The 57,671-nt window shown below is 58.4% G+C and carries 46 protein-coding genes and 5 tRNA genes (1 of these 51 running past the window's edge); 11 read left to right on the forward strand and 40 right to left on the reverse strand.

Features of this window, described 5'->3' with window-relative positions; translation table 11 throughout:
- A tRNA-Ala gene (locus tag V0R60_RS23695) sits at positions 1-76 on the reverse strand.
- Between the two features lie 214 nt (positions 77-290).
- On the reverse strand, positions 291-1,772 hold the full coding sequence (gene gltX / locus V0R60_RS23700; protein WP_330080795.1) for a glutamate--tRNA ligase: 1,482 nt from the start codon (positions 1,770-1,772) through the stop codon (positions 291-293).
- A gap of 143 nt (positions 1,773-1,915) precedes the next feature.
- Here gltX and V0R60_RS23705 point away from each other — a divergent pair, with 143 nt between their 5' ends.
- Together V0R60_RS23705 and V0R60_RS23710 are read left to right on the forward strand one after the other, a co-directional pair.
- Positions 1,916-2,965, forward strand: a complete 1,050-nt coding sequence (locus V0R60_RS23705) for an HlyD family secretion protein (RefSeq protein ID WP_330080796.1) — start codon at positions 1,916-1,918, stop codon at positions 2,963-2,965.
- Between the two features lie 49 nt (positions 2,966-3,014).
- Positions 3,015-4,505 (forward strand): MDR family MFS transporter, encoded by a 1,491-nt coding sequence (locus tag V0R60_RS23710; protein WP_330080820.1) that lies wholly within the window; start codon positions 3,015-3,017, stop codon positions 4,503-4,505.
- Between the two features lie 35 nt (positions 4,506-4,540).
- On the opposite strand, the gene uvrB is transcribed toward V0R60_RS23710, so the two are convergent.
- The gene (gene uvrB, locus V0R60_RS23715) at positions 4,541-6,556 is read right to left on the reverse strand and encodes an excinuclease ABC subunit UvrB (protein WP_330080797.1); all 2,016 of its coding nucleotides are present in this window, start codon (positions 6,554-6,556) and stop codon (positions 4,541-4,543) included.
- 308 nt (positions 6,557-6,864) lie between these two features.
- Here uvrB and V0R60_RS23720 point away from each other — a divergent pair, with 308 nt between their 5' ends.
- Positions 6,865-8,052, forward strand: coding sequence for an amino acid aminotransferase (locus tag V0R60_RS23720; RefSeq protein WP_330080798.1), 1,188 nt, complete (start codon positions 6,865-6,867; stop codon positions 8,050-8,052).
- A gap of 61 nt (positions 8,053-8,113) precedes the next feature.
- A tRNA-Asn gene (locus tag V0R60_RS23725) sits at positions 8,114-8,189 on the forward strand.
- 90 nt (positions 8,190-8,279) lie between these two features.
- Here V0R60_RS23725 and V0R60_RS23730 read toward each other — a convergent pair.
- From V0R60_RS23730 to V0R60_RS23745, 4 genes are all read right to left on the reverse strand, one after another.
- Complete coding sequence (locus tag V0R60_RS23730) at positions 8,280-8,840, reverse strand: DUF1285 domain-containing protein (protein WP_136475192.1); 561 nt, start codon at positions 8,838-8,840, stop codon at positions 8,280-8,282.
- A 10-nt stretch (positions 8,841-8,850) separates the two neighbouring features.
- On the reverse strand, positions 8,851-9,456 hold the full coding sequence (locus tag V0R60_RS23735) for a DUF4823 domain-containing protein (protein ID WP_136475191.1): 606 nt from the start codon (positions 9,454-9,456) through the stop codon (positions 8,851-8,853).
- Between the two features lie 66 nt (positions 9,457-9,522).
- The gene (locus tag V0R60_RS23740; RefSeq protein ID WP_136475190.1) at positions 9,523-10,491 is read right to left on the reverse strand and encodes a GTP 3',8-cyclase MoaA; all 969 of its coding nucleotides are present in this window, start codon (positions 10,489-10,491) and stop codon (positions 9,523-9,525) included.
- 128 nt (positions 10,492-10,619) lie between these two features.
- Positions 10,620-11,258, reverse strand: coding sequence for a TetR/AcrR family transcriptional regulator (locus V0R60_RS23745; RefSeq protein ID WP_136475189.1), 639 nt, complete (start codon positions 11,256-11,258; stop codon positions 10,620-10,622).
- Positions 11,259-11,330: 72 nt separating this feature from the next.
- Between V0R60_RS23745 and V0R60_RS23750 the strand changes: the two genes are divergently transcribed.
- Positions 11,331-12,464, forward strand: a complete 1,134-nt coding sequence (locus V0R60_RS23750) for an aminotransferase class V-fold PLP-dependent enzyme (RefSeq protein ID WP_136475188.1) — start codon at positions 11,331-11,333, stop codon at positions 12,462-12,464.
- 235 nt (positions 12,465-12,699) lie between these two features.
- Here the strand turns inward: V0R60_RS23750 and V0R60_RS23755 are convergent, their stop codons facing one another.
- From V0R60_RS23755 to V0R60_RS23810, 12 genes are all read right to left on the reverse strand, one after another.
- The gene (locus V0R60_RS23755) at positions 12,700-13,482 is read right to left on the reverse strand and encodes a TatD family hydrolase (protein WP_136475187.1); all 783 of its coding nucleotides are present in this window, start codon (positions 13,480-13,482) and stop codon (positions 12,700-12,702) included.
- Between the two features lie 41 nt (positions 13,483-13,523).
- A complete protein-coding gene (locus V0R60_RS23760; RefSeq protein ID WP_136475186.1) occupies positions 13,524-14,510 on the reverse strand; it encodes a DNA polymerase III subunit delta' in 987 nt (328 codons plus the stop codon).
- Positions 14,503-15,135 (reverse strand): dTMP kinase, encoded by a 633-nt coding sequence (tmk, locus tag V0R60_RS23765; protein ID WP_136475185.1) that lies wholly within the window; start codon positions 15,133-15,135, stop codon positions 14,503-14,505. Before tmk ends, V0R60_RS23760 begins: the two co-directional genes overlap by 8 nt.
- A gap of 19 nt (positions 15,136-15,154) precedes the next feature.
- Positions 15,155-16,297, reverse strand: a complete 1,143-nt coding sequence (gene mltG / locus V0R60_RS23770; protein WP_330080799.1) for an endolytic transglycosylase MltG — start codon at positions 16,295-16,297, stop codon at positions 15,155-15,157.
- A 3-nt stretch (positions 16,298-16,300) separates the two neighbouring features.
- The gene (gene pabC / locus V0R60_RS23775; RefSeq protein ID WP_330080800.1) at positions 16,301-17,116 is read right to left on the reverse strand and encodes an aminodeoxychorismate lyase; all 816 of its coding nucleotides are present in this window, start codon (positions 17,114-17,116) and stop codon (positions 16,301-16,303) included.
- The gene (gene fabF, locus V0R60_RS23780) at positions 17,116-18,360 is read right to left on the reverse strand and encodes a beta-ketoacyl-ACP synthase II (RefSeq protein ID WP_136475182.1); all 1,245 of its coding nucleotides are present in this window, start codon (positions 18,358-18,360) and stop codon (positions 17,116-17,118) included. Before fabF ends, pabC begins: the two co-directional genes overlap by 1 nt.
- Positions 18,361-18,464: 104 nt before the next feature.
- Entirely contained in the window at positions 18,465-18,701 is a 237-nt protein-coding gene (gene acpP, locus V0R60_RS23785) for an acyl carrier protein (RefSeq protein WP_003175607.1), read from the reverse strand.
- A gap of 195 nt (positions 18,702-18,896) precedes the next feature.
- Positions 18,897-19,637 (reverse strand): 3-oxoacyl-ACP reductase FabG, encoded by a 741-nt coding sequence (gene fabG, locus V0R60_RS23790; protein ID WP_136475181.1) that lies wholly within the window; start codon positions 19,635-19,637, stop codon positions 18,897-18,899.
- Positions 19,638-19,653: 16 nt separating this feature from the next.
- On the reverse strand, positions 19,654-20,592 hold the full coding sequence (gene fabD, locus V0R60_RS23795) for an ACP S-malonyltransferase (RefSeq protein WP_330080801.1): 939 nt from the start codon (positions 20,590-20,592) through the stop codon (positions 19,654-19,656).
- Between the two features lie 129 nt (positions 20,593-20,721).
- Positions 20,722-21,732, reverse strand: a complete 1,011-nt coding sequence (gene plsX / locus V0R60_RS23800; RefSeq protein ID WP_330080802.1) for a phosphate acyltransferase PlsX — start codon at positions 21,730-21,732, stop codon at positions 20,722-20,724.
- 3 nt (positions 21,733-21,735) lie between these two features.
- The gene (rpmF, locus tag V0R60_RS23805) at positions 21,736-21,918 is read right to left on the reverse strand and encodes a 50S ribosomal protein L32 (protein WP_010223221.1); all 183 of its coding nucleotides are present in this window, start codon (positions 21,916-21,918) and stop codon (positions 21,736-21,738) included.
- A 13-nt stretch (positions 21,919-21,931) separates the two neighbouring features.
- Positions 21,932-22,459: a YceD family protein gene (locus V0R60_RS23810; RefSeq protein WP_136475178.1), complete on the reverse strand. Its 528-nt coding sequence runs from the start codon at positions 22,457-22,459 to the stop codon at positions 21,932-21,934.
- Between the two features lie 95 nt (positions 22,460-22,554).
- Here V0R60_RS23810 and V0R60_RS23815 point away from each other — a divergent pair, with 95 nt between their 5' ends.
- Complete coding sequence (locus V0R60_RS23815) at positions 22,555-23,133, forward strand: Maf family protein (protein ID WP_330080803.1); 579 nt, start codon at positions 22,555-22,557, stop codon at positions 23,131-23,133.
- Between the two features lie 71 nt (positions 23,134-23,204).
- On the opposite strand, the gene V0R60_RS23820 is transcribed toward V0R60_RS23815, so the two are convergent.
- Genes V0R60_RS23820 through rluC form a run of 3 tightly spaced genes read right to left on the reverse strand, consistent with a single transcriptional unit; the run spans position 23,205 to position 25,818 of the window.
- Positions 23,205-24,188: a S49 family peptidase gene (locus tag V0R60_RS23820; protein WP_330080804.1), complete on the reverse strand. Its 984-nt coding sequence runs from the start codon at positions 24,186-24,188 to the stop codon at positions 23,205-23,207.
- Positions 24,189-24,194: 6 nt separating this feature from the next.
- On the reverse strand, positions 24,195-24,872 hold the full coding sequence (locus V0R60_RS23825; RefSeq protein ID WP_136475175.1) for an HAD family hydrolase: 678 nt from the start codon (positions 24,870-24,872) through the stop codon (positions 24,195-24,197).
- On the reverse strand, positions 24,862-25,818 hold the full coding sequence (rluC, locus tag V0R60_RS23830) for a 23S rRNA pseudouridine(955/2504/2580) synthase RluC (protein ID WP_330080805.1): 957 nt from the start codon (positions 25,816-25,818) through the stop codon (positions 24,862-24,864). The genes V0R60_RS23825 and rluC overlap by 11 nt, the downstream gene beginning before the upstream one ends.
- Before the next feature lie 746 nt (positions 25,819-26,564).
- On the opposite strand from rluC, the gene rne reads away from it, so the two are divergent.
- Positions 26,565-29,657, forward strand: coding sequence for a ribonuclease E (gene rne / locus V0R60_RS23835; protein ID WP_330080806.1), 3,093 nt, complete (start codon positions 26,565-26,567; stop codon positions 29,655-29,657).
- A gap of 80 nt (positions 29,658-29,737) precedes the next feature.
- Here the strand turns inward: rne and murB are convergent, their stop codons facing one another.
- The 8 genes from murB to V0R60_RS23875 all read right to left on the reverse strand — a co-directional run bounded on the left by murB (position 29,738) and on the right by V0R60_RS23875 (position 36,566).
- The gene (gene murB / locus V0R60_RS23840; protein WP_330080807.1) at positions 29,738-30,754 is read right to left on the reverse strand and encodes a UDP-N-acetylmuramate dehydrogenase; all 1,017 of its coding nucleotides are present in this window, start codon (positions 30,752-30,754) and stop codon (positions 29,738-29,740) included.
- Positions 30,751-31,215, reverse strand: coding sequence for a low molecular weight protein-tyrosine-phosphatase (locus V0R60_RS23845; protein ID WP_330080808.1), 465 nt, complete (start codon positions 31,213-31,215; stop codon positions 30,751-30,753). Before V0R60_RS23845 ends, murB begins: the two co-directional genes overlap by 4 nt.
- Complete coding sequence (gene kdsB, locus V0R60_RS23850) at positions 31,215-31,979, reverse strand: 3-deoxy-manno-octulosonate cytidylyltransferase (protein WP_136475170.1); 765 nt, start codon at positions 31,977-31,979, stop codon at positions 31,215-31,217. The genes V0R60_RS23845 and kdsB overlap by 1 nt, the downstream gene beginning before the upstream one ends.
- Positions 31,976-32,161, reverse strand: a complete 186-nt coding sequence (locus V0R60_RS23855; protein WP_003247142.1) for a Trm112 family protein — start codon at positions 32,159-32,161, stop codon at positions 31,976-31,978. The genes kdsB and V0R60_RS23855 overlap by 4 nt, the downstream gene beginning before the upstream one ends.
- Positions 32,162-32,199: 38 nt before the next feature.
- Entirely contained in the window at positions 32,200-33,210 is a 1,011-nt protein-coding gene (gene lpxK / locus V0R60_RS23860; RefSeq protein ID WP_136475169.1) for a tetraacyldisaccharide 4'-kinase, read from the reverse strand.
- Complete coding sequence (locus V0R60_RS23865) at positions 33,210-33,641, reverse strand: ExbD/TolR family protein (RefSeq protein ID WP_136475168.1); 432 nt, start codon at positions 33,639-33,641, stop codon at positions 33,210-33,212. The genes lpxK and V0R60_RS23865 overlap by 1 nt, the downstream gene beginning before the upstream one ends.
- Positions 33,638-34,273 carry a MotA/TolQ/ExbB proton channel family protein gene (locus tag V0R60_RS23870; protein WP_038608555.1) on the reverse strand — a complete coding sequence of 212 codons (636 nt, stop codon included), beginning with the start codon at positions 34,271-34,273 and terminating at the stop codon, positions 33,638-33,640. The genes V0R60_RS23865 and V0R60_RS23870 overlap by 4 nt, the downstream gene beginning before the upstream one ends.
- A gap of 70 nt (positions 34,274-34,343) precedes the next feature.
- Positions 34,344-36,566: a DNA internalization-related competence protein ComEC/Rec2 gene (locus V0R60_RS23875; RefSeq protein ID WP_330080809.1), complete on the reverse strand. Its 2,223-nt coding sequence runs from the start codon at positions 36,564-36,566 to the stop codon at positions 34,344-34,346.
- Positions 36,567-36,708: 142 nt separating this feature from the next.
- Between V0R60_RS23875 and V0R60_RS23880 the strand changes: the two genes are divergently transcribed.
- Positions 36,709-37,251, forward strand: coding sequence for a DUF2062 domain-containing protein (locus V0R60_RS23880; RefSeq protein ID WP_136475166.1), 543 nt, complete (start codon positions 36,709-36,711; stop codon positions 37,249-37,251).
- Here V0R60_RS23880 and V0R60_RS23885 read toward each other — a convergent pair.
- The 3 genes from V0R60_RS23885 to V0R60_RS23895 form a co-directional block, all read right to left on the reverse strand.
- A complete protein-coding gene (locus tag V0R60_RS23885; RefSeq protein ID WP_136475165.1) occupies positions 37,219-37,998 on the reverse strand; it encodes an ABC transporter permease in 780 nt (259 codons plus the stop codon). The two genes, V0R60_RS23880 and V0R60_RS23885, sit on opposite strands and share 33 nt — an antisense overlap.
- Entirely contained in the window at positions 37,995-38,927 is a 933-nt protein-coding gene (locus V0R60_RS23890) for an ABC transporter ATP-binding protein (protein ID WP_330080810.1), read from the reverse strand. The genes V0R60_RS23885 and V0R60_RS23890 overlap by 4 nt, the downstream gene beginning before the upstream one ends.
- Before the next feature lie 138 nt (positions 38,928-39,065).
- Positions 39,066-39,689, reverse strand: coding sequence for a glutathione S-transferase family protein (locus V0R60_RS23895; protein ID WP_136475163.1), 624 nt, complete (start codon positions 39,687-39,689; stop codon positions 39,066-39,068).
- Positions 39,690-39,873: 184 nt separating this feature from the next.
- Here V0R60_RS23895 and V0R60_RS23900 point away from each other — a divergent pair, with 184 nt between their 5' ends.
- Both V0R60_RS23900 and V0R60_RS23905 read left to right on the forward strand, forming a co-directional pair.
- The gene (locus tag V0R60_RS23900; protein ID WP_330080811.1) at positions 39,874-42,321 is read left to right on the forward strand and encodes an acyl-CoA dehydrogenase; all 2,448 of its coding nucleotides are present in this window, start codon (positions 39,874-39,876) and stop codon (positions 42,319-42,321) included.
- 67 nt (positions 42,322-42,388) lie between these two features.
- Positions 42,389-42,796 carry a PA2817 family protein gene (locus V0R60_RS23905; RefSeq protein WP_136475161.1) on the forward strand — a complete coding sequence of 136 codons (408 nt, stop codon included), beginning with the start codon at positions 42,389-42,391 and terminating at the stop codon, positions 42,794-42,796.
- 100 nt (positions 42,797-42,896) lie between these two features.
- Here V0R60_RS23905 and V0R60_RS23910 read toward each other — a convergent pair.
- From V0R60_RS23910 to V0R60_RS23930, 5 genes are all read right to left on the reverse strand, one after another.
- Positions 42,897-42,972: transfer RNA gene (locus V0R60_RS23910), tRNA-Gly, on the reverse strand.
- 95 nt (positions 42,973-43,067) lie between these two features.
- Positions 43,068-43,143, reverse strand: a tRNA-Gly gene (locus tag V0R60_RS23915).
- A gap of 4 nt (positions 43,144-43,147) precedes the next feature.
- Positions 43,148-43,223, reverse strand: a tRNA-Glu gene (locus V0R60_RS23920).
- Between the two features lie 190 nt (positions 43,224-43,413).
- Entirely contained in the window at positions 43,414-47,688 is a 4,275-nt protein-coding gene (locus V0R60_RS23925; RefSeq protein WP_330143363.1) for a hypothetical protein, read from the reverse strand.
- Positions 47,689-47,822: 134 nt separating this feature from the next.
- Positions 47,823-51,428 carry a hypothetical protein gene (locus tag V0R60_RS23930; RefSeq protein ID WP_330080813.1) on the reverse strand — a complete coding sequence of 1,202 codons (3,606 nt, stop codon included), beginning with the start codon at positions 51,426-51,428 and terminating at the stop codon, positions 47,823-47,825.
- Between the two features lie 415 nt (positions 51,429-51,843).
- Here V0R60_RS23930 and V0R60_RS23935 point away from each other — a divergent pair, with 415 nt between their 5' ends.
- Positions 51,844-54,024, forward strand: a complete 2,181-nt coding sequence (locus V0R60_RS23935) for an autotransporter outer membrane beta-barrel domain-containing protein (protein WP_330080814.1) — start codon at positions 51,844-51,846, stop codon at positions 54,022-54,024.
- 71 nt (positions 54,025-54,095) lie between these two features.
- On the opposite strand, the gene V0R60_RS23940 is transcribed toward V0R60_RS23935, so the two are convergent.
- Together V0R60_RS23940 and V0R60_RS23945 are read right to left on the reverse strand one after the other, a co-directional pair.
- The gene (locus V0R60_RS23940) at positions 54,096-56,021 is read right to left on the reverse strand and encodes a hypothetical protein (protein WP_330080815.1); all 1,926 of its coding nucleotides are present in this window, start codon (positions 56,019-56,021) and stop codon (positions 54,096-54,098) included.
- A gap of 125 nt (positions 56,022-56,146) precedes the next feature.
- Positions 56,147-57,671: the 3' portion of a hypothetical protein gene (locus V0R60_RS23945; protein ID WP_330080816.1), read on the reverse strand. 461 nt of this gene lie beyond the right edge of the window; only the last 1,525 of its 1,986 coding nucleotides appear in the window; its start codon lies off the right edge, out of view — the gene reads right to left on this strand; the stop codon is at positions 56,147-56,149.

The raw sequence follows: 57,671 nt of genomic DNA on the forward strand, positions 1-57,671 counted from the left end.
TGGTGGAGCTAAGCGGGATCGAACCGCTGACCTCCTGCATGCCATGCAGGCGCTCTCCCAGCTGAGCTATAGCCCCACTATGTCGCTTTGAACTGAATCGCTTGGCTGGGTGCTTCGCGCTTCGTTTCGTTCATCGCTGTGGACGGGGCGCATATTAAGTTCGGAACACAGAGCTGTCAAATTTATTTTCAACAAAACCCTAAAAAAATTTCCGAGATAACAAACACTTACCGTCCAAAGCGTGGAACAACCCCGGTTTTACGGGATTGCAGGCCCATTCGCGCAGACTGTCAGGCGATCGTAGCCAACAGCTTTTCCCATTCTTTGTTCTCTTTCTTCGACACACCACCCAGCAAGTCCAGGGCCTGGCGCAGGCGATAGCGCGTCAGGTCCGGGCCAAGGATTTCCATGGCATCAAGCACCGACACCGAACTGGCCTGACCACTGATTGCGGCGAACATCAGCGGCATAGCATCGCGCAGCTTCAGCTCAAGGGCTTCGACCACTGCCTGAATGCAACCGGTGATACGGTCTTTTTCCCACTGACGCAGACCTTCCAGCTTCCACAGGATCAACTGGATAACCTGACGAACCTGATCAGCCGAAAGCTTCTTGTGCTCGAACAGCTTGGCATCGAGCTTCAGCGCGCCTTCAAAGAAGAAGCCACCCAGCGGAGCGATCTGGCTGAAGGTTTCTACCCTGCCCTGCACATGCGGGGCGATTTTCATCATGTAGTCACTATTGAACGCCCACTTCTGAACCCGTGCGGCAAACTCTTCGACTGGCAGCTCACGCAACCATTGACCGTTGAGCCAGGACAGCTTCTCGATGTCAAAAATCGGCCCACCCAAGGAAACCCGCGACAGGTCGAAATGCTCGACCATTTCCTCCAGGGAGAATTTTTCCCGTTCGTCGGGCATCGACCAGCCCATGCGTCCCAGATAGTTGAGCATGGCTTCAGGCATAAAACCCATGCGCTCGTAGAACGTCACCGAAGTCGGGTTCTTGCGCTTGGACAGCTTGCTCTTGTCAGGGTTACGCAGCAGCGGCATGTAGCACAGGGTTGGCTGCTCCCAACCGAAGTACTCATACAGCTTGATCAGCTTGGGTGCCGATGGCAGCCACTCTTCGCCACGCAGGACGTGGGTGATACCCATCAGGTGGTCGTCGACCACGTTGGCCAGGAAGTATGTCGGCAGGCCGTCGGTCTTCATCAGCACCTGCATGTCCATGCGGTCCCATGGAATCTCGACATCGCCACGTAGCATGTCCGGCACCACGCAGACACCTTCGGTCGGTACCTTCATGCGGATAACGTGCGGCTCGCCAGCGGCCAGGCGACGCTGTACTTCTTCAGCCGACAACAGCAAGGCACGGCCGTCGTAGCGCGGGGTCTCGCCACGCGCCATTTGCTCGGCACGCATCTGGTCCAGCTCTTCTGCGGTGCAGAAGCAGGGGAATGCATGCCCCATGTCGACCAGTTGCTGGGCGTACTGCTTGTAGATATCACCGCGCTCGCTCTGGCGGTACGGGCCATGCGGGCCACCGACATCCGGACCTTCGCTCCATTCGATGCCGAGCCAGCGCAGGGCATCGAAGATCTGCTGTTCGGACTCACGGGTCGAACGCAACTGGTCGGTATCTTCAATACGCAAGATGAACTCGCCGCCGTGCTGCTTGGCAAAGCAGTAGTTGAACAGGGCGATATAAGCGGTGCCTACGTGGGGATCGCCAGTAGGCGAAGGCGCGATACGCGTGCGAACGGTGGTCATGGGAGTCTCGGACTAGAGATGAATCAAAGGCAGGATGTTAACAGGGAGCGGGCACTGGGCTCCAGCAATGGGCGTGATCGGCACTTGTGGCAATGGATCCAAACACGGTTAAATTTGCTTACATTTTTGGAACGATAGTACCCATGCCCGCCCAACTCAAACGCCGTCTGCTGGTTTTCCTGATACTGGTCCTGCTCATCGCCCTCGCCTTTCTGGCCCACTGGTACTTCAAGGGTCGCTTCTACGAAAGTACTGACAACGCCTATGTCCAGGGCGAAATCACCCGGGTATCCAGCCAGCTCAGCGCTCGCATCGACGAAGTGCTGGTGCAGGACAACCAGCATGTAGCCAAGGGCGATTTACTGGTGCGCCTTGAGCCGGATGATTTCCGCCTGGCGGTGGAACGCGCACGCGCGGCCCTCGACACCCGTGAAGCTGAACGTATACAAGCCGAAAGCCGCCTGACCCAGCAATCCAGCCTGATTGCTGCTGGCCAGGCCCAAGTCGCCGCCAATCAGGCAACCCTGGGCCGCGCCGCACTCGATCTCAACCGTGCCCAGGCCCTGCGCAAACCTGGTTTCGTCTCCGAGGAACGGGTAACCACGCTGTCGGCGGAAAGCAACGTCGCCCGCTCTCAAGTGAGCAAGGCCCAAGCCGACCTGCAAGGCCAGCGCCAGCAGATCAATGCCCTGACGGCAGATATCAAGCGCCTCGATGCACAAATCGCCAACGCCCGCGCCGACCTGGCCCAGGCACAATTGAACCTGACCCGCAGCGAGATTCACGCGCCGATCAACGGCATGATCGGCCAGCGTGCCGCGCGTAACGGCCAAGTGGTACAAGCCGGTGCCTACCTGCTGTCGATCGTTCCGGACGAGGCCATCTGGATTCAGGCCAACTTCAAGGAAACCCAAATTGGTCACATGCAGCCCGGACAAAAAGCCGAACTGCTGTTCGACAGCTACCCTGATTCCCCGATCGAAGCGCGAGTCGACAGTCTGTTTGCAGCCTCTGGCGCTCAGTTCAGCCTGCTGCCGCCCGACAATGCCACCGGCAACTTCACCAAAGTGGTCCAGCGCATTCCAGTGAAGTTGACTTTCGCTACCGACAACCCGCTGCAGGGCAGGATTCGTCCAGGCATGTCGGTTACCGCAACCGTGGATATCCGGGATAGCGCCGACAATGGCCGGTGATTCGCTGATCCGTCCCGTCGGCGAGCCCAGCCGACGCGACTGGATCGCCGTGATGAGCGTGATGCTCGGCGCCTTCATGGCGGTACTGGACATCCAGATCACCAACTCCTCGCTCAAGGATATTCAGGGCGCCCTCTCAGCCACCCTGGAAGAAGGCTCGTGGATCTCCACCTCCTACCTGGTAGCGGAGATCATCATGATCCCGCTGACGGCCTGGCTGGTGCAGTTACTGTCGGCACGCCGCCTGGCGGTATGGGTGTCGCTGGGCTTTCTGGTGTCGTCGTTGCTGTGCTCGATGGCCTGGAACCTCGAGAGCATGATTATCTTCCGTGCCATGCAAGGCTTCACCGGCGGCGCACTGATCCCCCTGGCGTTCACCCTGACCCTGATCAAGCTGCCCGAACACCATCGCGCCAAGGGCATGGCCATGTTTGCCATGACCGCCACGTTCGCGCCATCCATCGGCCCGACCCTGGGTGGCTGGCTGACCGAGAACTGGGGTTGGGAATACATCTTCTACATCAACATCCCGCCAGGGCTGCTGATGATTGGCGGCCTGATGTATGGCCTGGAAAAGAAAGAAGCGCACTGGGAACTGCTCAAAAGCACAGACTATGCCGGCATCGTCACCCTTGGCGTCGGCCTGGGCTGCCTGCAGGTGTTTCTGGAAGAAGGTCATCGCAAGGATTGGCTGGAGTCGAGCCTGATCGTCGGTCTCGGCAGCATCGCCCTGATCAGCCTGATCACCTTCGTAATCGTGCAGTTTTCCAAGCCCAACCCGCTGATCAATCTGCGCATCCTCGGCAACCGCAATTTCGGCCTGTCGAGTATTGCCAGCCTGGGTATGGGGGTGGGCTTGTATGGTTCGATCTACTTGCTGCCGCTGTACCTGGCGCAAATCCAGAACTACAACGCCCTACAGATCGGCGAAGTGATCATGTGGATGGGCATCCCCCAGCTGTTCCTGATACCGCTGGTACCGCAGCTGATGAAAGTGATCTCGCCGAAAATTCTCTGCACCGTGGGTTTTGGCTTGTTTGGCCTGGCCAGTTTCAGCTCCGGGGTACTCAACCCTGACTTTGCTGGCGAGCAGTTCAACCATATCCAGATCATTCGTGCCCTTGGCCAACCGATGATCATGGTGACCATCTCATTGATCGCCACCAGTTACATCCTGCCCCAGGATGCAGGCTCGGCGTCCAGCCTGTTCAACATCCTGCGCAACCTCGGCGGCGCGATTGGCATTGCCTTGTTGGCGACGCTGCTGGATGCACGGACCAAGGTGTACTTCGATTACTTGCGTGAAGCCCTGGTACCAAGTAATCCGCACGTAGCGGAGCGCCTGGCACTGCTGTCCGAGCGCCTGGGCAGCGACACCGCAGCGCTTGGCAAACTGAGTGAGATCACCCACCAGCAAGCCATGATCATGGCCTACAACGATGCCTTCCACTTTGTGGGAATCGGACTTGCGATCAGCATGGTCGCAGTGCTGATGACGCGCAAACTGCCGCAGGGGCTGAAGGCTGGGGAAGCGCATTGAGCGTATCGCGGGGCCAGAGCCCCGCGATAGCGCCGTCAGGCGGTGATCATGCGCTCGCGTAGCGCGGCAATCTCGTCGCGCATCTGCGCTGCGGCCTCGAACTCCAGGTCGCGCGCCAACTGATACATCTTCTCTTCCAGGGCCTTGATGCGCTTGGCAATCTCACCAGGGGTGCGCAGTTCGGCTTCGTAGCGCGCGCTCTCTTCGGCCGCCTTGGCCATGCCCTTGCGCTTCTTGCTGCGCGAACCTGGCACGCTGGCGCCTTCCATGATGTCGGTGACATCCTTGACCACGCCCTTGGGCACGATGCCATTGGCTTGGTTGAACGCAATCTGCTTATCACGACGGCGCTCGGTTTCGCCGATAGCCCGCTCCATGGAGCCGGTCATTCTGTCGGCGTAGAGAATCGCCCGACCATTGAGGTTTCGCGCCGCACGGCCAATCGTCTGGATCAAGGAGCGCTCGGAGCGCAGGAAGCCCTCCTTGTCGGCATCCAGCACGGCTACCAGCGACACCTCCGGCATATCCAGGCCCTCGCGCAACAGGTTGATCCCGACCAGCACGTCGAACGTTCCCAAGCGCAGATCGCGAATAATCTCGACGCGCTCGACAGTGTCGATGTCCGAGTGCAGGTAGCGTACCCGGACGTCGTGATCGGCAAGGTAATCCGTCAAGTCTTCGGCCATGCGCTTGGTCAGCGTCGTCACCAGCACACGCTCTTCCAGCGCCACGCGCTTACGGATTTCCGAAAGCAGGTCATCGACCTGAGTCGTTGCCGGGCGCACCTCGATCTGGGGGTCCACCAGGCCGGTCGGACGCACCACTTGCTCCACGACCCGCCCCGCATGTTCAGCCTCATAAGGCCCAGGAGTGGCGGAAACGAAAATAGTCTGCGGACTCACACTTTCCCACTCGTCGAAACGCATCGGCCGGTTGTCCAGCGCCGAAGGCAAGCGGAAGCCGTACTCCACCAGGGTTTCTTTACGCGAACGGTCCCCCTTGTACATCGCCCCTACCTGCGGAACGCTGACGTGGGACTCGTCGATGACCAGCAGCGCATCGGCAGGCAAATAATCGTAGAGCGTCGGTGGTGGCGCTCCGGCCGGACGACCAGAGAGGTAGCGCGAGTAGTTTTCGATGCCATTGCAGTAACCAAGCTCGAGGATCATTTCCAAGTCGAAGCGCGTACGCTGCTCCAGACGCTGAGCCTCGACCAGCTTGTTGGCCTTGTGCAGATACTCAAGGCGTTGCTGCAGCTCTTCCTTGATGCCCTCGACTGCTTCGAGCAAAGTTTCCCGCGGGGTTACGTAGTGGCTCTTGGGATAAAAGGTGAAGCGCGGCAACTTGCGGATCACCTCACCGGTCAGCGGGTCGAACGCGGCAATATTCTCGACCTCATCATCGAACAGTTCGATGCGGATGGCTTCCAGGTCCGATTCAGCCGGGAATATATCGATCACATCACCACGCACCCGGAAAGTCGCGCGGGCAAAGTCCATCTCGTTGCGGGTGTACTGCAGGTCGGCCAGGCGGCGCAGCAAGGCGCGCTGATCGAGTTTGTCACCACGATCAACGTGCAAGACCATCTTCAAGTAGGTTTCCGGGCTACCCAAGCCATAGATACAGGACACCGTGGTGACGATAATCGCATCACGACGCTCCAACAGCGCCTTGGTCGCCGACAGACGCATTTGTTCGATGTGATCGTTTATCGACGCATCTTTCTCGATGAAGGTGTCCGAGGAAGGCACATAGGCCTCGGGCTGGTAGTAGTCATAGTAGGAAACGAAGTATTCCACCGCGTTGTTTGGAAAGAACGCCTTGAACTCGCCATACAACTGCGCCGCCAGGGTCTTGTTCGGCGCCAATACCAGGGTGGGTCGCTGCACTTGAGCAATGACATTGGCAATACTGAATGTCTTGCCCGAACCGGTCACGCCGAGCAGCGTCTGGTGCGCAAGGCCTGCCTCGATACCCTCGACCATCAAGCGAATGGCTTCAGGCTGGTCGCCTGCCGGCTGGAAACGGGTAACGAGCTGAAACTCGGACATGACAAACCTCTGTGTTATCGCGACGTATTCATCGCAGGCGCGGACAACTGTATCTATAAACAGTATTTATACCCAAATAGTGGTCGTGAGCGCCAGTTTCAACGCAATGTCATGGGTATTTCTGATTATGGACCGGTCAATTCGACTAACGGTCGAAAAATATTCTGCGAAACAACAGTAAAAGCTGCGTCAACCTGTCGCCGTGACCGATGGGTATCACTATACTGACTCCCCGTTTGTGCACCGCTCTAGTGCATCCGACTGGAGCGTGCGACCCCTATCACTCTCCATTCAGAGCCAAGGTAATAATGAGCCTGTTTTCCGCTGTCGAGCTGGCACCACGCGACCCCATTCTGGGCCTCAACGAAGCTTTCAACGCCGATACCCGTAGCAACAAGGTCAACTTGGGTGTTGGTGTGTACTGCAACGAAGAAGGGCGTATCCCACTGCTGCGCGCAGTGATCGAAGCCGAAACCCAGCGTGCTGCGCAGCACGCTTCCCGCGGTTACTTGCCGATCGATGGCATCGTCGCTTACGACCAGGCCGTGCAGAAGCTGCTGTTCGGCCCAGAGTCGCCGCTGCTCGCCGCAGGCCGGGTTATCACCACCCAAGCTGTCGGCGGTACCGGCGCGCTGAAAATTGGTGCCGACTTCCTCAAGCAACTGTCGCCCAACGCCGTCGTTGCAATCAGCGACCCAAGCTGGGAAAACCACCGCGCCCTGTTCGAGACCGCCGGTTTTCCGGTACAGAACTATCGCTACTACGACGCCGCCACCCACGACGTCAACCGCAGCGGTATGCTCGAAGACCTCAACGCCCTACCGTCGGGCTCGATCATTGTGCTGCACGCCTGCTGCCACAACCCGACCGGGGTCGACCTCAGTGCAGACGACTGGAACAACGTTCTGGACGTCGTCAAAGCCAAGGGCCACATTCCGTTCCTGGACATGGCTTATCAGGGCTTCGGTGACGGTATCGCCGAAGACGCCGCTGCAGTACGCCTGTTCGCCGAGTCGGGCCTGAACTTCTTCGTCTCCAGCTCGTTCTCGAAGTCGTTCTCGCTGTATGGCGAACGCGTCGGTGCACTGTCCATCGTCACCGATTCGAAAGAAGAAAGCACCCGCGTGCTGTCGCAAGTCAAACGCGTAATTCGCACCAACTACTCCAACCCACCGACCCACGGCGCGAGCATCGTTGCTGCCGTGCTCAACAGCCCTGAGCTGCGCGACATGTGGGAAACCGAGTTGGGCGAAATGCGCCAGCGTATCCGTGGCATGCGCAACCAGATGGTCGATCTGCTCAGCGCCAAGGCAGACTTCAGCTTCGTCGGTCGCCAGCGCGGCATGTTCTCCTACTCGGGCCTCAGCATTGAGCAAGTCGCCCGCCTGAAGAACGAATTCGGCATCTATGCACTGGATACCGGCCGTATCTGCGTTGCTTCGCTCAACCAGAACAACATCGAAGTCGTGACCAACGCGATCATCGAAGTTCTGTAAGCATGAATTGCCAAGGGGAGGCTTGACTTCCCCTTAGCAATCAGTAAGATACGCCACAGATTCCGCGATAGCTCAGTCGGTAGAGCAAATGACTGTTAATCATTGGGTCCCAGGTTCGAGTCCTGGTCGCGGAGCCAAACACCTGAAAAACCTCCAGTTGCGCTAAGCACTGGAGGTTTTTTCGTTTTGGGCAGGCTCATGCTCATGAGCCCGCCCCGCCCGTGGTATCAGCTACGGCCAATGGGGTAAAACACCCCACCACTCCATACCCCCAGCCATTCCTGCCCGTCGATCTGCTTCGGCACAGCCAGTTCCACCAACTGATAAAACACGTTGCGATGAATCAACGCTTCCAGATTCTGGCGCATGTGCACATAAGGCGACGGCTCCTGGGTTTGCGCATCGATCTCAAAACGCAACGGGTGCTCGGGCCCTGCCTCCACCTGATCTTCGACATTGCTGGTGAACTTCAGTACCTGCTGCTCTCCCGCCCCCTGCACATCCAGGGCCACCGCCACGAAGGGCACGTCATCGACCTGAATGCCGACCTTCTCCACCGGCGTGACCAGAAAGTAGTCATCGCCATCGCGGCGGATAATGGTAGAGAACAGCTTGACCATCGGCTTGCGCCCGATCGGCGTACCCAGGTAATACCAGGTGCCGTCACGGGCGATGCGCATATCGATATCACCACAGAAGTCCGGATTCCACAGATGCACCGGCGGCAAGCCCTTTTCGTCCTTTGGAATTTGCGCCAGTAGATCAATGGCCTTACCGGTATCCGTCATCACCTGCTCCTTAACGACTCATGCCTAAAAGGCTACGAGCGTAATCTTCAAGGGGTGGGCCGAGCAAATCTTCTGGCTTGTTGTCATGGAACGTCAGCAATCCGCCACGCGTGTTGATGCGCGTGGTGTCGATCAGGTACCGAGTACTGGTTTCAATCAGCATCAACTGCACCACGCCGGTATCCACACCCAGGCGGTCGACCGCTTGTTCGTCGTACCACTCGTCGCCATTGCCAATGCGATCGTCAGTGCGCGCGAAGCGGGCATAAAGCAGGTAATGGGCACCTACCCCGCGCGCCTCAACCAAGGCCTGCTCCAGCCCCAAGGGGCCTTGAGCGCGACGGACCATGGGGAAGTACTCGATAAAGCCCTTGAACGCCTCCTCGGCCACGACGTTGGGCCGTGGATAGGGACCCTTGCCTGGCGGGACGAATGCACCCTGGCCAATGTAAATGAATGAATCCGGCTGCAGGCGCACCGACAGCGAACGACGGGTGTCGCTATGATCGAGCAAACCAGCATCGCTCATGTGATAACGGACGCCCTCGCCCATATCGCTGACATTCATGCAGCCACCCAGCGCGATGAGCGCGAGCAGCACAACCAGGCTACGCATCTATCCTCCAATGGCCGGTGACGGAAAACCGGCGAATGGCCGACAGATGCAGCTTTTGCGCCAGTCTTAGCCGCCGATGATTTTCATCACCGTCGCCCCACCGGAAAACGCCAGCGCCTGCTTGTCACCCAGGGCCTTGAGCAGCAACCCTTGCAAGGCCGGCAACGCCTGATGGCGCGGTTTATCGAGCAGGTCGCCGACATAGTGACGGTTGTTCGAGGAGAGGCAGCCATGCAACCAGCCGGTGGAAGACAGGCGCAAGCGCGAACAGGTGCGACAGAAAGGCACGCTTTCGTTAGCGATGACGCCAAAGTAGCCACGCCCGGGAATTTGATAGCGCAATGCGGTGGCATCGACCGGTGCATTGGCCTGCAGGTATTCGTAACGCTCGGCAATTAACTGCAGCAGGTGATCGAGGCCGACAAATTGCTGCAGGAATGCATTGCTGTCGCGAGCCAGGTGACCCATGCGCATCAACTCGATAAAGCGCAACTCGTAACCGCGATCAAGGCAGTAATCCAGCAGCGGCACGACCTGATCGAAGTTCTGCCCGCGCAAAGGCACCATGTTGACCTTGATTTTCATCCCGGCCGCACTCGCCTGCTGCATACCGTCGAGTACCGTTGCAAGGTCTCCACCGCGAGCGATGCGACGAAAGGCGTCGGGATCGAGCGTATCGAGGGAAACATTCAAACGCCGTATGCCCACCTCTCGCAGCAGGGGCAACTTGCGCGAGAGCAACTGACCATTGGTGGTCAAACTGATTTCATCCAGGCCAAGACCTGCGACCGAGGTCAGAAAGGATTCGAGCTTTGGGCTGACCAGCGGTTCGCCCCCGGTGACGCGCAAACGTTCGATACCAGCGGCTTCGATCAGATAGGCAACGCCTCGGGCCATGGCCTCGGCAGATAACTCGTCCTGAGCCGCCACCAGACGCTTGCCGTCGGGTACGCAATAGGTGCAGGCATAATTGCAGGCAGCAGTCAGGCTGACACGCAAGTTGCGAAAACGCCTGCCTTGGCGATCGACGATCATTGAGGTGACTCCGGCATGGATGAATCGGGCCTGCAAAACCTGACTCAAAAATCAGGTTTTTGCAAGCCTCTTGCAAGAGTATAGGCCTCAAGCCTCATCGCAAGCGGGTTTGCGCCCGAAGCAAGGCGTCAGTTGCCAGCAGGATCCGGGTCGCGCTTGCGCTTGTTGCCCATGCGCACACCGATGTCCATCAGGAACTGGAAGAAACCTTCCTGATCTTCCAGAACATTGCTCCAGAACGGCGAGTGATACAGCGCTACGGCGCCATGTACCAGCGCCCAGGCGGCGCAATAATGGAAGTACGGCGGCACGTCTTCGAGCTTGCCTTCGCTGATACGCCCCTTGATGAGCAAGGTCAGACGCTCGAAGTTGGAGGCACGGATCTTGTGCAACTCTTCGACCATCTCAGGCACCTGGTTGCCCTTGACCACCTTTTCTTCGAGACGATCGAACAAGCGATAGCGTTGCGGATCGCGCATACGGAATTCGAAGTAGGCACGCGACAGGGCTTCCTTGTCGCGATCAACATCGGCAGAGTGCAACAGTTCGTTCAAATCGCGCTCGTAGTCGAGCATCAGGCGCAGGTAGATCTCCGCCTTGGATTTGAAATGCTTGTAGATCGTGCCTTTGCCGATACCGACTGCATCAGCGATCATCTCGACGGTGACACTGTCTTCACCCTGTTCGAGAAACAGCTTTAGCGCGGTATCGAGAATCTCTTGCTCACGGCGACGAAACTCACGGACCTTACGAGGTTCTTTCTGCATAAGAAGGACTGGATCAAAATCGAAGCCGGTTATTATGCCTAACTTGTGCCAAAATGCACGGATCATCCAACCATGTCTATGTTTCTTGATGAATTTGCACAGGCTCCGGGCCTTCGCTACCTGAATCATGCCGCGGTCGCACCTTGGCCCAAAAGGGCCAGCCAGGCGGTCTCACGCTTCGCTGACGAAAACGTTTTCCTCGGTGCCAGGGACTATCCCCAGTGGATGGTCATGGAGCAACGCCTGCGAGAACGCCTGATGCGCCTGACCAACGCGCCATCGATCGACGACATCGCCTTGGTCAAGAACACTTCCGAAGCACTCTCGTTCGTGGCCTTCGGTCTCCAGTGGCAGGTAGGCGACCAGATCGTCATCAGCGATGAAGAATTCCCTTCCAATCGCATCGTCTGGGAAGCCTTGGCCGACCAAGGCGTGCACGTGATTCAGGTAAGCCTCAAGGGACAAGACCCGGAGGCCGACCTGCTCGCCGCATGCGGCGACCGGGTGCGCTTGCTGGCCATCAGTGCGGTGCAATTTGCCAGCGGCCTGCGCCTGGACCTGGTCCGACTTGGCCAAGGCTGCCGCGAACGCAAGGTGCTGTTCTGCATCGACGCCATCCAGCAGTTGGGTGCCCTGCCCTTCGACGTCCAGGCCTATCAGTGCGACTTCGCCATGGCCGATGGTCACAAATGGATGCTTGGCCCTGAAGGCCTTGGGGTTTTCTATTGCCGCGAGGACATTCGCCCGCAGCTCAAACTGAGCGAGTACGGCTGGCACATGCTTGAGCATATGGGGGACTACACCCGCAGTGACTGGAAGCCCGCTCATAGCGCCCGCCGCTTCGAATGTGGCAGCCCGAACATGCTCGGCGCGGCCGCGCTGGATGCCAGTTTGTCACTGCTGGAAGAAATCGGCATGCAGCAGGTGTCCGCGCTCGTGGCAGAGCGAGTGCAATGGCTCTACGAAGGGCTGTCTGCCATTCCCGGCGTACGCTTGCACAGTCCGCAAGACCCACAACGCCGCTCTGGCATTGTGTCGTTCAGCATTGCCGGAAAGGATAACGCCAAGGTTTATCAGCAACTCAATCAGGAACAGGTGGTGTGCATTCCTCGCGGGCCTGGCGTGCGTTTTTCCCCGCATTTCTATACCACTAAACAGATAATCGACGAAACTTTGCTAATCGTGCGCCAGATTGCAGAGCGATGAGCGATCAGCAGCGGTGGGCGTATTCCAAATCTGTTTAAAAAACGAGCAACCACCGCTGGCAGCCAGCCAATCCTGACCAATACTTCAGGTGTTGGCGCGACACATCCCCCCAAGTGGCGCGCCGATAAAGGTGCTCAGGGACCGCGTACCTTTGTTTTACTCCTAATGGTCTTAACCCGGATTCACCCCCCAGAACCCGGGTTTTTTTTGCCTGTCGTTCAGCCTTGCCAGCCGCTCAGCTCACCCGCGCGAGGGGGAACAAACGCTTGAAGTTCGCCGTGGTCTGCTCAGCCAACTGCTCATAGCGCTCCCCGCGCACCATCGCCACGAACTCTGCCACTTCGCGCACATACTGCGGAAGGTTCGCTTTGCCGCGATAGGGAATGGGCGCCAGGTAAGGTGAGTCGGTTTCCACCAACAGGCGGTCGACCGGCACCTGGCGGGCGACATCGCGCAAGGCATCGGCGTTGCGGAAGGTGACGATACCGGACAGCGAGATGTAATAGCCCAGGTCCAGCGCGGCCTTGGCCATATCCCAGTCTTCGGTGAAGCAATGCAGGACACCCGCCTGGCTCAAGTCCGCTTCCCGCAGCAGGGCCAGCGTGTCTGCGCGCGCTGCACGGGTATGAATGATGACTGGCTTGCCGGTCGCCTGCGCGGCCTGCAGGTGCAAGCGAAACGAGTCCTGCTGAACCTGGGCAGCTTCAGGCTCATAGTGATAGTCCAACCCGGTTTCGCCGATGGCCACTACATGGGGGTGTTCCAGCTCCTTGAGCAGCCAGTCGAGCGGCGGCGCGCCATCCGGCGTCAAGTCCAGAGGATGGATACCCACCGAGCAGTCCACGTCGCTGTAGCGCTCGCTCAGGTCCTTGACAGCCTGGGCGTTGTCGGCACTGACGCCGATGCACAAAAAGTGACCGACGCCGCGCGCACGGGCAGCATCCAGGGCCGCGTCAAGCGAGCCTTGGTGGGCAGTTAGATCGAGACGATCGAGGTGGCAATGGGAATCTACAAGCATGGGCACATCACAACACTAAAAAAATTAAGGGGCCGTGCGACTCAACGCTGGCCGGGCAACATGGCCCAGGACGCCAGTAAAGCCTCAAGCAAAAGCACGCGGTTGAGGTTGGCCTTGGCCAGGACTTTCTGACGCTGGGCAAGGATCCAGTCCTGCATTTCCAGAACCTTGTTCTGGCCACTCTTCTGCGCCAGGTACTGAACCACCTTGCGCATGTCATTCAAGCCTAAACCTTCCTCGTCCTCGGTCAACTGATAGCGCAGAACCAGGTTGGACCAGTCGCAGAACCAGTCGAACAGTTGCAACAACGGAATGCTGCTCCAGGCCTCGGCCAGTTGACTGGGGGACTGTTGCTGCTTGAGCAGCTTCTTCACGCCATCAACCACCAGCGCACGCTGCTCTCGTACACCCTGAGCCTGCAGACTGACCGCCGCCAGGGGCGAACCTGCAGCCAGGCTTAGCAACTCAAGGCGTTCCTGCTCATCGCACTCAGGCAATGCCGTGTTCAGCCACGCCAGACTTTGCCCGGCATCAGGCAACGGGCAGGCCTGCTGCACGCAACGACTCTTGATGGTTGGCAGCAATCGGCTGGGCTGGTGGCTGACCAGGAGCAAAATGGTGCTGCCCGACGGCTCTTCCAGGCTCTTGAGCAAGGCGTTGGCAGCATTGATGTTCATCGCCTCGACCGGCTCGATCAACACCACCTTGCGCCCACCCAACTGCGCGGTCTGAACCACAAAGGACACCAAGTCACGCACCTGATCGACCTTGATGGGCTTGTCAGCCTCCTCCGGCTGCAACACATAGTTGTCCGGGTGGCTGCCGGCTGCGAGCAACAGGCACGATTTGCACTGCCCACATGCCTCCAGGCCGGCGGGTCGCTGACACAGCAACAGCGCCATCAGGCGCTCAGCCAGGGCGCGCTTGCCAATGCCTTGTGGCCCATGCAACAGATAAGCGTGTGCATGCTGGGTTCGCCCAGCCAGTTGCTGCCACAGGGCCTGCTGCCAAGGGTAGGCTTCAGCCACGGCAACGTTCCAGTATCTGCGGCATCAAGGCATCAAGCGCCTGCTGCACCTGAACCAGTGACTGCGCGGCATCAATCAGCTTGTACTGTTGCGGGGTTGCCTGGGCGCGCGCCAGATAGGCCTGACGCACAGCCTCGAAGAAAGCCTGGCCTTCCTGTTCGAAGCGATCCAGACGACCACGGGCCGCCGCCCTGGAGAGACCGATTTCCACCGGCAGATCGAACACCAGGGTCAAGTCGGGCCGCAGTGCACCTTGAACAAAATTCTCAAGCGTGGCGATACGCTCCAGCGACAAGCCACGACCACCGCCCTGGTAGGCGTAGGTCGCATCAGTGAAGCGATCACAGAGCACGATGGCGCCACGCGCCAAGGCCGGACGAATCACTTCTGCCAGATGCTGGGCACGGGCGGCAAACACCAGAAGCAGTTCGGTGTCGGCGTTCATTTTTTCGTCGCTAGGGGCCAGCAGCAATTCGCGAATTCGCTCGGCCAGCGGCGTGCCACCCGGCTCACGGGTCAACACTACATCCAGGCCCTGGGCACGCAGGCGCTCGGCCAGGTATTCGCGGTTGGTGCTTTTGCCTGCCCCTTCGGGACCTTCCAGGGTGATAAACAAGCCGGTCACAGGCAGTCCTTACGATTGATCATTGCGGTGAGGTCTCAGGGGCAGGTGCCGGCGGCTCAGGCTCCGGCTCAGGATTGGCCTCAGTGGGTTCCTGGGTCTTTGGTTCGACCTCAGGCTCGGATTCGATCACAGGTGCCGGGCTGGAACGGTAATCAGCACGACGCTTGATCTGGTACTCGCGAACCGCTGAATTGTGCGCATCCAGGTCGTCAGAGAAAATATGGCTACCATCGCCACGAGCGACAAAGTACAAGCTGGTGCCCGGCGCCGGATTCAATGCAGCATGGATGGCTTCACGCCCGACCATGGCAATCGGCGTCGGCGGCAGACCAGCATTGGTGTAGGTGTTGTATGGCGTCGGCTGGCGCAGATCGGCACGGGTAATCTTGCCATTGTAGCGCTCGCCCATGCCGTAGATTACCGTCGGGTCAGTCTGCAGCAGCATGCCCAGGCGCATGCGGCGCACGAACACCCCGGCTATCTGACCGCGCTCTTGCGGTACGCCAGTTTCCTTCTCTACCAGCGAAGCCATGATCAACGCCTGATAAGGATCACGATAGGGTAAGTCAGCGGCCCGCTCCGCCCACTCCTTGGCCAATACTTCATCGAGACGTGCGTAGGCCTGCTGGAGGAACTCTACGTCGGACATGCCCCGTACAAAACGGTAGGTGTCCGGAAAAAAGCGCCCTTCCGGAAAAACCCCGGGGTGACCGAGCTTATCCATCACCTCGGCATCGCTGAGGCCGTCGAGTGTCTGTTTGATTTTTTCGTGCTTGGCCAGCGCCGAGCGAACCTGGCGGAAATTCCAGCCCTCGACCAAGGTCAGGCTGTACTGCACGACATCGCCACGGCGCCAGACCTCGAACAGGTCGCGCACGGTCATGCCGGGTGTCATACGGTACTCGCCGGTATGCAACGGCACCCCAACCATATTGAAACGCCAGTACAGGCGCAGCCAGAAGGCGTCATCCAGCAGGCCTTGGCTTTCCATGCGGTAGAACATGCGATTGGGGTTGGTACCGGTAGGCACGTCAAGCAGTTGCTCCTGACTGACGTGCAGGGTCTGCTCAAGCGCCGAGTTCACTTTCCAGGCCGAAAACCCCAGGACCAGGCCTGCCAGGATCAATCCGGTCTCCAGCAGCACCAAGAATTTACGTCTCACGAATCAATTATCCAGTAGCGTACGGGCAATGGCCTGCAGTTTACGGGTGAGCGGACCCGGCGACCAGTTCAGCGATACAAATGCACACACAGGCCAGATCCCGTAGACGCTGTTGCAAAGAAACACTTCATCGGCCTGCTCCAGGTCCTGCAGGGTTAAATCGGTAATGCGTACCGGGATCGCAGCCAATGCAGCCTGCTCAAGCAAGGCGGCGCGCATCACTCCCACCACGCCACAACGGCTCAGATCAGGCGTCAGCAGTTCACCGTTACGGACCAGGAAAAGATTGCTGTAGACCCCTTCCACCAACCGCCCCGACGTATCGCGCATCAAGCCTTCGGCGTACTCGGCACCTTGCCACTCGGCACGTGCCAGCACCTGCTCGAGGCGATTGAGATGCTTGAGGCCGGCCAAAAGCGGTTGCTCTGCAAGACGAGTGGTGCAGGCAAACAGCCGAACACCCTGTTCGGCATGCTGGGCAGGGTATGCGGGTAACGGACTACCCTGAAGGATGCGTCGTGGTTGCGCCCCCACAGCAGACGCGTAGCCGCGCTGGCTGTCACCCCGAACGAGCATGAATTTGAGCACGCCATCACCGAGCAAGCTGGCATAGCGGCTCAACTCTTCGCGAATCAGCGCGTGATCGGCGCTGATTGCCAGGCGCTGGCAACCCAGCGCGAGACGTTGAAGATGATGGTCGAGCAACGATGGCCGCCCGGCCCTGACGGCAATGGTCTCGAACAGACCATCGCCGTAGGCCAACGCACGACTTTGCAGATTGACTGCATCTGCCGGCAGACCATCGATCCAGCTGTGCATCAATCGGCGAACCGGCGGAACACCAGCGAGCCATTGGTACCGCCAAAACCGAAGGAGTTGGACAGCACGATATCGATCGGCATGTTGCGCGCCTCGTGCGGCACGAAATCCAGATCACAACCGGCGTCCGGCTCATCGAGGTTGATCGTCGGCGGCGCCACCTGTCCATTGATAGACAGCACACTGAAAATTGCCTCTACCGCACCGGCCGCGCCCAGCAGGTGGCCAGTCATTGACTTGGTCGAGCTGACGGCCAACTTGTAGGCATGATCGCCAAACACTGTCTTGAGTGCCGACGACTCAGCCAGGTCACCGGCTGGCGTGGAGGTACCATGAGCGTTGACGTAGTTCACCTGATCAGGGTTCAGGCCGGCATCTCGCAGAGCGTTGACCATGCAACGCGCCGCACCGCTGCCATCTTCTGGCGGTGAAGTCATGTGATAGGCGTCACCACTCATGCCAAAACCAACCAGCTCGGCATAGATGGTTGCCCCACGCGCCTTGGCGTGCTCAAGCTCTTCAAGCACCAGAGCACCAGCACCGTCGGCGAGGACAAAACCATCCCGGCCCTTGTCCCACGGACGGCTTGCGCGCGTCGGGTCGTCATTGCGGGTCGACAGCGCACGCGAGGCACCAAAGCCGCCCATGCCCAGACCGCAGGCCGCCATTTCCGCGCCGCCGGCAATCATCACGTCGGCTTCACCGAAAGCGATGTTGCGCGCCGCCATACCGATACAGTGGGTACCCGTGGTGCAGGCCGTTGAAATGGCGTAGTTAGGTCCCTGTACACCCAGGTGGATCGACAGGAAACCGGAAATCATGTTGATGATCGAACCCGGCACGAAGAACGGCGAAATGCGCCGAGGGCCTTGCTCGTGCAGAGTCCGGCTGGTTTCTTCGATATTGGTCAGGCCACCGATACCTGAGCCCATGGCTACGCCAATGCGCTCACGGTTGGCGTCGGTCACTTCCAGGCCGGCGTTGCGCACTGCCTGAAAACCGGCTGCCAGGCCGTACTGTATGAACAGATCGAGCTTGCGGGCTTCCTTGACCGACAGGTACTGCTCAACCTCGAAGCCCTTTACCGAGCCGCCAAAACGGGTGGAGTAGGCAGTCAGGTCCGTATGTTCAATCAGACCTATGCCACTGCGGCCAGCCAGAATGCCCTGCCAACTGCTCGGCACATCCGTGCCCAGTGGCGACAGCATACCCATACCGGTGACCACGACGCGTCTACGCGACACAGCACTCTCCTTATTCAATTGACTTCATCTCTTGTAAAGAAAAAACCGCACGCCGGCGAAGGCAGTGCGGTTTTTCCATGACAAGAAGCGACGACTACAACGTCTTAAGCCTGGTGGCTGGTGACGTAGTCGATAGCAGCTTGAACAGTAGTGATCTTCTCAGCTTCTTCGTCAGGGATTTCGGTCTCGAATTCCTCTTCCAGAGCCATCACCAGCTCAACGGTGTCAAGGGAATCGGCACCCAGATCTTCAACGAAGGAAGCGGTGTTCACAACTTCTTCTTCTTTAACGCCCAGTTGCTCGGCGACGATTTTCTTGACGCGTTCTTCGATGGTGCTCATACCTTGTTTTCACTCCTAATGGACATATGTCAGGCGGCTGGCCGGTGTGTAAGTGTATAGAAAGACGTCCGCTTTTCAAGCGCAACACGCCTCGCCAGACCACACCTGCCAACCGACTAGAATCTGGTTGCAGCTTTATAACGGATTTTAGACAGCTCGTATGACATTTTTTTGAAGCAATCCGTCACATTAGATTTACATGTACATGCCGCCGTTGACCGGAATGGTCGCGCCAGTCACGTAGCCTGCGCCTTCAGAGGCCAGGAAAGCCACCACATTGGCGATCTCCTGAGCCTGGCCCAGACGCCCCAGGGGAATCTGAGTCTGCAGTGCTTCGCGCTGAGCTTCTGGAAGTTCGCGGGTCATGTCGGTATCAATGAAACCGGGAGTCACCGAGTTCACAGTAATCGAGCGCGAGCCCACTTCACGGGCCAGCGCACGGCTGAAACCTTCCAGGCCAGCCTTGGCTGCCGCATAGTTTACCTGCCCGGCGTTGCCCATGGCACCCACTACCGAACCGATGCTGATGATACGACCCCAGCGCGCCTTGGTCATGCCACGCAGGACGCCCTTGGACAGACGGTAGAGACTGTTGAGGTTGGTGTCGATGACATCGAACCACTCGTCGTCCTTCATGCGCATCATCAGGTTGTCGCGGGTGATACCGGCGTTGTTGACCAAAATGGCCGGCGCACCGAACTGCTCCTGGATCTTGGCCAGGGTAGCGGTGACAGACTCGTCGCTGGTCACGTTCAATTCCAGGCCGGTACCGTTGATGCCGTGCTCCTTGAGGGTCGCAGCGATGCGCTCGGCGCCCGATGCGGAGGTGGCAGTACCGATTACGGTAGCGCCAAGACGGCCCAGTTCCAGGGCGATAGCCTGGCCAATACCACGGCTGGCGCCGGTAACCAGGGCAACTTTACCTTGCAGGCTCATGCAAGCTTCTCCTAAATCAGGCCAGCGCCGCGCGGGTGGCGGCGACAGCATCCGGGGTGTTGAGGTTGTAGGTGGTCACGCCGTCGGCGCAACGCTTGTTCAGGCCAGCCAGGACCTTGCCTGGGCCGCACTCGACTAGCTGTACCGCACCGTTGGCGGCCAAGGTCTGCACACACTCGACCCAACGCACCGGCTTGTACAGCTGCTCCAGCAGGTCACGCTTGAGCGTATCGAGATCGGCAGCTACGGCGGCGCTAACGTTCTGTACAACAGGAATTTGCGCGACCTGCCAGTCAATGGCATTGACGCTCTCGGCGAAACGCTCGGCTGCCGGGCGCATCAGCTCGCAGTGCGATGGAACGCTCACCGGCAATGGCAGTGCACGCTTGGCGCCCTTGGCCTTGCACGCTTCCATGGCGCGTTCGACTGCTGCCTTGGCCCCGGCAATTACCACCTGCCCCGGCGAGTTGAAGTTGACTGCGCTGACCACTTCGCCCTGAGCCGCTTCGGCACAAATGGCGACGACGTCAGCGTCGTCCAGGCCGAGAATCGCAGCCATGGCACCCTGCCCGGCCGGAACGGCCTCCTGCATGAGCTCGCCACGGCGCTTGACCAGCTTCACGGCGTCGCCAAGGCTCAGGCTGCCAGCAGCAACTAGAGCGCTGTACTCGCCCAGGCTGTGGCCGGAAACGAAAGCAGGGCGCGCACCACCTTCGGCCAACCACAAGCGCCACAGCGCAATGGAAGCAGTAAGGATGGCCGGCTGGGTTTTGTCGGTTTGGTTGAGTTGCTCTTCCGGACCGTTCTGGGTCAGTGCCCAGAGGTCATAGCCCAGAGCCTCGGAGGCCTCGCGGAAGGTATCAATGACCAGCGGATACTGGGCACCCAGCTCGGCAAGCATACCGAGGGACTGCGAACCTTGACCGGGAAAGACGAATGCGAGGGATGCAGACATTGAACAAGCCCCTAATGATCTTGTCGTCGGAAATTAAGCGCCCAGCAATCGACTGAGCGCAAGAAACTGAAAACTTGGATGGTAACGAAGACCAAGCGGTCACATTTAACCACTTCCCAAGCCATATGCCTAAAGCAACAAGTCTTCCAAACGGCCATGCAGACGCTGCGGAAGGTTCTCCTGAATCTCGATCAAAGCACGTTGGATAGCACTCTGAAAGCCCTGCACACCTGCAGAACCATGACTCTTGATAACGATCCCCTGCAGCCCTAGAAAGCTTGCGCCATTATGTCGCGCCGGCGCCAGATCGGCCTGCAGACGCTTGAGCAGCGGCATTGCCACAGCACCAGCAAGACGCGCGCCGATACCGCCCTTGAACAAGGCCTCGATGCGCGAGGCGATCATCGTCGCCAGACCTTCACTGGATTTGAGCAGGATGTTACCAACGAACCCGTCGCAGACCACCACATCCGCTTCGCCGCGATACAGGCCATCACCTTCGACAAAGCCTATGTAGTTAAGCCCGCGGGCATTCTGCAGCATGCTGGCGGCGAGCTTGACTTGCTGATTACCCTTGATGTCTTCGGTGCCGACATTGAGCAACGCCACGCGTGGCCGGGAAATACCCAAAGCCTGCGCAGCCACGGAGCCCATGACAGCGAACTGAAAAAGATTGTCTGCACTGCAGTCGACATTGGCACCCAGATCGAGCAACTGACAGTAGCCCGCCTGCGTAGGGATGGCCGCGACCATGGCCGGGCGATCAATACCCGGCAGGGTCTTGAGCACGTAACGCGACAGCGCCATCAGCGCACCCGTGTTACCCGCACTGACGCAGGCCTGAACCTTGCCATCACGCAATAATTCCAACGCCACACGCATGGACGAATCAGGTTTTCCGCGCAACGCCTGGGACGGCCGCTCGTCCATGCCGATCACTTCGCTAGCTGCAACAATTTGCAGGCGCGCGCGATCCGCTGCCGACTGGCCAGCTATGAGATCTTCAAGGAGAGAGGGTTGACCGACAAGGGTCAGGTGTAACGAGGGCGTAGCCGATAGACAAGCAATACTTGCCTGAACAATGCTGCGGGGACCGAAGTCCCCGCCCATTGCGTCAATCGCGATGATCTGAGCGGACAAGGATTACTCGTCAGCGCCCTTGTCGATCACTTTACGACCACGGTATACGCCTTCTGGCGATACGTGGTGACGCAGGTGTACTTCACCAGTGGTTTTCTCTACGGACAGAGCGTTTTCCGAGAGAGCATCGTGCGAACGACGCATGTCACGGGCAGAGCGGGATTTTTTGTTCTGCTGAACAGCCATAATTGATTAACTCCTAAACGTTTGGGTCACGCTTTAACTGCGCCAATACACTGAACGGGTTGGACCGTGTTACCTCGTCCTTGCTCGGTTCGGGCTCATCGGCGCCCGCCGGCTGCTGGCATTCTTCCGGATGATGAGCAGGCACGATGGGCAAGGCAAGCAAAAGCTCTTCCTCGACCAAGGCCTGCAGATCCAAAGGATCTTCGCCCAGTTCCAGCACGTCATAACCTTTCGGCAACGACTGGGTATTCGCACCCTCCTTCACCACAGCGTAAGTACTTTCGCTGTGGATCGGCAGGGTGACCAGCTCAAGACAACGCTGGCAAACCATTTTGACCTCGACGCTCAGTTCGGTGTGGATAACCACAGCCTTCTGCTCGTCTCGCTCAAAATCGAATTTAGCCTGCACCGTACCGACATTGTCGGAAAGCGGGTCGCAGAGTCTCTCCAAATCGGCGAGCTGCAGCGTTCCTTCGAGAGAAACACCACGATCGGCCAATTTGCGCGGGTCAACGTGAGGTGGAATCGGGTCATTCAACATAGGCGCAGCATTCTAGGGATGCCCCCCGCCCCTGTCAAAGGAAATTCGGTTCCGTTCAGCATGTTAGAATCGTTTCACCTGCCCAGGAGTTTACCATGCTGCCTTTATTACTGGCTTCCAGCTCACCGTACCGGCGTGAATTGCTTGAACGCTTGCGCCTCCCTTTCAGCTGGGCGTCCCCTGATATCGACGAACAGCGCCTGCCCGACGAGCCCGCCGCAGACCTAGTGAAGCGCCTGGCCCGGGAAAAAGCCATGGCCCTTGCCACCCGCCATCCCGACCACCTGATCATCGGCTCCGACCAGGTTGCCGTGCTCGGCGAACAAATACTTGGTAAGCCACACACCTTCGAGCGGGCCTGCGAGCAATTACTGGCCGCCAGCGGTAACCATGTCACCTTTCTTACCGGCCTGGCGCTTCTCAACAGCAAGACCGGCGACTGCCAGGTCGACTGCATCCCCTTCACCGTCAATATGCGCGAACTGGACCTGGCCCGCATCGAGCGCTATTTGCGCGCCGAAGAGCCCTACGACTGCGCTGGCAGCTTCAAGGCCGAGGGCTTGGGCGTCAGTCTGTTCCAGAGCACCCATGGCGTAGACGCCACCAGCCTGGTGGGCCTGCCACTGATCCGTCTGGTAGACATGCTGTTGAGCGAAGGCGCCTGCCTCCCCTGACTCGCTGCATGTCGTACAAGTCGCACAATGTAAAAAGCCGGCACCAAGGCCGGCTTTTCACTCAATGCGCCTCAGCGCAACGATGGCCCCTGAAAGCCCATCCACATTGCCAGGCGCTCGGCAATGCTGGTGCCCAGGCGCTTGGAGAAACGGTCGAAGGGTGACTCTTCAACCGTGAAGTCGACCAACTCCTTTTCACCCACCACCTCACGCGCCACGTAACTGGCACTCCCCAGCCCATCAACCAGCCCCAGCGCCACGGCTTGCTCGCCAGACCAGATCAGGCCACTGAACAGCTCAGGGTGTTCCTTGTCCTTCAAGCGCTCACCACGGCCCTGCTTGACGCTGGCGATGAACTGCTTGTGCGTGGTTTCCAGCACGCCCTGCCAGAACGCGGTTTCTTCGGGCTTTTGCGGCTGGAACGGATCAAGGAACGCCTTGTGTTCACCCGCCGTATAAGTGCGCCGTTCGACACCGAGTTTCTCCATGGTACCGACAAAACCGTAACCGGCCGCAGTAACACCAATGGAACCGACCAGACTGGCCTTGTCGGCGTAGATCTGATCTGCAGCGCTGGCAATGTAATACGCGCCGGAAGCCCCCAGATCACTGATCACCGCATACAGCTTGATATCCGGATACTCAGCACGCAGACGACGAATTTCGTCATAGATGTAGCCCGACTGCACAGGACTGCCGCCTGGACTATTGATACTCAGAATGACCGCCTTGGTCTTCGCGTCCTTGAAGGCTTCGCGCAAGCCACCAACGATATTGTCGGCACTGGCAGGCTCCTGATCGGCAATCACGCCGCGCACCTCAACCACCGCAGTGTGATTGACGCTGCGTGAAGCGGCTTTGTCCATGCTCGTCAGCGGGCTGAACAAGGCCAGAATGCCAAACAGGTAGGCAAAGGTCAGCAACTTGAAAAAGATGCCCCAGCGCCGCGCCCGGCGCTGCTCCTGCACACCCGCCAGAAGGGTTTTTTCCAACAGCTTCCAGCTTTTCTGCTCTTCGCCGCTTTCGGCGCTTGGCGCCTTCCATTCGTCAGCCATGCTCACCTACCTTGGAATTGCTGCCGCAGGCGACCGGCTCAGCCAGGCCTGCAAATGTGAAAAATGATCAATACAGACCTGCGGCCCGAATGCGCCCAGCGCTTGCGGCGACATGGCGCCATAGCCAACGGCCACCGAATGCATGCCGGCGTTGCTCGCCATCAACAAATCGAAGGCCGAATCGCCAACCATCAGCGCACGACCTGGCTCGACCTGGCAATGCAGCAGTATTTCCTCGAGCATCTGTGGATGAGGCTTGCCACGGGTCTCATCGGCAGCGCGGGTGATATCGAAATAATCCTGCCAACCATTGGCCCGCAACACCCGATCCAACCCGCGTCGAGCCTTGCCCGTCGCTACCGCCAGACGGTAGCCCTGGAGACGAAATGACTCCAACGATTCCACCACACCCTCGAACAGGGGCGACGGCTGCTGATCAAGAGTCATGTAGACATCAGCATAGTGCTGCCGAAACACCGCCACCTGATCGTCACTCAAGTGCGGATACAAGGTGCTGATGGCTTCAGGCAGCGCCAGGCCGATAATGCCCTTGACGGCGTCATCAGCGCAGACTGCATGTCCGGCACGCCCGGCAGCCACATGCATTGCCTCGACGATACGCCCGATTGAATCAGCCAGGGTGCCGTCCCAATCGAAGATCAGCAGATCGTAATCACGCCGCACTCAAGCGCTCCACAGTCTTGGACCACATTTCATCAACCGGCGCCTCGAGCTTGAGCTCACCACCGTCAGGCAGTGGCACGGTCAGCGCATAGGCATGCAGAAACAGGCGCTTGCCACCCAGGTCGCGGATTTCTCGACTGAAGTCTTCATCACCATATTTGCTGTCACCGGCAATGCAATGACCGGCATGCAGGGCATGAACGCGGATCTGGTGGGTGCGCCCGGTGATCGGGCGCGCCTCGACAATGGTGGCGAATTCACCGAAACGACGCAGGACGCGGAACAGCGTGAGCGCCTCCTTGCCCTCGTCATTGACCTCGACCATGCGCTCGCCGGAACGCAGGTTGCTCTTGAGCAAGGGCGCATTAACTTGTTTCTTCGCCGTGGCCCAATGGCCGCGGACCAGGGCCATGTAGCGCTTATCGACGCCATCACCGCGCAACGCCACATGCAAGTGGCGCAACATGCTGCGTTTCTTGGCGATCATCAGCAGACCCGAGGTGTCGCGATCCAGACGATGGACCAGCTCCAGCTCCTTGGCATCTGGGCGCATCTGACGAAAGGCTTCGATCACACCAAAATTGAGGCCGCTACCGCCGTGCACGGCGATACCTGCGGGTTTGTTCAATACGATCAAGGCCTTGTCTTCGTAGACAATCGCTGCCTCCAGGCGCTGAAGCAAGCCCTGGGCCACCGGTACAGGCTCATCGCGCTCAGGCAGACGAACGGGCGGTACGCGCACGATATCGCCAGCCTGCAACTTGTACTCAGGCTTGATCCGCCCCTTGTTCACACGCACTTCGCCTTTACGCAAAATACGGTAAATCAAGGTCTTGGGCACACCTTTGAGCGCAGTGATGAGGAAGTTATCGATTCGTTGCCCGGCAAGTTCCGGGGCGACCTCGATCAGCTGGACGCCGGAGGTCGGAGGGGTGTTAGTCGTCATTTGCCAATCATAACAATTTTTTATGGATTTGAAGCACTTAATGATTGCTGCTATAGTCGCGAACGCCGCCAAAAGCGGCTGGCCAGCGGACTCACGGCTTTTAGCCGGCCCTGACCGACGCAAAATCTCGAGGACGCGAGGCCGTCCGACGGGGCTTTTGCCAGTTTACAGAGTTGCCTGGAATCGCCACCAGCGCCGTGCAGAGAAGACCGATAAAAAACGACAAGAGCGGTGTTTTGCCCTCCCCCATGTTTTTTTCGATGCCACTCTGTCAGTGCCGTCAGTTTCACGCAGTCATGGTGAAAGCTTCGGAAATACCAGCCTTGAACATACAAAGGCGCGGGCTCCCGTATGGAGCTGGCGAAAATGCAACCCGTTGCGGATTCAGCGCGCGGCAGCACCCGAATTATCAGGGATACGTGTAGGGTGGAGATGCACAACCGTCGGACCGTGTAGTACTGCGTTCAGTCCATAGGCCTCCTGGCCTGGCGACCGGACCCGGTCTTGATCAAGATGCCCCTGGGGCGTCCACGGCCGAAGGCTGATTCCTCCTCCTGTCTGAGTGCATTTGACACCACAGCAAGCAGGACGCGTCGTCGCGACTTCGGCAGTACTGGGTTACCAGTCTGGCTCGACAGTCGCTGGACACGGGGGTGGCCCGCCACCCCTTGCGCACCTGACACCGACCGTGAGAAGTCGTGTGTGCCGAACGCCGTTTCCGGCAGCCCGGAAACCGACGGTATTACATGAAAAGAATGCTGATTAACGCGACTCAACCTGAAGAGTTGCGTGTAGCTCTGGTAGACGGCCAACGCCTCTACGACCTGGACATCGAGTCTGGTGCGCGCGAGCAAAAAAAGGCCAACATCTACAAAGGCCGGATCACCCGGATAGAACCTAGTCTGGAAGCCGCCTTCGTCGACTTCGGCTCCGAACGTCACGGCTTTCTGCCGCTGAAGGAAATCTCCCGCGAATACTTCAAGAAGTCCCCGGAAGGCCGGGTGAACATCAAGGAAGTACTCAGCGAAGGCCAGGAAGTCATCGTCCAGGTCGAGAAGGAAGAGCGCGGCAACAAAGGCGCAGCCCTGACTACCTTCATCAGCCTCGCCGGCCGCTACCTGGTGCTGATGCCAAATAACCCGCGTGCCGGTGGCATCTCCCGCCGCATTGAAGGCGAAGAGCGCAACGAACTGCGCGAAGCCCTGAACGGCCTGGTTGCTCCTGCCGACATGGGTCTGATCGTACGTACTGCTGGCCTTGGCCGCAGCAGCGAAGAAATGCAATGGGACCTGGACTACCTGCTGCAACTGTGGACTGCCATCAAAGAGGCCTCCCAGGACCGCGCTGCGCCTTTCCTGATCTACCAGGAAAGCAACGTCATCATCCGCGCCATTCGCGACTACCTGCGCCAGGACATCGGCGAAGTGCTGATCGACAGCATCGACGCCCAGGAAGAAGCCCTGACGTTCATCCGCCAGGTGATGCCGCAGTACGCCAGCAAGATCAAGCTGTACGAAGACAGCGTCCCGCTGTTCAATCGCTTCCAGATCGAAAGCCAGATCGAAACTGCCTTCCAACGCGTGGTCGAACTGCCGTCTGGCGGCTCGATCGTTATCGACCCAACCGAAGCACTGGTGTCCATCGACATCAACTCGGCACGCGCCACCAAAGGTAGCGACATCGAGGAAACCGCACTGCAGACCAACCTGGAAGCGGCTGAAGAAATCGCCCGCCAGCTGCGTCTGCGTGATATCGGTGGCCTGATCGTCATCGACTTCATCGACATGACCCCAGCCAAGAACCAGCGCGCCGTCGAAGAAAAGGTCCGCGAATGCCTGGAAGCCGACCGCGCCCGCGTACAAGTCGGCCGCATTTCGCGCTTTGGCCTGCTGGAGATGTCTCGTCAGCGTCTGCGCCCTTCCCTCGGCGAAAGCAGCGGTATCGTTTGCCCACGCTGCAGCGGCACCGGCATCATCCGTGACGTTGAATCACTGTCGCTGGCGATCCTGCGCCTGATCGAAGAAGAAGCCCTGAAAGACCGCACCGCCGAAGTTCGCGCCCAAGTGCCGATTCCGGTTGCAGCCTTCCTGCTCAACGAAAAACGCAACTCGATCACCAAGATTGAACTGCGTACCCGTGCACGCATCGTCATTCTGCCGAACGACCATCTGGAAACCCCACACTTCGAAGTGCAGCGCCTGCGCGACGATAGCCCGGAAGCCCAGAGCAGCCAATCCAGCTACGAAATCGCCGCAACCGAGACCGAAGAGGCTCAGCCGACTGCAGCGACTCGCACCCTGGTTCGCCAGGAAGCTGCGGTCAAGACCGCTCCAGCGCGTGCCAATGCACCGGTTCCGACCGCTGCGGAGCAACCTGCCGCACCGGCCCACGTCGCGCCTGAACCAAGCCTGTTCAAAGGCCTGGTCAAGTCGCTGGTCAGCCTGTTCGCCGGCAAGGACGAACCTGCTGCAGCGCCTGTAGTTGCCGAGAAGCCGGCCACCGAGCGCCCACAGCGCAACGAAGAACGCCGCAACGGTCGCCAGCAAAGCCGCAACCGCAACGGCCGTCGCGATGAGGAGCGCAAGCCACGCGAAGAGCGCGCACCGCGTGAAGAGCGTCAACCACGCGAAGCGCGTGAAGAAACCCAGGCCCGCGAAGAGCGCGCACCACGTCAACCTCGCGAAGAACGCCAGCCTCGCGCCCCGCGTGAAGATCGCCGTACTCGCGAAGAACGCCCGGTCCGCGAACTGCGCGAAGCACTCGACACCGCTACCCCGGCAGTGCGCGAAGAGCGCCCTGAGCGTGCTCCACGTGAAGAGCGCCAGCCGCGTGAAGAACGCGCACCCCGCGAAGAACGTACGCCTCGTGAAGAGCGCGCGCCTCGCGAAGAACGTGCCCCGCGTGAAGAGCGTCAACCACGCCCACCACGTGAAGAACGCCAGCCAAGCCCGGCTATCGAAACCGCTGAAGCGGCTGAAGAGCAACTGCCTAACGAAGAACTGCTGCAGGACGACAACCAGGAAGGCACCGAGGGCGAACGCCCACGTCGCCGCTCCCGTGGTCAGCGTCGCCGTAGCAACCGTCGTGAGCGCCAGCGTGACGCCAACGGAAATGTGGTTGAAGGCTCCGAAGACGGCGCTGAAGAAGGCAACGAGCCTACCGGGGCCGAACTGGCAGCCGGCCTGGCCGTTACCGCTGCAGTTGCAACCAGCAACATCAGCGCTGATGCCGAAGCCCAGGCCAACGTCCAGGCAGAGCGCGCGACTGCTGCCGTTGAAGAAGCAGCTCCAGTGATTGCCCCAGCAACCACTGAGGTCGTTCCTGCAGAAACGGTTGAAGCGGTCGAGCCAGCAGCAATCGAACCGGTTGTGGTTGAAGCACCGAAACCGGTTGTAGCCGAGCAAGCAAGCATTGCTCCAGTTGTTGAGCAACCGGTCAGCGAGCCTGTGGCAGTCGTTGAGCCACGCGTTGAGCCGGTTGTCGAAGCGGTTGCCGAGCAAGCAGTTGAAGCGCCGGTTGAAGTTGCTGTTGTGGCAGAGCCCGTTGTCGAAGCACCACGCGCGCCAGAAGTTGTTCAGGCGCCTGTAGTCGAAGCTGAAGCAGCCCAACCAGTCGCCAGCGAACCAGCACCTGCTGTTGAGGAATCTACCCCTGCTGCCGAGCCAGTGGTGGTCGAAGCCCCGGTGATGCTGCCAAACGGCCGCGCACCAAACGATCCTCGCGAAGTACGTCGCCGCAAGCGTGAAGCTGAAGCAGCCGCCGCAGCCGCCAAGGCAGCAGAAGTCGAGCAGCAACCTGAAGCGCTGGACACTGCAGAAGAGCAAAAACCGCTCGTCTGAGCTGCGCTGAAATGAAAAGCCCCGCCAGGTAACTGGCGGGGCTTTTTATTGCCGCTATGAATGCAATCGACAGGGCTTTGTTACAACAGATTCGGCTCCATCTCGAGCGTGACGCCAAATCGCTCGAAGATATCTGCCTGGATTTTCTGCGCTAACTGATGCAGTTGCAGGCCACTGGCCTGACCGTAGTTGACCAGAACCAGAGACTGCAACCGGTGCACCCCGGCATCACCTTCACGAAACCCCTTCCAACCAGCTTGCTCGATCAGCCAGCCCGCAGCCAACTTGATCTGGCCATCAGCCTGTGGATAAGCCACCAGGTCCGGATGCTGCACACGGATCGCATCAGCCAGCACCGCAGTTACGATCGGATTTTTGAAAAAGCTCCCGGCGTTGCCCAGCTCTGCAGGGTCCGGTAGTTTTTCGCGGCGAATGGCGCAAATCGCATCGCTGATGTTCTGCGCCGTCGGGTGACTGACACCCTGCTCGCTCAGGCGTTGACGCACCGGACCGTAATCCAGATGAGCCTGCATGACTCGACTCAAGGCAAAACGAACACGCAGGATCAACCAGCGCCCGGGATTACGCTTGAATACGCTGTCCCGATAGGCAAAGGCGCACTCTTGCAGGCTGAAATCGCGCAGCTCGCCGGTCTGGCGATCCAACGCGGTCAGCCCGGCGAACACATCCTTGATCTCAACGCCGTAGGCACCGATATTCTGCATCGGTGCTGCACCGACGGTCCCAGGAATCAAGCTGAGGTTTTCCAGCCCGGAAAAACCCTGGGCCAGCGTCCACTGCACAAACTGATGCCAAGGCTCACCCGCCTCGGCCTCGACCACCACGCGCTCATCATCGGCAAGAATCCGCACACCGCGACTGACCATGCGCAGCACCAATGCCGGTACATCCGCGGTCAACAGCAAATTGCTGCCGCCCCCAATAACCAGCACCGGCACGTCCTGCGCCGCTGCCTGGGCCAGCGCCTGACCCACATCGTCGTCGTTGTGCGCTTCGGTGAAAAAGCGGGCTTTCACCTCGATACCGAAGGTGTTGTAAGGCTTGAGCGAAACCTGCTCCTGCCACTGCCTACTCATAGACGTCCTTTGAGTTCGATGACCAGTTTGCGGCACGCCTCTTCAATCAGGTCCAGCACCTGCTCGAATCCTTGCTCACCACCGTAATAAGGATCTGGCACCTCTTGCAGCGCGCTGTCGTAGCGCCGCAGGAACAAGTCGAGCTCCGCTTTCGCGCCAGCAGGCTGCATGGCCCGCAGGTTGCCAAGATTGCTCTCGTCCATTGCCAGAATCAGGTCGTACTCGGCGAAATGCCCAACCCGAACCTGCTGTGCTCGCTGCTGCGACAAATCATAACCACGCAACTGCGCGGCACGACGGGTACGGCTGTCCGGTTGCTTGCCGACATGCCAGTCGCCGGTGCCGGCCGATGCCACTTCGATCAGCTCACTCAGACCTTCGACCTGAAGTTGGTGACGCAGGACACCCTCCGCCGTGGGCGAACGGCAAATGTTGCCCAGGCACACAAAAAGAACCCGCATCAAGCCTCCAGAATGCGCCTGACGCGCTCCAGATCTTGTGGTGTATCAACGCCCACAGGTGGCGCCTCGATTGCATCAGCCACATGAATGCGCACGCCATGCCAAAGTGCACGCAATTGCTCAAGCGACTCGGTGCGCTCCAACCAGCATGGCCCCCAACTGACAAAGTCATGGAGAAAGCCTGCACGGTAGGCATACATCCCAATATGGCGACGGTAAGGTACACCTTCGGGCAAGGTATCCTGGCCGCTGGCGAACACATCTCGCGCCCAAGGCAATGGCGCCCGGCTGAAGGTCAAGGCCAGGCCATTGCAGTCACTGACAACCTTGACGGCGTTGGGATTGAAAACCGCAGTGACGTCATCGATCGGTTCGGCCAAGGTGGCAATACCCGCCTCAGGATGCGCCGCGAGGTTTGCTGCCACCTGATCGATGATGATCGGTGGAATCAACGGCTCATCACCCTGGACATTGACCACAATAGCGTCAGCAGGCAAACCCAGCTTGGCCGCAACTTCAGCCAGGCGATCAGTACCGGAGTCATGATCCTCACGGGTCATCAGCACCTGCGCGCCGAAGGCTTCGCAGGCCTGATAAATACCGGCGTCATCAGTGGCAATCACTACACGGCTGGCGCTGCTTTTACACGCCTGTTCCCAGACGTGCTGGATCATCGGCTTACCGGCGATGGGCAGCAAAGGCTTGCCCGGCAGGCGTGTAGAGGCCAGCCGGGCGGGGATCACGACAGTGTAGGCCGGGGTCATTTATCCAGGCGCTCATCATCGGTCAGGGTGCGCGCTTCGCTTTCCAGCATGACCGGAATACCGTCGCGGATTGGATACGCCAGGCCTGCGCCTTTGCTGATCAATTCGGTTTTATCGGCACTGAGCTTGAGCGGGCCTTTGGTGATTGGGCAAGCCAGGATGTCGAGCAATTTGGTGTCCATGGGTATTCCTCAGGCCAGTGGCCGGAAAAAGAAACGAATCAGGAGTGCCGCGAGCCGGGTAACAAGCGATCAAGCTGAGCATCGAACCACACCCGGAAGGTCGGTGAAGGCACAGCATCGACCGCAAGGTACCACCAGTCGTCAGCAGCGAAGGCGCGGCATTTGACCGCGTCCTTCTCGGTCATGATCAGCGGGAGTGCAGGCGCAAAGCTCAAGGCTTGGGCGCTGTACTCGGCATGATCGGCAAAAGGGTGTGGCACAGGTCGCCAGTTTAGCCCCTGCAGGGTATTGAAGAAACGTTGCGGATTACCAATACCGGCCACCGCATGCACAGCCTGGCCTGCAGCGAAGTGATCCAGGCCTTTACGCTCACCGCTGCGCAAGTTGACCAGCGCCGTGGGCTGCAAGACAAAGGCAAAGCCGTCGTCGCGATCGGCGGTGGCCCCGTTGTAGAGCACTGCATCGACCTCTTGCAAACGCTCCACCGGTTCACGCAGCGGTCCGGCGGGCAAACAGCGCCGATTGCCCAGGCCTCGGGCGGCGTCGATCAACACCAGTTCCAGGTCACGGGCCAAGCGGTAATGCTGCATGCCGTCGTCACAGAGAATCAGGTCCAGCGACTCGCTGGCCAACAACGCCTGAACCGCGCGCGCGCGGTCGGGGTCGATCATCAAGGGCACGCCGCTACGCTGCACAATCAACAGCGGCTCGTCGCCAGCTTCGGCAGCATTGTGCTCGGCACGTACGCGCCAAGGCAGTTGCGCAGGTTTGGCGCCATAACCACGACTGACCACACCTACGCGCAACCCTTGCTGACGGCAATGGTCGATCAGCCACAGGATCATCGGCGTCTTGCCGGTGCCGCCAATGGTGATATTGCCCACCACGATAACCGGCACCGACGCACGATAACTGGGGCTATCCCCTGCGAGAAAACGCGCCCGCTTGCGCATCACTACACGCCGGTACAACGACTCCAGCGGACGCAGCAAGGCAAGTGCGGGATGTCCGGCATACCAGGCATCGAGCAAACGGTCGGTTAACGCCATCAAGGTGTCCCCTGAGCAGCCTCGACCGTGGTCATGCGCAATTGGCTGAAACCGAGCTTGCCGGCCGCATCCATGGCAGTGACCACCGCCTGGTGCGGGGTCTTGCCGTCGGCACTGATCGACAACGGCAGCTTGGTATCGCCTGCAGATTCTTTCTGCAGGGCCTCGGTCAGGGTCGCCAGGTCGCTCTTGGGCAGCAGGTTGTTATTCACCGAATACACACCGTCGGCGCTGATGGTGATATCCAAGTGCTTGACCTCGTCGTCGGGCGCAGGCGCGCCACTGACCGACTCAGGCAACTCGACCCGCAACTGGGTTTCGCGGGTAAACGTAGTCGTCACCACAAAGAACAGCAGCAGGATGAACACCACGTCAATCAGCGACGCCAAGTTGATATCCACGGTCTCCCGGGCCTTGCGCCGAAATTTCACGCCTTGCCCTCGGCCAGGTCGACATCACGGTCGCCCTGCACCACTTCGACCAACTTGATGGCCTCTTGCTCCATGCCGACGACCAACTCGTCGATACGGCGCTGCAGGAAGCGATGGAAGAACACCGAGGGGATACCGACCATCAAGCCTGCAGCGGTGGTGATCAGCGCCTTGGAGATACCGCCCGCCAGCACCGCAGCATTGGTGGTCATACCGGTGCCCATGAACGCACTGAAGATATCGATCATGCCCAGCACTGTACCGAGCAGGCCGAGCAGCGGCGCCATCGCCGCAATGGTACCCAAGGCATTGATATAGCGCTCCAGCTCGTGAATGACCCGAGCCGCCGCTTCTTCGATGCACTCTTTCATGATCTCGCGACCATGACGGGAGTTCGCCAGGCCAGCAGCCAGGATCTCGCCCAGCGGGGAGTCGGCACGCAGGGCCTTTAACTTGTCACTGGTGAGCTGTTTGTCTTTTATCCACAGCCACACCTGACCCAGCAAGTGAGGTGGGGTAACCCGGCTGGCGCGCAGAGTCCAGAGACGCTCGGCGACGATAGCCATGGCAGCGATGGAACTCAGAATGATCGGCAGCATCATCCAACCACCGGACTTGACCAATTCCCACACAGTTAGCATCCCCTTGAAAAAGTCCGCCACTTTACCATAGGACCCTTGGAGGCTCATCTGCCGAAGGTCGTCAACTCGGGTCGCGCCAGAATCGCCGCTGGCTACGCTGTTTCAGCGGTTCGCCAAACGTCCCTAGACGCAAGCGCAGGGCCCCATGCAGGGCACTGTCGAATACTTCGATGCCGCTTGTCCGGTAGCGCTGCATCACCGATGCGTGCGGATGGCCAAATGCGTTGTAACGACCTCTGGAGATCAACACGCCACGAGGCGACGTCGCCGTCAGCAATGCCTGGCTCGAAGATGTGCGACTGCCATGGTGCGGCGCCTGCAGCCAGTCAATACGGCTCGCCTGCCAGTCTTCGAGCCAGGCCTGTTCGCCAGCAGCGTCAATGTCGCCAGTGAGCAGCAACCTCTCGCCCGCCGCCTCGACCAACAATACGCAAGATGCCTGATTACTGTCGCCTGCGCCCTGCCATTGCCAGAGCGAAAAACTCACGCCATCCCACTGCCAACGCTCACCACTGACACAGGGCTGCGCCTGCAACGCTTCAGCGTGCTTGGCAGCTTCGCCGCTAAGCACTCGCTGCACCTGCAAACCAGCCTTGAGCGCCAACGCACCACCGGCATGATCGGCGTCGGCATGGCTGAGCAGCATCAAGTCGATTTTCGCTACTCCCATTTTGCGCAAGGCAGGCAGGACCACACGCTCACCAAGATCGGAATCACCGACCACAGGCCCGGCGTCATAAAGCATTGCGTGCTGTCGGGTCCGCAACACCAACGCCAAACCCTGTCCGACGTCCAGTTGCCAAACTTCCAATTGCCCTTCAGGCACTCGTTCTCGAGGTGCGAAAACCGCCAGCATCACCAGCGGCCAGCCCAGAACCCGCATTGGCAGGCCCGCGGGCAACAACAGCGACACCGCCCCCAGACACATCAACAACCACAGCGGCCACGGCAGAGCTTCAGGTATCCATGCCGGCTGCACGTGCGCCAATAACCCAAGCAAGCGGAACAACCCATCGAGTAAGCCACCGGCGAGCCAGATCAAGCCCTGCCCCACCACCGGCACTGGTAATAAAACAGTGCCTAGCAGCGCCAACGGCAGTACCGCCAGACTGATCCAGGGTACGGCGAAAAGATTGGCCAACGGCGCTGTGAGACTGACCGGCAGCCCCAGCGCGATCAACACAGGCAAGAGCCCAAGAGCAATCAACCACTGCGCCCGCCCCCACGCTCGCCATGCACTCCAGGCCCCCAAACGGCCACTGAAGGTAAGAATCAACACCGCCACCGCCACAAAAGACAACCAGAAGCCCGGGAGAAGACTGGCCAGAGGCTCCCACAGCAGTACGGCATTGAGCGCTAGCAACCAGGGCACCCACATGCCCAGGTGGCGATAGCGCAAACGCCATAGCAACACCACTGCCAGCATCATGCACGCTCGCTGCACCGGCACTTGAAAGCCTGCCAGAAGGCCATAACCCAACGCCGTCACAAACGCCGCCGCGCACGCCCAAGGTAACCAGGGCAAGGCCTGCGGCCACCAACCCAGGCGCGCCAACAGGGCGATCAATGCGTAGACCAGCCCCGCCAACAGGCCAATATGCTGTCCGGAAATGACCAGCAAGTGCACGGTGCCGGTGGCCTGCAGTGTTTGCCAGCTTTCGCGCGCCAAGCCTGCACCGTCGCCCAGCACCAGCGCTATCAACTCCCCCTCCCGCCCCTGCGCATCAGCCTGCATCAACCGCTGGCGAATATCGCTGCGCCAGGCCCGCTCGGCGGGGGCCAGCAACTCGCCAGCCTTTACGCTGCCTGTACCGCCGATGCGCCGGGCCAACAAGGTTGCCTCACGATCCGGCCCATGGGGATTGAGCAAACCGTGAGGCCGCCTGAGGTTGACCGCCAGCCGCCAACGTTCACCACTGCTGACGCCAGGCCCGGCAAACCAACTTAATTGCAGACGTGACGGCAATATGGCACGCCGGGATTGCGCGCCCTCCAATTCGAAGCGTGTTGATCGACCGTCTTGCGATGGCAAGCCAACAACGGTGCCCTCCAACCACAGGATGCGACCATCGAGTTCCGGCGCAAGGCGATCATCCAGCGCCTGCTGGGCCGACAGACAAGCCCAACACAAACCCAAGAAAAACAGTCCCAGCGGATACGTTCGCCATGCCAGGCAAACAACGGCGGTCAGGGCCATTACAAGCAGCCACCCGACCGATGGCAAAACGGGTAGAACACTCAGGCATAGAAGGCCCAGTGCCAGCGCCAACATCCCTGTGCGCATGCGTCGAAGCTCCAGAATAAACCCACACCCACAGGCTTAGATCAGCGCAGCCAAGCACTCACTCAATAATTGTCACAAAGTCTGTAATGGGGGGCTTTTAGATTCCGTGCATACTTGCCACTTCACCCAGTCGAGAGCCTACATGCCGCGTCGTCTCTTTAAACGCTACATGCCCGATCCGACCAGCATCAGGGAACATAAATCCTTACGCTTTCTCGGCCGGCTGTTGCACGACCCGAACCTTTGGCACCTGAATCGACATTCGGTTGCCCGGGCAATGGCTGTCGGCCTGTTCGCGGCGTTCATTCCCGTGCCCATGCAGATGTTGCTGGCCGCGAGCCTGGCGATCCTGGTGCGTGGCAACATGCCGATTGCTGTCAGCCTGGTCTGGCTGACCAACCCGTTCACCATGCCGCCGGTGTTCTATTGCACCTACCAGATGGGAGCCTGGCTCATGCAGGTTCCAGCCAGGACCCTGCCGGATGAACTCACCTTCGAATGGATCACCGGCCAGCTGTCGACCCTGTGGCAGCCATTCCTGCTTGGCTCGGTGGTCTGCGGCCTGCTGCTCGGCGCCCTGGCTTACTGCCTGACCATGCTCTACTGGCGCTGGTGGGTAGGCCGGCAGTGGCGCCGGCGCAAACAGAAGGTATCAGGTACGCATTCCACGCCCACTGACCAGTAAGCGCACACAGCCTAAATACAACACGGCAGTGGCAGCGAGCATGAAGCTGATAGCCACCCCGATACGAATGTCCGAAACACCCAGGATGCCGTAGCGGAACGAGTTGACCATGTGCAGCACCGGGTTGGCCATCGATACGGTCTGCCAGAATGGCGGCAGCAGGTTGATCGAATAGAACACGCCCCCCAGGTAGGTCAGCGGCGTCAGGACGAAAGTCGGAATGATCGAAATATCGTCGAAGTTGCGCGCAAACACTGCGTTGATAAAACCCAGCAACGAGAAGATGGTCGCGGTCAGCACCACCACCAGAATGGTCACACCCAGGTGATGCACCTGCAGGTGGGTGAAAAACAGCGAAAGCATGGTGACGATCACCCCCACCGCCAGCCCGCGCAAGACACCACCCAAGGTGTAGCCGATCAAAATGGTGTGAGGCGACACAGGCGACACCATCAACTCTTCGATGGAGCGCTGGAACTTGCTGCCGAAGAAGCTCGACACCACATTACCGTAGGAGTTAGTGATCACCGACATCATGATCAATCCCGGCACGATGTACTCCATGTAGGTGAAACCACCCATATCGCCGATCTGCCGGCCGATCAGGTTGCCGAAGATCACAAAGTACAAAACCATGGTAATTGCCGGGGGCAGCAGGGTCTGTGGCCATATCCGGGTAAACCGACGCACTTCGCGATAGACGATAGTATTCAGGGCGACCAGATTGGCGCTCAATTCCGAACTCATACCGCCACCTTCGCCAGGTTTTTTTCCACCAGGGACACGAACAACTCCTCGAGACGGTTGGTCTTGTTGCGCAGGCTCTGCACTTCGATATTCTGCAAGGCCAACTGGCTGAACAACGCCGTGATGCCCACATCCTTGTCCACTTGCACTTCCAGCGTGTGCGGGCTTATCAGCCGGCACGGGTAACCGGCCAGGTTCGGTGCCTGGGACAAGTCATGCTTGAGATCGAGCAGGAAGGTTTCCACATGCAGCTTGCCGAGCAATGCGCGCATGCTGGTGTTTTCGACAATGGTGCCGTGGTCGATGATGCCAATATGTCGGCAAAGCTGCTCGGCTTCTTCCAGGTAGTGGGTGGTCAGAATGATCGTGATGCCCTGCTGATTCAGCTCGGTGAGAAAACTCCACATCGAGCGGCGCAGTTCAATATCCACACCTGCCGTCGGCTCGTCGAGAATCAACAGCCTTGGCTCATGCATCAGCGCCCGGGCGATCATCAGCCGGCGCTTCATACCACCCGACAACGAACGCGACGGCACATCGCGCTTATCCCAGAGACCTAACTGCGTCAGATACTTCTCGGCGCGCTCCTTGGCCACCTTGGCGCTAATGCCGTAGTAACCCGCCTGGGTCACGACAATATCGAAGGTTTTTTCGAACTGGTTGAAATTGAACTCCTGCGGTACGACACCAATGCTGCGCTTGAGCGCTGCGGGCTGTCGGTCAAGGTCATTGCCGAAGATGCTCACTGTACCGCTGGTTTTATTGACCAGGGTCGAAAGAATACCAATGGTGGTGGATTTCCCGGCGCCGTTGGGGCCGAGCAAGGCGAAGAAATCACCTTCGGCGACATCCAGGTCAATACCCTTGAGGGCCTGGAAACCGTTGCCGTAGGTTTTGGTTAGCTGCCTTATGGACAGAGCAGAACTCATAGCGGATCGCGTACCAGTTTGAATGGTTCAAGACGCGACCGGACAGGCCGGCCGCAGTGAATATGGCCATGGTGCTTGTCCAGGCCATACAAGTACAGTCATGTGTATCGATAATAACTATCAGCTTGACCGCTGGATTCAGGTCAATGCCGTCATGACCGCCGCCTGGAAGGCCGGGCGCGCCTGTAAACGTTCGTACCAGGCGCGCAAATGGCGCATTTCGGGGCGCTCGATGGGCATTTCGAACCAGGCGTAGGCAAAGCAGCCCAGCGGGATATCGCCCATGCCCAACTCGCTACCGGACAAGTAAGGTTGGCGAGCCAGGGCTTGATCGGCAATGGACAGCATTTGTGCGCAGGTTTTGTGCGCCGCGTTGATCGCCACCCAGTCCTGCTGCTCGGCGGGCGTTCGCAGAATCCCCCAGAACAGAGGCCGGAAGGGCACGGCTAGCGATGACGTGGTCCAGTCCATCCATTTGTCTGCCTCGGCACGCTGGCGCGCGTCATCCACATACCAGCCAGATTCGGCACCATAGCGCGCCGACAGATACCGCACGATGGCATTGGACTCCCACAGCACCAGCCCGTCATCTTCGATCATAGGCACCAGGCCATTGGGATTGAGCGCCCGGTACTGGGGCTCGTTGACCAACCCAAAAGCCCCACCGGCATCTACCGACTCATACTCCAGCCCCAACTCTTCAGCGCACCACAGTACTTTCCTGACATTGGTCGAATTCTTCCGGCCCCAGATCTTGAGCATGACGACGTCCTGATGAATGTGCGGCCGTTCAGTCTACCGCAGACATCAGCTATGACAATTGCCCCACTCCCTCAGCGAACTCCAGCAGCCACGACCTGTCACTGTTCTGACAAGCCGATTGTCGGATGCGGTCTAAGCTCTGATGGTTCGCGCAATGCCTTTTTTGTTTCATGGAGGAATGGACATGTTGCTGTTGTGGTTAGTGGTTCTGGTGATCGGCGCCGCCTACATGGCCCACCGTCGCATCGCCGCGGTGCCTGCACTGGCAATCCTTGCAGCGTATGTGCTGCTGATGGGTATTTTCAGCCATGCGCCTGGCTGGCTGCTAGCAATTCTGTGGTTGGTGTTGGCAGCCAAAGCCGCGCTGGTACTGCTCCCAGACCTGCGCCGCCGGGTTTTCAGCGGGCCCTTGTTCGGATGGTTCAAGCGCACCCTGCCCCCTATGTCGCAAACCGAGCGCGAAGCCATCGATGCGGGTACCGTATGGTGGGATGGTGAACTGTTCAGCGGCCGCCCGAACTGGAATACCCTGCTCGATTACGCCAAGTCTGAGCTGACCGAAGAAGAACAAGCCTTCATCGATGGCCCCACCGAAGAACTCTGCGCCATGGTCAGCGACTGGCAGATCGGCCAGGACCTGGACCTACCGCCAGCGGCCTGGGAGCACATCAAGTCCCATGGCTTCTTTGCCCTGATCATCCCCAAAGAGTATGGCGGCAAAGGCTTCTCGGCCCACGCTCACTCACAGGTGGCGATGAAACTGGCGACCCGCAGTGGCGACCTGGCATCGACGGTCATGGTTCCCAATTCCCTCGGCCCGGCTGAATTGCTGCTGCACTACGGCACTGACGAGCAGCGTCAGCACTACCTGCCGCGCCTGGCCCGTGGCGAAGAAATCCCCTGCTTTGCCCTGACCGGGCCACTGGCCGGTTCCGACGCCGGCGCCATGCCCGATACCGGTGTCATCTGCAAAGGCCAATGGCAAAGCGAAGAAGTCATCGGCCTGCGCCTTAATTGGGAAAAGCGCTATATCACCCTCGGCCCTGTAGCCACTTTGCTGGGACTGGCGTTCAAGGCCTACGACCCGGAACACTTGCTCGGCGAGGAAGAAGAGCTGGGTATCAGCCTGGCCCTGATCCCTACCGACACCCCCGGCGTCGAGATAGGCCAACGCCACTTGCCTCTGGGCGCTGCCTTCATGAACGGGCCCAACAGCGGCAAGGATGTGTTTATCCCGTTGGAGTTTCTCATCGGTGGTCAAAGCATGCTCGGCAAAGGCTGGATGATGCTGATGAATTGCCTGTCGGTGGGCCGCTCGATCTCACTGCCGGCAGTGGGTACCGGAGCAGCCAAATATACCAGCCTGGTCACCGGCCAATATGCGCGGGTGCGCGAACAGTTCAACGTACCGCTGGCGGCCTTTGAAGGTATTCAGGAATCACTGGCGCGAATCGGTGGCAATGCCTTTCTGATGGACAGCGCGCGCCTGCTCACTGCCAAGGCCGTGGACTTGGGCGAAAAACCTTCGGTGCTTTCCGCAGTGCTCAAATACCACCTGACCGAGCGTGGCCGCGAATGTATCCAGCACGCCATGGATGTGCACGGTGGCAAGGGCATCATCATGGGGCCGAAAAACTACCTGGGGCGCAACTGGCAAGGTGCGCCAATATTCATCACTGTCGAAGGCGCCAATATCCTCTCGCGCAACCTGATGATCTTTGGCCAGGGTGCCATTCGCTGCCACCCTTTCGTGCTCAAGGAAATGGCCCTGGCTGGGCGCGAAGACCACCAGCAGGCACTCAAGGAGTTCGATCAGTTGCTTATGCAGCACATCGGCTTCGCGATCGGCAACGCCGCCAGCACATTGGTCCTTGGGTTGGGCCTGGGCCATTTCGAAAGGGTTCCGGGTGATGCCCTCAGCCAAGGCTACTTCCGTGCACTCAATCGCCAGGCCGCAGCGTTCGCCATGCTTGCCGACATGAGCATGATGTTGCTCGGTGGCGAGCTCAAGCGCCGTGAACGCCTCTCGGCCCGCCTAGGAGATGTGCTGAGCAATCTTTACCTGAGCTCTGCCGCGCTCAAGCGCTATCACGACCTGGGGTCGCCCGAGCATTTGCAGCCACTGCTGCGCTGGGCCATGGAAGAGAGCCTGGGCCAGGCTGAAAAGGCCCTGGACCGTCTGCTCGACAACTTCCCCAATCGCTTCCTTGGCTGCGCCTTGCGTATTGTGGTGTTTCCCTTCGGCCGCAGGCATACCGGCCCGAGCGATGCCCTGGATGCAGAAGTGGCCGCCTTGATCGGACGACCGAAGGGCGACCCGGCGCTCGAGGAACTGCTTGCTGGCTGCTACCGTCCGATGGATACCAACGACCCGGTCGGCGCCCTGCAGCAAGCCTGCACCTTGCTCGAAGAATGCGCCCCTGTGCATAAAAAACTGCATCAGGCAGTCAAGGAGGGCAAGGTCAGCCCCGCACCCGGTGAGTCGACAATCGATGCAGCCCTGCGCGCTGGTGTACTTCAAGCCACTGAAGCGCAAACACTGCACGCTGCCGAAGCAGCGCGACGCACCGTGATCGATGTCGATGCTTTCAGCAAGGAGGCACTCCTGCCTACCCCCGGCAAAATTCGTTAACGGCCGGGACATCGGGCGCCGGGGGCCGTATACTCCCGCGCCCGTTTTGCTCAAGAGGATCGCCAGCATGGCTACCGATCGCCTGGAATATCATCTCGCCCTGCTTACCCACCTGCGCACCATCCTGGCTGCCTTGGGCGAAGCCGAGCAAGTGCCGGAAGAAAGTCACGCGCTGTTTCTCGAGCGCTTCGATGACCTGATGCTGCAACTGCCGGTTGACCCGGAAAGCACCTACCTGGGTCAGGACCTGATTTGCCAGATTATCCAACGCTACCCACAAGTTGCCCACTTGGTGCCGCGCGATCTGTTGTGGTTTTTCGGCGGTGACTGCCTGCACTACATGCCTGATGAAGAGCAGATGATCTACCAGACCCTGGAAGAGCGCCGCTATGAAGCCGAGCAGAATGACGAGCCGTTCGACTGGAACCAGGAAAAACAGCTGTTGAGCATGTCCGACGACGACAGCAAGCACTGATCCGCACAGGCGGCAGGATTGAAAAGTTCTGCCGCTTCAGTCAGCCAACATAATTCCAGACGAAAAAAAACGCCGTTCAAACGAACGGCGTTTTTCTGTTTGGAGCGGGAAACGAGACTCGAACTCGCGACCCCGACCTTGGCAAGGTCGTGCTCTACCAACTGAGCTATTCCCGCAAATTTTGTAGCTGCCGATTTAACTCGGCGAGAAAAAAGGCAAACAGCCCTTTTACTCATCACTACAGCGTTGTCAAACGCTGGAGCGCCATATTTGGAGCGGGAAACGAGACTCGAACTCGCGACCCCGACCTTGGCAAGGTCGTGCTCTACCAACTGAGCTATTCCCGCAAAATGGCGTCCCCTAGGGGACTCGAACCCCTGTTACCGCCGTGAAAGGGCGGTGTCCTAGGCCACTAGACGAAGGGGACACACTACAACATTCACTTCCTGCCACGCTGCACTGAGTGCTTTACGCTGCAAGTGGCGCGCATTTTAGGGATGCTGCGAAAGGCCGTCAACTCCTTTATATAAATTTATTTAAATCAATGACTTCGCAGCAGTAAAGGCAAGGAAACCATTCCCATCTGCCCTTGCCTTCCTGCTGACTTCTGGACCCGGTCAACTCAACCGAATACCGGGATAGAGCGGCCCAAGCTGCGCCTCCCACCCCTCACCGCCGCCACTCATGTCCTTGAAAGCGGCCTGGTTTCGAGGAAACGGATTCCAGATCAAACGTTGGTCAATTGCCCAGTACCTGCCGCCCGGGAAACCGACCTGGGCAATTCCTCCACCCGGTCCGTATTGGTTGTAGATTTCACGCAATTGCGCCAAATTCAAACGACTGTCCCATCCAACAATGTACTGCGCCGCAGCCAGGAGATTCATCCTGCGCACATTCTGCACCGTCACGCTGTAACCTGCGGACTGCCCCGAGCTGTCCCGCACAGTAATGACTGCCGATCCGTTTGCGCGCGATAGCACGGTGCCGTTGCTATCTACACTGGCTACGTTCGGATTGCTCGAGGAGTAAACGAGCGGCGGTGAGCCCCCAGAGGCCCTGCGTTGCCGGGAAGTATTGGCAGGTCGCGAGCTTGGCCCGTTGCCGTTATCTGCCCGTACGTAGATCACCCCGTTCAATACCATGGCGCTGGTATCGATTTGCAACGGTGGACGTGAGTCGACGATTACTCGCCAAGCGTTGGAAACAGGCTGGTCGCCGTAAAGGCCCTTGGCGGTGAAATCATGCTGCGCGGCAGACAAACCTGACATCGAGGCCTGCCAACTACCATTCGTGCCAACTGTCACTGTTTGCTTCTGCGCCCCATTATCCAGAATCTGTAGTTGCTGACCATCTTGTGCGGTGCCATATAAGGTCACGGTTGTTTCATAGGTGCGGCCGCCATTGGCAATCGAGGCACCTTTACTGTCCTGAGCACGATCGATAACCGGCGTTACACCCTGACGAACCTCGAAGGTACGCACAGAAGACTCCTGGCGACTTCCATAAAGCGCTACAGCCTTGACCCTGTAACGTTTGACCGTCAAACCCCTCATTGTCAGAGACCAGATGCCACTACTGTTGACCGTCGCGACTCCCTTCGTTACCTCGCCATCGAATATTTCGACCCGCTGCTGGATGCTCGCGTGACCAGACAAGGTAACACTCGAGTCAAAAGTAGAACCGCCCTCAACCACTTCGCCTTTGTGGTCTTTCACACTCATGATGGTCGGTGCGATGTCCGCTACCACCGTGAATGTGCGACTGCTCGACTCCTGGCCATTGCCGTACAGCGCCCTGACTTTGAATCGGTATTGGCGTAGCGCCAAGTTCGCTATCGAATAGGTCCAGTCGCCGTTGGCATCCACCGTCAACGTAGCCAGCGAGCTTGTTCCTTCGAATAATTCAACTTTCTGACCAAGGCTAGCCTTGCCCGATAAAACGACCGAGGTATCAACCGTGGTTCCCGCCTCGGCGACCTCACCGCGCGAATCCTTTACACTCGTAATGCTTGGCTTGATATCAGCAAAAACGGTAAACGTTCTCTGGGCCGACTCCTCGCCATTGCCATACAGGGCCTTGGCTCTGATGCTATAGATTTTTTGCGTCAACCCCGTCAGCTGCAGCGTCCAGCATCCGTCACTGGCAACCCGTGAAACACCTTTAGACGTCGCTCCATCAAAAATTTCGACCTGTTCATTGGCACTGGCTTTGCCCACCAGCTTGACAGTGCTATCGGTCGTCGCACCGCCGTCGGCGACCTCTCCTTTTGAATCGCTGATACTTTCGACGGTAGGAAACACATAGTCGACTACACGAAATGTACGCGCTTTCGATTCTGCGCCACTGCCGTAGCGAGCTTTCGCCTTGATGACATAGGTTTTGACCGACAGGTCCGTGAGCAACAATGTCCAGTTACCGAGAGCATCAGAAGGAGCCGTATTGAGCGACTCCACGCCGTCGAACAGTTCAACAACCTGGTCGATACTGGCCTTGCCGGCTACTGTCACCCGCGTATCAACCGTGGTCTGCCCCTCGGCCAGCTCCCCCCTGGAGTCCGTCACCCGGGTAATGGTTGGGTCAACCTCTGCCACCACCTGAAAAGTGCGCTCCTCGGATACCTGCTGATCTCCGTACCAAGCCTTGGCTTTGACGCGGTAGGTTCCAATCTGGAGCGCGGTTTTCGGCAGTCGCCAGTCGCCCTCTTCATCAACGGTCACCCTGCCCCAGGAAACGCCACCTTCGAATAGTTCGATCTCCAAACCCGCGCTGGCATTGCCTACCAAGGTAACCGCCGTATCGACCGTGGAACCCCCATTGGCAATATCCCCCGTGCCATCCAATACCTGAGTGATGACCGGAGCATTATCAGCCACTACCGTGAAACTCCACACCTCAGATTCGCCGCCACCGCCGTACAACGCTTTGGCCCTGACGTTATAGCGCCGGGGCACCAGGTCCAGGAATGGAAATCTCCACGCGCCTTGCTCATCAGCGCCCGCTCGACCTATTGCCTCACTTTCGTCGAAAAGCTCTACCCCCATAGACGCTCGTGCCGTGCCTGTCAGCGTAACTTTGGTGTCGACTGTAATGCCGCCGTTGGCCACCGTCCCCCAGGAGTCCGCAACCTCGCTGATAACAACAGGTATCGGCGTACCGATATACAGTTCGAGCACCTTGGAGAGTTGAACCTGATCACCTCGCTTGAGCGAGTACAGGGCATTGATGACAGTGCCACGCGATACTTCGATCAAGGAAGCGGGTATGCGAAAACTCACCGGCCGCTCTTTAGACGCCTCGGTGATGGGCACCCAATCGCTGGCCGTGCCATTGGCGTAAATGCTCTGCCAATAATAGGTAAGTGTGTCCCCAGCCTGAGTGCCAGTGTATTCGACGCGCAACGTCACACCATTAGGAACCGCCATCTCTGGGTCGAGCACGTCGCCATCAGCCTCCGGCACGATCGGAGCAGGCAGCTCCTGCCGTAAATGGAGCACCCGAAAGTAGCTGCGCGCAGATTCACGCACGTCATAGACGACGGCCTGATCGTTGGAAACTCGGTAGAACAACTGCAAGGTGCCGCTGTCCAGTTCAGCAATGTGCGCCGCCTCCACCACCACTTCCAGGGGCTTGCCAACCAAGTTTTCGCTGACAAGTATCTCCTGTTCATGCAAGTAGACGCTGCCATCTGCACGCGTACCCAGCCATACTAGGTTAACTACATCCCCGCTGGACATGCCTGGATAAGGCCCGACCTGCACCCAGGCATACTCGAGCCGACTGTCGAGCTGGCCTTCTACAGCTTGCAGGATCAGCGGTGCAGGCAGCTGTGACAGCTCTCCAATAACTCTGGCAAATGCACGCTTGGACGACTGCGGTGGTTCACCCGTGGTTTTTCTCAGCACATAAGAAGCATCGGCAGTGCCGGAAGCAATGGCACGAACATCAGCGTTGGGGACTTTGAGTTCGAGTACCGAGGGCAAACTGCTGACCACCACCGACTCGGTATGAACAAGGGGAACGCCTATCATTGGCGTGCCAATCCAGGTGAACTCGATGGTATCGCCGAGGGCGAATGGTTCACCATCCATCCAGACCTGCACGGTGACGGGATTCGCTTCCAAAGCAATCAGATCGATCTGCCCATTGAACGCTTCCTTGATAATGGGCGGATCCAGACGCCAGGCACCGGCATCTACCTTAAGCTCAGTCGCACGCGACCAGTCCGATGAGTAGTTCCACACTTCATCGAAAACCTCATAGAACAACGCCAGCCCATTGCTGTCCCCGGCGGCCAATATCGCAGCCTGGTCGACTAGAATTTCCACCGGCTCGTCTCCGGCCGCTTCAGCCTCACTGATCAGACGCGCAAGTCGCACACTTCCCCATCGCAGCACTACTGTGTCGCGGGCAGCCCGATCCGGGTAGTTTCCGATGCTTACCGGAACCCCCTGGGCTGCCCACTCAGCATCAACGCCGTTGTCGACAACGTCTTGAGGCACCTGCGGACGCAGTAGCTCGGAATGCCCTGGCAAGTGAGGTTCCTTATCCACTCCAGCCGGTAGATTGAGCTTGATTCGCAAGCGCAATGGCACCGAATCCTCAGGCACAGTGCTGCCGCGGCGAAGTAGTTGGAAATGGATGTTCTCCATCCATTCAGGCTGAAACAACTCTTTGGGTAGATAGAAAAAGAGCCGCTCCCCGAGATCCGCCAGTTCCACGAACAACTCAAGCCTTTGCTCACCTTCGACCCATACCGTAATCCGGTCCCCTACCTGCATGTCCAGATAAGGATCGATAAGCGTCAGTACGCCGCCAGGGTCGCTTTCAACAACAGCAATATTGACACCGGCATCACCCTGCTCGACCGGCGTGATCATGCCGGCGATATACAACGGGCGCGGAGCCAGGACGTCCAGATCCCCTCTTCGAAGAGGGAAAAGACGGGCACTGAAAGTGTTCATTGAAAATCCTTTCTTGACATGACTGATGTGCGCTGAAGCAGCGAGATGGCCTGACTCGGCTTGAATTACTTAGCCGAAACAGTTTTGAGCATTGCCGTGCCGATAGCTCGCTGAGCGCTCAGAGCCCGACCCCGGGTTGTCGGCGATGCATAATAGGAAACGAACCCATCCAATTCGTGTCGATGAGCCGAGTTACCCCCACCGCCTGTTTTTGAACCCCAGGCCACCACCCTTCCATCGGATGTCAAGGCCACAAACCCCCCGGCATTGCTATATACGGCCTGTACATTGACAAGTTCACTACGGACCGGTCCGATATCAGCACCTGTTCTGGGGTCGCCCCAAGCCAACACTGTTCCGTTACGGCGTAATACAGCAAAGGCGCTCATGGAACCCGTTATTTGGACGGCATCGCTTATATTGGCCACCTCCGGTGACACAGTGCCCTCCACCGAGTCGCCCCAGGCAACCACCCTGCCGTCAGCCCTTACAGCTGCAAAAGCACGGGTGGTAGCAGCTACATCGATAATGTCTGTCATGGAACCAATGTCGCCCGGTAAGCGCCCACCAAAGCCTCTGTGGCCCCAGACCAATAAGTGCCCGCTTGCCCGCTTCGCCACAAACGCCGCCTGATTACCACAGCAAAGTTCGACGATGTCGGTTGGTACTCCCCCAGGCGATCCCCCCAAGGAGTTCCCCCACGTAAATAGTTCGCCATTACCACGCAACGCAGCAATGGCGAAGCGATTAGCTTTAACGTCAACGAAATTATTCAGTGCGGCGACTCTAGCCGGGACCACTCCTCCTGAATCCGATAGCCCCCAGGCAACCAAATGCCCATCGCCAAGCAATCCAGCAAACGTACCTCCTCCCCCTCCTACCAGCTTGATGATGTCGTCCCGATAAGCAATATCATTAGGAACAACTCCACCCCAAGACGAGCCCCCCCAAGCCACTACACTTGAATGTTTTAAGCCCGCGATTGCCTTACCTGAGGCAACCGTCTGGATAAAGCCGGTGGGCGAAATACTGCCCATAACGCCCCCAAAATTCCTACGTCCCCAAGCCACTACAGTCCCTTCGACCCGCCGTGCGGCACAAGCGCGGGCAGAGCAACTGACTTCAACGAAGTCGCTAAGCTCTTTAACATGGTCTGGAACAACACCACCGGTATCGGGATGCCCCCAAGCACGGAGACTACCGTCATCTCGAAGCGCGACGAAAGCAGACTCACCCGGCGAAGTGCTATTAATATCGCCATTACCAAAAACATTGGCAGGGTTGACCATCACCTGGTCATCAGCGGTACGCACTTGCAGCAACAACTGCGGTTCGGTGTCCCGCCACCGAATGGCCAACGTCCACTCCTCATCCGTCGCGTATTTCCACTCGGCCTGCAGCGGAAGGTTGGTCTCGGCATCGAAGGCATGCAGATAACTAGGCGAGGTATGTGAATGGCAATTGCTGCGGTTGCGCCGAGCGCCCAAGACTTTCAACCGCCCCTTCCCAACCTTGACGCGTATATCAAACACGGCAATCGGTGAAGATTCCTCAACTTCTCTACCGCCACGCTGCACGTGATACTGCAATTCAATGCTGCTGTTCTCATTGGCTTTGATTACTGCATAGGGCAAATTGAAATGCTGCTCACCCGCCTCAGTCACCCGATGCGTCTGTTCATCTGCAACTTTCCCACTGAGCACAACCCTGACGCTGTCGCCTACCGCCAGCTCAGCTGCGCTGGCGATCACTACCGTTGCACCACCAGGTACAGCACCAGGGTCGATCACCCCCTCAGCATCTGCTTCAGCGACCGCTGGCGCCGGCAATTGCACCTGTCGCTCTCCAATGTGCAGCCTCAGTACATCGGAGTTGCTGACACGCCCATCGGCGCGCTGTACCCAATACGAAGCCTTGACGGTGCCACCCTGGTTGTCCTTGACCTTATCCAGCGAGATCGCCAAAGCAAATTCGGAACGACCTATGTTATTGGCGTTGATTCTGATTGAATCTTCATCGTTGCCGGTCGCGGATCCCTGCCAGGAGAAATACAACGTGTCGCCAATGGCAATGCCGGTATAAGACTTCACATATAAAGTGGTGCCGTTTGGTGGCAAGTTTCCTGGATCAAGTACATCGCCGGTGGCATCTTTGACAATCGGCGCTGGCAATTCAGCTCTGGGCTGACCGATATTGAATCGGGCCGTAGTCAGTGACTTTCGCACTGTTCCCTGATCGTTGATAAGTTCATAATAAAGCTCGAGCCCACCGCCCTCGATGGCTTGTAGGTGCTTGCCTTCGACATGAAACTCGATGGGCAGCTTGGCGCTCGCTTCACCGTTGGTTATGTCGTGAGGCATTAGTTCCGGGAAGTACACGCTGTCATCTGGCCTGGTGCCGTACCATTGCAGATTGAGGACCTGGCCCGCGGCCATGGACTCGTCCCAAGGCACTTCAATGGTCGTGAATGGCAACAGGGGGTCCAGACTGCCCTGTTCGGCATCTTTGGCAATCGGTGCGGCCAGTTGCGTTGGTTCACCAACAATGGTTACGAATTGCCCCCTGGCGTGTTGCACCGACCCGTCCGACTTCACTAGCCTGTACTTGAAAGCACCTTGAGTCTTGGCCAAGCGTCGCACGTCGCTATTGGCGACTGCGATTTCATAGACATGCGGCAGGTTGTCGATGGCCTGCGGCGGATAGTCGATGTCGACCGCGACACCCTCGGCAGTAGTGCCCGCCAACGTGACAATGATTTCATCGCCGTGCTCAAAATCGGGAGGCAGGGCAATCACCTGGAGTGTCACTGGCGCAAGGCCCAGCGCGTCGAGGTCCAACGTGTTGTTTCTGGCTTCCTTAACGATCCCGGCATTCAACCTCGAATTGCCAGTGTCTACGACCACCCGAATTTCGGCGCTCCAATCTTCAGACTTGTTGTCCACCAGATCATAGATTTCGAACGCGACTGCCAGGCCGTCATTACCTGAGTCCCCCGCTGCCAGAATGGTCGTTTCGTCCACCGTTATTTCAATGGCACTACCCACCTCACTCTCGGTGACAGTATGAAAGACGAACTGGCCACCCCACGTCAGTCGAATCTCATCGTATTCGGCCATGAAGGGGTAAGGTTCAATCGTGGCCACTACCCCTTTGGCGGCGGCCTCCTTGTCAACACCATCCTTGATGATCTGCGCCGGTAAGCTCAGCTTCAATTCAGAATGGCCTGGCAAACTGCCGTTCTGGTCTTGCCCGCCCGGGCGGTCGAGCTTGACCAGTACCTCGGTCACGGCAGAATCCTCCGGCACTTGGCCCACACGCGTGACCCGATAATTGATGGTCGTACGACCATCGGTAATCCGATTGGACGGAATGAACAGCGTTTGCCGCGCACCGACCTCATCCGCGCCAACGGTTTTACGCGTGATCTCAGTGCCTGCCAACAGCACAGCGACACTATCGCCTCGCCCCATCTGCGGCCAGGCTGGAACGTAGACCTGCAGCCCCTCGCGCGGAAAGTTCTCGCGCGCGGCAGCTATATTGATGCCCCACTCACCACTCGGAACCGGCCCGGTCTTACCTGGAACTTCCAGCTCGACCAATAATCGAGGCGCCGCCAACATCGGCGAACTTTGTTCCGTGTTTGATTCACTATCTTCGAATAACGATGGCATGGGCCCTTCCTCAATCAGTCAGTTAGCGTCATTGAATACCTGAAGAGGACTAGCTCCAACTGGCATTTTTGTTAGGTGCCTGTAGAAACTACGCAACCTGTAGTTCATTCCAAAACATGTGTCTACTGACAAAATTAACAGGTAGGCAAAGCAGTGGGAAACTTCGACACTTGCTATTACGCCCGACTCAAAGTAGCGCATGACCTACGTGCCTTTTGCGGTGATTGTGAGCGCACTGTTTGATGAGTTTTCCTACAGACCTTTCTGACAAGGATCGATTAAATAGTTCCACTCCGCTCTGCCTCCGACTGCAGCCAACAGGATTATGACTATGCCAAGTAACAGCTCATTAGCACCGCCCTTCCCAATCAAATCAGCGCTATTTATTTTTATACCGTTGTTCCTCGTTACGTCATTGGCCAGCGCAGCCGTTATCGACAATGGCGACGACCTGGTCATCGATGAGTCGACTCCTGTGGATGGCTATACCGTACTCAACAGCAGCTCCTTGACCGTCAATGGTGCGACCACCCGAACCCTGAGCATCAACTCGGGCTCCACCCTCGAGTTCAATGGCGGAGCCATCGCAGGCGGGGTATTCGATGGATTAAGCGTGACCAACAGCACGGCCACGGTGAATAACGCCAATATCAGCGCCGACTCATCCGGCTTGTCGGTAAATCGCCAGATCGGTTCCACCACAGGCTCCCAGGTAACGGTAAACGACAGCAACATCGTTGGCGGTTTTGTTGGGGCACAGGTCACGGGGGGCAGCACCCTGCAATTGAGCAATACGTCAATTACCGGCCGCGACCTCAGCAGCAGTGGCATCAACATTCTTGGTGGAGAAGTGATCGCGGTCGGCAGCCAAATCAGTGGAGATGTCAGCGGTATCCTGCTGGCAAGCGACCCTGAAAATCTCACGTCGCCAACGCTGGTACTGGATAACGCTGAGGTCACTGGCCGTACAGGTCCTGCACTGTTGATCGAAGAAGGCGTCAATGCCACGATCGAAATACACAACGGTACCAAGCTAGTCGGCCAAGACAACGTAGCGCTGCTGGTCCGCGATGCCTCCACCGCCACAGTCGCTCTTCGCCGCAGTGATCTGAGTAGCGATGTTCAGGTCAATGGCAACAGCACTGCCAACCTTGCACTGGATCAAACGCGCTGGAACGGTAACTTCGAAGTGGAGGCCGGCAGTACCGGGTCACTGTCGCTCGAAAATCAGTCGGCCTTCACCGGTCGATTGGTGAATGTCGAACAACTGAGCATTAGCGATCAGTCAAGTTTCAACATGACAGAAACAACTCAGCTGGGCACCTTGACGATGAACGGCGGCCTGGTAAATATGGGTTCAGGCAAGAACTTCTACACCCTCGACGTCGCCACCCTCAGCGGCGCTGGGGTGTTCGCGATGAATGTGGATTTCAGCACCAATGAGCATGATGTGCTCAATGTCGGTCAGGCGACAGGCAGCCATCAGTTGCAGATCACCGACTCCGGTACAGACCCTCTTGCTCCTGAGCAGTTGACCGTTGTTCGCACCGACGCAGGCGATGCAAACTTCAGCCTGGCTAACGGCAGACCCGTAGCGGTCGGCGCCTGGGCGTACGAACTGTCGTCCGCGGCCAACGGTGCTGGTGGCACCGACTGGTACCTCGATCCGGAAAAGCGCACTGTTAGCCCGGGTACCCGCACGGTGATGGCCTTGTTCAATACCGCCCCAACGGTCTGGTATGGCGAGCTGACTTCCCTGCGTAGTCGTATGGGAGAGTTGCGCTTCAACGGGGGGCAGCCCGGCTTGTGGATGCGTAGCTACGGCAATAAATACAACGTCGCCGATGCCAGCGGTACCGGTTATCAGCAGAATCAGCATGGTCTATCGATGGGTGCCGATGGGCGCCTACCCTGGGGTGACGGGCAATGGCTAGCGGGGGGGCTGGTTGGCTACAGCAAGTCGGATCTGGACCTCAACGAAGGCACCTCTGGCAGCATCGACAGCTACTACATTGGTGCATACACCACCTGGCTGGATGCCGACTCCGGCTACTACTTCGACGGGCTGATCAAGCTCAATCGCTTCCAGAACCGCGCCAAGGTGGCGATCAATGATGGCACCCACAGCAAAGGCGATTACGACAACTTCGCGACCGGCATGTCGCTGGAGCTCGGACGCCACGTGCAACTGTCCGACGGCTATTTCATCGAACCTTTCACGCAATGGTCGGCGGTGACCATTGAAGGTAAGGACATTAACCTGGACAACGGCCTCGAAGCCGACGGCGAGCGCACTCATTCGTTGCTCGGCAAAGCGGGGATGACCGCCGGCCGTACCTTCGAACTTGCCAATGGCGGCAAACTGCAACCCTACTTACGGGGTGCCTGGGCGCATGAGTTCGCCAAAGGCAACACAGTGAAGGTCAACAACAATCGCTTCAACAATGACTTGTCCGGCTCACGTGGCGAGCTCGGGGCCGGGTTGGCTTTGGGATTGAATAACGGTCTACAGGTACACCTCGACCTGGAGTACGCCAATGGCGAGCATATTGAGCAGCCTTATGGCGTAAACATAGGTTTGCGGTACAGCTTTTAACTCGCCCGCGAACGGCAATAAAAAAAGGGAAGCATCAAATGCTTCCCTTTTTCGTATCAACCTACTTGGAACTAGGGGCGTGATCGTGAGGCGGGAATTTCACAGTAGAAACCACCGGGGCGCAGCAGCTCGATAATAACCAAGTGCTTAGGAGAGTCGACAGTCACTCCGCCGAGAGCCACGGTGTAATGAATGCTGCCGTAAGCCTGGCGGGTTTCCTTCAAAGCAGTCTCATAAGGCAATGTGACCGTGAAGCCACTCGCAGCCTCCTCAGCTGACGGTGTATAGGTGAAAGAATCGTCCGTCCCATCGATAGGCACTGTACCCGACTCATCCGACCAACCTTGATATAAAAATGTCATTTCATTACCAGCCAGCCGATCATCACTGGGAACGGCGATTTCCGCCACCAAGGCACCGGCCTCGAGGCGTAATGATGGGCAGTTGAGAATTTCCTCGGGTGGGAACGACAGGTCAAGGTTCTGGAAACTGGGTTGCGGCAAGACAATAGGCACGCCTTCGACGTTGACAACCCTCGCAGCAGAACTCAATACGTTATCGTTGAGCGCGTGGCCTACGATGTAGTGGGCAGGGATGTCACCATTACCCGCTGCATCGATAATGTCCCAAGGTAGGTCGAAGGGAATCTGAAAAGTCGGGGCTTCGTCGCCCTGAACCTCATAACGGGCACCCGGCACTACCTCACCGTTCCAGTAGAGTTGTACATACTCGCCTTTGGCAGGCGCGTCATAGATAAGGATTGTTACCTCCACGTCCTGGTCGCGATCAGCTGCTTTTAATTGACCTTCGGGAGATACCGCCCCTTTGACCGACGGGAGGTTCAAACCAGGATGCACCACTGCCGGAGGGTCGACAGGATCCGGCCCCGGGGTGCGCAGATCCACCTTGAAATCAGCACTGCCCGGACCGTCGAACGAGTTGCCCCCGCGAGTAATGCGGTAGGTGACTGACGACGCTTTTTCCCCCAGATTCCCTCCGAACACCAACGAATACGGAAGCAGAATACTGGCACCACTCTGTGGCATCTGCTGAGGCGCGTGATCGATACCGTCGAAGGTGACGATGACCAAATCCCTGGAAAACCAATTGCTGTAGGGGGCGATGTTGACCCGCACACCATCGACAACATCGGCATAATCAATCAACCCATCACTTGCCAACGGAACCGTCGGTGGGGCCAATCCAGCAGGCGGTGCAGTAAGCTCGACATTGAACTTCTTGTATTCAGAATTTGGACCCGCATTTCCCTTGCGATCCACGAGTTTGTAAAAGAGTGACTTCTCCCCCTCCTCCCCAAGCATTGACTCAAGCAGATCAAAGGTTATCGGGTCGGCAAGATTTGCCCGGGTAACCTCGCCGACCTTACTGGCCAGGGGAATCGAAGGGCCGTACCACACCTCGACTACATCGCCGATCTTGGCATCCACATAGCCGCCATCTACCGTTACAAGTACTTTTCCACCATTGGCATCCAAGTACGCCCGGGTAATTCCACTCGCCTCGACCTCCGCGGGCAATGATACAGGCGCACCGCCGACGTTATTGTTGGGCGCCGTCTTGTCAATATTAATTGTCATGGGTGCCGACTGACTGATATTGCCTCGAATATTGACAACATAGTGCAACAGGAATGAGCCTTCCGTGCGAGTGGCAGAAGCAGGAAGTACCATCGTCACTGGGAAGTTTGTAATAGGTGTTGTGAACGCGTACGGTGTACCGATGGGGTCCCCCTGCCAATGCAAAGTAATATTACCCGGTCTGCCATTTCCTCCCTGCTCGAATTGAGGGATATCGATTTTCAGATCCTTCCCTTGATAATCTGTATGAAGCTGGTTAGGCGCATCATCACTCGTATCAGCTAACAGGGGGTTTGCCGTATTGAATATCGGATCATCCAAATTAGCGAATGTGTTCATCCTCAACGCCCGACTGTGGATGCGAGCCTGTTGTGCAGTTATATTTTCATTCTTGCCCATATCGCCAACCTCTTCATTGATAAGTGCAGCCGAAAGACGTCACGACATAGCGAGCGACGTCATGTTTTAATATGAAAACTGTAGGGTCTTACTTAAACGATGGTCGACAGCATCCCAATCGTTATTTACCGGTCTTTGTCGGGGCCACAAATGTCGCCGCTGGGCATTTTGCGAGTAACGCTCACCAACTCACGTGCTGACCGTCCAAATCCACCGTCTGCTTTAATCAAGTTATAACTGGCCGTCGCCGAAGCATTATCGATCAGCGGTTCGATATGCGTGCTGTAAGGCAGGACCACGACGTCAAAACCGTCCTTGGCATCGCCCAAACTCAACACCCGTGAAATAACCAGCTGTGTGCTGGGGATGGGCCCGTTGCCTCCCAGGCTTTTAAAACCTTGCCAGGTCACTTCGACGAGATCGCCTTGGGCGAAATTTTCATCGCCGGCCACATGAATGGTGACCCCCGTCCATAACGCCGGGACCGTACCGCAATTGAGATAGCCATGAAGATCGGCATGGGGGAACTCCGGAGTCGGCAGGCCCTCGATCGGTACGATAACCACCGAAACAGCGGTGGCTAATGCCTGCTGCTGGTTAACTCCGTTATTGGTGACGTAATAAACCGGCAGGGCGACGTTATTCTTGTCCTGCTCGACAATGCGCCAGGGCACAAGCAAGTCCAACTGCTTGCCCGCAACGTCGCCAGGCTGGACGTCGTAACGCGCTGCTGGCTCCACTACCGCCCCCCAAAACACTTCGAGGTACTCCCCTGGCTGCGGATCCTCGAACAAGGTCAGCAACACGTGCGCATCGAGCCCTTCATCTTGAGCGGTGAGTTGATTGGGGCGTCCTAACACACCTCGGACCTCGACCAGGGCCAGCGTCGGATTCAGCAATGCCGGGGCATTGGCATGGTCTTGTCCGGCGATGGTGAAATCGAACGACACCAAGGTGCTGGGAGAAGGTTGTGAATACGAAGCCCCATAGCGAATTCTATAGCTGACCTGCACCCTGTCAGGACCCAAGCCGTCGCCGATCAGCTTCCTCCACGGCACATAGACGACCAACGGAAAAGCACTCGGGTCAACTGGGAACTCGAGAAGCTCCTGACTACCCCATGACAGCACCACAAAGTGATTGGGTAGCGCATTATCATAAGCATCAATTTCGACGGTCACGCCCCCCTGGCCGTCGGCCCCGTCTCGCGCATGCTGACGGTCGATGAACCCCCGCACCGACAATGGAACCCGTGGCGCCGGCAAATTGGATGGCGCTGGAACCAGATCGACCTGAATCGGCGCGACGTAGGAAAGTGGGCTCTCATTCCCCGCCAAATCATATAACCGATAGGAGAGAAACCGCCTACCGGCACCGCCCGCACGCACCGCCTCTTCGGCTACAGGCAAAGGCAAGTACTTGGCATCGATATCCGCCTGAGTGAATGTGCGCGCACCCAACTCAACCGTGTCATCGGGTAAAGGATCGAGCTCAGACCAATAGAACACCGCCCGATCCAAGGCCTGCAGGCCAAGGTAGGGCGGAACCCTGGCAACAACCTCTCCGTGCTCAATCAGATAATCATCGGTAATAACGCCGACCAAGTCGTCCGGAAATTGCGCAGCCGAGGGCCTTTGATTTTCATTGGGA

This window comes from Pseudomonas auratipiscis, assembly GCF_036324085.1.
Classification (GTDB): domain Bacteria; phylum Pseudomonadota; class Gammaproteobacteria; order Pseudomonadales; family Pseudomonadaceae; genus Aquipseudomonas; species Aquipseudomonas auratipiscis.

Coding starts and splice junctions, on each gene's coding strand:
- pabC (WP_330080800.1), bottom strand. CDS start 17,116: ATGCACAGCTGGATCGATGGTCTGCCGGCAGATGCAGTCAATCTGCAA.
- V0R60_RS23720 (WP_330080798.1), top strand. CDS start 6,865: ATGAGCCTGTTTTCCGCTGTCGAGCTGGCACCACGCGACCCCATTCTG.
- V0R60_RS23905 (WP_136475161.1), top strand. CDS start 42,389: ATGGCTACCGATCGCCTGGAATATCATCTCGCCCTGCTTACCCACCTG.
- V0R60_RS23895 (WP_136475163.1), bottom strand. CDS start 39,689: ATGCTCAAGATCTGGGGCCGGAAGAATTCGACCAATGTCAGGAAAGTA.
- kdsB (WP_136475170.1), bottom strand. CDS start 31,979: ATGACCCCGGCCTACACTGTCGTGATCCCCGCCCGGCTGGCCTCTACA.
- V0R60_RS23735 (WP_136475191.1), bottom strand. CDS start 9,456: ATGCGTAGCCTGGTTGTGCTGCTCGCGCTCATCGCGCTGGGTGGCTGC.
- V0R60_RS23875 (WP_330080809.1), bottom strand. CDS start 36,566: ATGCGCACAGGGATGTTGGCGCTGGCACTGGGCCTTCTATGCCTGAGT.
- V0R60_RS23750 (WP_136475188.1), top strand. CDS start 11,331: ATGTCTATGTTTCTTGATGAATTTGCACAGGCTCCGGGCCTTCGCTAC.
- V0R60_RS23900 (WP_330080811.1), top strand. CDS start 39,874: ATGTTGCTGTTGTGGTTAGTGGTTCTGGTGATCGGCGCCGCCTACATG.
- acpP (WP_003175607.1), bottom strand. CDS start 18,701: ATGAGCACCATCGAAGAACGCGTCAAGAAAATCGTCGCCGAGCAACTG.
- V0R60_RS23745 (WP_136475189.1), bottom strand. CDS start 11,258: ATGCAGAAAGAACCTCGTAAGGTCCGTGAGTTTCGTCGCCGTGAGCAA.
- V0R60_RS23890 (WP_330080810.1), bottom strand. CDS start 38,927: ATGAGTTCTGCTCTGTCCATAAGGCAGCTAACCAAAACCTACGGCAAC.
- fabD (WP_330080801.1), bottom strand. CDS start 20,592: ATGTCTGCATCCCTCGCATTCGTCTTTCCCGGTCAAGGTTCGCAGTCC.
- V0R60_RS23755 (WP_136475187.1), bottom strand. CDS start 13,482: ATGCTTGTAGATTCCCATTGCCACCTCGATCGTCTCGATCTAACTGCC.
- V0R60_RS23820 (WP_330080804.1), bottom strand. CDS start 24,188: ATGGCTGACGAATGGAAGGCGCCAAGCGCCGAAAGCGGCGAAGAGCAG.
- V0R60_RS23885 (WP_136475165.1), bottom strand. CDS start 37,998: ATGAGTTCGGAATTGAGCGCCAATCTGGTCGCCCTGAATACTATCGTC.
- uvrB (WP_330080797.1), bottom strand. CDS start 6,556: ATGTCCGAGTTTCAGCTCGTTACCCGTTTCCAGCCGGCAGGCGACCAG.
- V0R60_RS23815 (WP_330080803.1), top strand. CDS start 22,555: ATGCTGCCTTTATTACTGGCTTCCAGCTCACCGTACCGGCGTGAATTG.
- fabG (WP_136475181.1), bottom strand. CDS start 19,637: ATGAGCCTGCAAGGTAAAGTTGCCCTGGTTACCGGCGCCAGCCGTGGT.
- V0R60_RS23880 (WP_136475166.1), top strand. CDS start 36,709: ATGCCGCGTCGTCTCTTTAAACGCTACATGCCCGATCCGACCAGCATC.
- lpxK (WP_136475169.1), bottom strand. CDS start 33,210: ATGGCGTTAACCGACCGTTTGCTCGATGCCTGGTATGCCGGACATCCC.
- V0R60_RS23845 (WP_330080808.1), bottom strand. CDS start 31,215: ATGCGGGTTCTTTTTGTGTGCCTGGGCAACATTTGCCGTTCGCCCACG.
- V0R60_RS23930 (WP_330080813.1), bottom strand. CDS start 51,428: ATGCCATCGTTATTCGAAGATAGTGAATCAAACACGGAACAAAGTTCG.
- V0R60_RS23810 (WP_136475178.1), bottom strand. CDS start 22,459: ATGTTGAATGACCCGATTCCACCTCACGTTGACCCGCGCAAATTGGCC.
- V0R60_RS23940 (WP_330080815.1), bottom strand. CDS start 56,021: ATGGGCAAGAATGAAAATATAACTGCACAACAGGCTCGCATCCACAGT.
- V0R60_RS23855 (WP_003247142.1), bottom strand. CDS start 32,161: ATGGACACCAAATTGCTCGACATCCTGGCTTGCCCAATCACCAAAGGC.
- rne (WP_330080806.1), top strand. CDS start 26,565: ATGAAAAGAATGCTGATTAACGCGACTCAACCTGAAGAGTTGCGTGTA.
- V0R60_RS23730 (WP_136475192.1), bottom strand. CDS start 8,840: ATGACGGATACCGGTAAGGCCATTGATCTACTGGCGCAAATTCCAAAG.
- rluC (WP_330080805.1), bottom strand. CDS start 25,818: ATGACGACTAACACCCCTCCGACCTCCGGCGTCCAGCTGATCGAGGTC.
- V0R60_RS23705 (WP_330080796.1), top strand. CDS start 1,916: ATGCCCGCCCAACTCAAACGCCGTCTGCTGGTTTTCCTGATACTGGTC.
- rpmF (WP_010223221.1), bottom strand. CDS start 21,918: ATGGCTGTTCAGCAGAACAAAAAATCCCGCTCTGCCCGTGACATGCGT.
- gltX (WP_330080795.1), bottom strand. CDS start 1,772: ATGACCACCGTTCGCACGCGTATCGCGCCTTCGCCTACTGGCGATCCC.
- V0R60_RS23740 (WP_136475190.1), bottom strand. CDS start 10,491: ATGATCGTCGATCGCCAAGGCAGGCGTTTTCGCAACTTGCGTGTCAGC.
- murB (WP_330080807.1), bottom strand. CDS start 30,754: ATGAGTAGGCAGTGGCAGGAGCAGGTTTCGCTCAAGCCTTACAACACC.